This is a genomic window from Streptomyces sp. NPDC031340 (assembly GCF_055569945.1).
In genome coordinates this window covers 113,404-160,207 of record NZ_JBVIIE010000018.1, presented here as the reverse complement: position 1 = coordinate 160,207, position 46,804 = coordinate 113,404, and the positions used below count along the sequence as shown (strand labels likewise).

The window sequence follows — 46,804 nt, the reverse complement described above, 5'->3', positions numbered from 1 at the left end:
CTGCCGCACTACATGGTGCCTTCGGCGGTGACGGCGCTGGACAGGCTGCCGCTGACGGTCAACGGCAAACTCGACCGCGCCGCCCTGCCCGCGCCGCGGTACGGGACCGCGACGGCCACGGTCCGCGGTCCGGCTTCGGAGCGGGAGGAACAGCTGTGCGCCGTCTTCGCACGTGTGCTGGACGTACCCCAGGTCGGTGTCGACGACGACTTCTTCGCCCTGGGCGGGCATTCGCTCCTCGCAACCCGGCTGGTCAACGACATCCGGGCGACTCTCGGCGTGGAACTACCCCTCCGGGCCGTCTTCGAGACACCGACCGTGGCCGGACTCGTGCCACACCTCGGACAGACGCAGCGGGCCAGGCCCGCGCTGCGCCCGCGGAGCCGGCCGACCGGGCCGGACGCCGGCGGGGCCGCCTCCGGCACCGGCCTGCCCGCCCGGTCAACCGGGCAACGGAACCAGACACCAGAAGGGACATCGCTGTGACCAATCCGTTCGACCGCCCCGACGCCTCGTTCCTCGTCCTGACGAACGAGGAGGGACAGCACTCCCTCTGGCCGGACTTCGCCGAGGTGCCCGACGGCTGGAGCGTGGCGTTCGGCGCGGCATCGCGCACGGACTGCCTCGCGTACATCGAGGAGTCCTGGACCGACATGCGTCCGGCCAGTCTGATCGCCGCCACGCAGGGTGGCTGAGCGGCCCGGCGGACCACCGACGAACCGGTCCGCCGGCGCATCGCCCTCCGTTCGTCCCCCGTGCGACCCAGCAAGAGAGAACCGTCATGATCCCTCTGTCGTTTGCACAGCACCGCCTGTGGTTCCTCGGCGAACTCGAAGGGGCTGGCGTCACCTACCACATCCCGCTTGCGCTGAGGCTGACGGGTGAGCTCGACCGCACCGCCCTCCGTGCCGCGCTGCGGGACGTGATCGGCCGGCACGAGGTGCTGCGTACGCTCTTTCCCGCCGCCGACGGAGTCCCCGAGCAGCGGATCCTGGCCCCTGACGAGGCCGTGGTGGATCTGCCCCTCATCGCGACCGCGCCCGAAGAGGTGACGGGCGCCCTCGCCGGCCTGGCATCCCGGCCCTTCGACCTGGCACATGAGATCCCGGTGCGGGCCTGGCTGCTGGAGACCGGAGCGGACGAGCACGTACTGCTGCTGGTGGTGCACCACATCGCCGCCGACGGCTGGTCGCTCGGTCCGCTGGGGAGGGACCTGTCGAGGGCCTACACGGCACGCCGGAAGGGGCAGGTCCCCGATTGGGAACCGCTGCCGGTGCAGTACGCGGACTACACGCTCTGGCAGCGCGAACTGCTCGGGGACGAGGACGATCCCGGCAGCCTGCTGAACGAACAACTCGCCTTCTGGCGGTCGGCCCTGGCGGGCATGGCACCTGAGCTGGCGCTCCCGACGGACCGCCCCCGTCCCCCGGTCGCCTCCCACCGCGGCGGCCGGGTCACCTTTCGCACGGATGCGGACCTGCACCGGCGGATCGCGACCCTCGCCTGTGCCGAGGGCGTCACCGTCTTCATGATCCTTCAGGCGGCGCTGACCGTGCTGCTGTCCCGACTGGGCGCCGGCCACGACATTCCCCTCGGGGTCCCGGTCGCGGGCCGCGCCGACGCGGCGCTGGACGAACTGGTCGGCTGCTTCGTCAACACGCTGGTCATGCGCACCGACCTCACCGGTGACCCCTCCTTCCGACAGGTGGTCAGCCGGGTCCGGGAGGCGGGACTGACCGCTCTGGCACACCAAGAACTCCCCTTCGAGCGTCTGGTCGAGGAACTGGCGCCGGACCGGTCGGCGAGCCGGATGCCCCTGGTTCAGGTGGCGCTGTCGCTGCACAGCACCGGCAGCGCGGTACCGGACCTGCCCGGCCTGCGGGTGGCGCCCCTCACGGACGACGCGGCACCGCCCGCCAAGTTCGACCTCGAATTCGAGTTCCAGGAAACGTTCGATCCCGGAGCCGCCGGCTCACCCGCGGGACTGGCCGGCTCCTTGACCTTCGCAGCCGACCTGTTCGACCGGGTGACGGCCCACACGCTGGCCACCCGTCTCGTACGTGTCCTCGACTCGGTGACCAAGGACCCTCTCATGCCGTTGGGGCGGGTGGGGGTGCTGGACGAGGCGGAGCGGCGGCGGGTGCTGGTGGAGTGGAACGACACCGCGCGGGGAGTGGCGCCGGCGACGCTGCCGGAGTTGTTCGCGCGGCAGGTCCGGCGTGTTCCGGACGCGCCGGCGGTGGTCGGGCCGGACGGCGAGGAGGTCAGCTACCGGGAGCTGGACGCGCGGGCGCGGGCTCTGGCTCGGGTGCTGGTGGAGCGGGGGGTTGGACCGGAACGGCTGGTGGCGGTGGCATTGCCGCGTTCGGTGCGGTGGCTGGTGGCGGTGCTGGCGGTGCTGAAGGCGGGAGGTGCCTACGTGCCGGTGGATCCGGCCTATCCCGCGCAGCGGATCGCGTTCCTGCTCGAGGACTGCCGGCCCACGCTGGTGCTGACCGACGCGGGTGTGGAGGAGGGTCTGCCGCTGGGGGACCTGCCGCGACTGGCGGTGGACACGATGCCCACAGCCGACGACGGCATGCCCGGCGCGCGTGCGGCGACGGAAGCCGTGCGACGGGAGCCGCTGCTGCCGGCGCACCCCGCCTACGTGATCTACACCTCCGGCTCCACCGGCCGCCCCAAAGGCGTCACCGTCACCCACGAAGCGGTCGACCGGCTCGTACGGGAGACCGACTACATCAGCCTCGGCTCCGGTGATGTCGTCGGCCAGCTCGCCTCGGTGTCGTTCGACGCTTCCGTGTTCGAGATCTGGGGTGCCCTGCTCAACGGGGCGACCCTCGCCATGGCCCCGCCCCGCACCCTGTCGCCGTCCGACCTGCGCGCGTTCGTGACGCGCCACCGGGTCACCACGCTGTGGCTCACCGCCGGGCTGTTCCACCAGACTGTGGACACCGACGTGACCGCCCTCGGCGGACTGCGCCACCTGCTGGCGGGCGGCGACGTGCTGTCTCCCGCACGGTGCCGCACGGTCCTGGAAGCGTTGCCCGGAGTGCGGTTGGTCAACGGATACGGGCCGACGGAGAACACCACCTTCACCAGCACGCACGTCGTCCGGTCCGACGACGTGGACGACGTACGCGGCATTCCCGTGGGAAGGCCGATCTCCGGTACGCGGGTGTACGTGCTGGACGGTGGGCTGGCTCCGGTGCCGCCGGGCGTGGTGGGCGAGCTGTATGTGGCGGGAGCGGGCCTGGCGCGCGGGTATCTGGGGCGGCCGGGGCTGACGGCGGAGCGCTTTGTCGCCGATCCCTTCGGTCCGCGGGGAAGCCGCATGTACCGTACCGGTGATCTGGCGCGCCGACGCGGCGACGGGACGCTGGAGTTCCATGGCCGGGCCGATCAGCAGGTGAAGATCCGCGGTTTCCGTATCGAGCCCGGTGAGGTCGAAGCGGCGCTGCTCGACCTGCCCGAGGTGGGGCAGGCGGCCGTGGTCGCACGTGAGGACACGCCCGGGGAGCGGCGCCTGGTGGCGTACGTGGTCGCGGCGCCCGGTGTTGCGGCGGTGGACGTGCGGCTGGTGCGGTCCGCTGTCGCCGCGCGGCTGCCGCACTACATGGTGCCTTCGGCGGTGACGGCGCTGGACAGGCTGCCGCTGACGGTCAACGGCAAACTCGACCGCGCCGCCCTGCCCGCGCCCCGCCACGACACGACAACCGAAACCACCGGACCCCGCACCGCCCGCGAGCGCATACTCTGCGAAGTGTTCGCCGACGTCCTGGGCACACCGGACATCGGCGTCGACGACAACTTCTTCGAACTCGGCGGACACTCCCTCCTCGCGGTGACGGTGATCGAGCGGGCCCGTTCGCGCGGAATGGCCCTGGACGTGAGGGCGTTGTTCAGCACTCCCACCGTGGCCGCGCTCGCGCAGAGCGCGCTGTCCGCCGAAGAACGCCCCGAGCCCTCCCGGATTCCCGCGGGAACGCGGGAAATCAGCCCCGAGATGCTTCCCCTGACGGAGCTGACCCGGGCGGAGATCGACCGCATCACGGCCGCGGTGCCCGGAGGCACCGCGAACATCGCGGACGCGTACCCGCTGGCCCCTCTGCAGGAAGGCATCCTCTTCCACCACGTGATGACGCACGGCGAGGACGCCGAGGATGCCTACGTGCTGCCGTTGACGCTGGCCTTCGACACCCGGGCACGACGGGACGCCTTCCTGGCCGCGCTCCAGAAGGTCGTGGACCGGCACGACATCCTGCGCACGGCCGTGTTGTGGGAGGGCCTGCGCGAACCGGTGCAGGTCGTCCTGCGCCGGGCCCGGGTCCCGGTCATCGCCGTGGATCCGCCCGTCGGCGTGCACGGACCCGACGATGCTTCCGACTGGCTGCCGGCGGGCGCCGCGCCCCTGCGGGTGGACCTGGCCCCGATGCTGCGCGTGTTCACATCCACGACCGCCACGGGCGGGCGGTGGCTCGCCCTGGTGCAGGCCCACCACCTCATCCAGGACCACACGACGCTCGACGTACTGCTGCGCGAGATACGGGCGTTCATGGAGGGAACCCAGGACGCCCTGCCCGAACCGCTGCCGTTCCGGAACTTCGTCGACCGGGCTCGCCGGCGGGCCTCCCGTGAGGAGCACGAGAAGTACTTCGCACGGCTGCTCGGGGACGTGACCGAACCGACGGCCCCGTTCGGCGTGCTCGATGTCCGTGGGGACGGCACCACGGTCGTGGAGGCACACCGCTCGCTGGACTCCGCTCTGGCCGGAAGAGTGCGCGAGCAGGCCCGCCGCCTGGCCGTCAGCCCCGCCGCCGTCCTCCACGTCGTGTGGGCCAGGGTCCTGGCGGCGACTGCGGCACGCGACGACGTCGTCTTCGGCACCGTCCTCTTCGGCCGTACGAACGCGGGTCCGGGCGCCGACCGCGTACCCGGGATGTTCATCAACACCCTGCCGGTCCGGATACGGACCGCCGCCAGCGGGGTGCTGGCGGCGGTGCGCTCCGCGCAGGACCAGCTGGCGGAGCTCATGGAGCACGAGCACGCTCCCCTCGCGCTGGCCCGCCAGGCCGGTGCCATCGGCGCGGAGGGCCCGCTGTTCACCTCCCTGCTCAACTACCGGCACAGCCAAGGCGCCCGCCTGGACGTGAACAGCATCCTCGACGGCGTCGACGTGCTGCACACGCGGGAGCGGACCAACTACCCCCTCGGCGTGGCGGTCGACGACACCGGCGACGACTTCCTGCTCACGGTTCAGGCAGCCCCACCGATCTCCGCCGAAGAGGTGTGCTCCCTGATCCGCACGACGACCGAGAACATCGTCAACGCGCTGGAGACCGCGCCTCTCATGCCGTTGGGGCGGGTGGGGGTGCTGGACGAGGCGGAGCGGCGGCGGGTGCTGGTGGAGTGGAACGACACCGCGCGGGGAGTGGCGCCGGCGACGCTGCCGGAGTTGTTCGCGCGGCAGGTCCGGCGTGTTCCGGACGCGTCGGCGGTGGTCGGGCCGGACGGCGAGGAGGTCAGCTACCGGGAGCTGGACGCGCGGGCGCGGGCTCTGGCTCGGGTGCTGGTGGAGCGGGGGGTTGGACCGGAACGGCTGGTGGCGGTGGCATTGCCGCGTTCGGTGCGGTGGCTGGTGGCGGTGCTGGCGGTGCTGAAGGCGGGAGGTGCCTACGTGCCGGTGGATCCGGCCTATCCCGCGCAGCGGATCGCGTTCCTGCTCGAGGACTGCCGGCCCGCGCTGGTGCTGACCGACGCGGGTGTGGAGGAGGGTCTGCCGCTGGGGGACCTGCCGCGACTGGCGGTGGACACGATGCCCACAGCCGACGACGGCATGCCCGGCGCGCGTGCGGCGACGGAGGCCGTGCGACGGGAGCCGCTGCTGCCGGCGCACCCCGCCTACGTGATCTACACCTCCGGCTCCACCGGCCGCCCCAAGGGCGTCACCGTCACCCACGAAGGTCTGGCCTCCATGGTGGCCGAGCACCGCGAGCGCTACGCCGTGCGCGGGGAAAGCCGCGTACTGCAGTTCGCGTCCCCGAGCTTCGACGCCTCGGTGTTCGAAGTGATGATGGCCCTGGGGCAGGGCGCGTGCCTGGTTCTGGCCGCACCGCGCGATCTGCGGCCCGGATCCGACCTCGTGCGGCTGATCGCGCGCCGGTCCGTCACCCACGCCACCCTGCCACCGGCCGTCCTGGCCGTGCTGGAACCCGACAGTGTGCCGACGCTGACCACCCTGGTCTCCGCCGGCGAAGCGCTCGGCGAGGATCAGGTCGAGCGCTGGGCACCGGGCCGCCGCTTCGTCAACGCGTACGGCCCGACGGAGTCGACCGTGTGCGCCACCGCCAGCGACCCGCTGCCCGCCGCGGGCGCAGGTTCCCCGCCCATCGGGACACCTGTCGTCGGTACGCGGGTGTACGTGCTGGACGGTGGGCTGGCTCCGGTGCCGCCGGGCGTGGTGGGCGAGCTGTATGTGGCGGGAGCGGGCCTGGCGCGCGGGTATCTGGGGCGGCCGGGGCTGACGGCGGAGCGCTTTGTCGCCGATCCCTTCGGTCCGCGGGGAAGCCGCATGTACCGTACCGGTGATCTGGCGCGCCGACGCGGCGACGGGACGCTGGAGTTCCATGGCCGGGCCGATCAGCAGGTGAAGATCCGCGGTTTCCGTATCGAGCCCGGGGAGGTCGAAGCGGCGCTGCTCGACCTGCCCGAGGTGGGGCAGGCGGCCGTGGTCGCACGTGAGGACACGCCCGGAGAGCGGCGCCTGGTCGCCTACGTGGTCGCCGCGCCCGGCCACCGGCTGCCGGACACCCGCACCCTGCGCACACACCTCACCGGCATACTCCCGGCCCACATGGTCCCCTCAGCCGTGGTGCCCCTGCCCGAGCTGCCCCTGACATCCAACGGCAAGCTCGACCGCACCGCGCTGCCCGCACCCCGCCACGACACGACGACCGGCACCACCAGAGCCCGTACCACCCGCGAACGCATACTCTGCGAAGTGTTCGCCGACGTCCTGGGCACACCGGACATCGGCGTCGACGACAACTTCTTCGAACTCGGCGGACACTCCCTGCTCGCGCTGCGCCTGCTGAGTGAGATCCGCAGCGCCACGGGGCTCGGCGTGTCGCTGGCGGACCTGTTCCGGCACCCGACCGTCGGCACCCTGGCGGCCCGCCTCGCCGACGGCGAGAACGCCGACCCCTTCGGGCCCGTGGTCCTGCTGCGGGCCGGCGGAGACCGGCCACCGCTCCTCTGCCTCCCTCCCTCCAGCGGTCTGGCCTGGTGCTACGCGGGGCTCTCCCGCCACCTGGATGACGACCGGCCCCTGTACGGGTTCCAGGCTCCGGCGTTCGCGGGCGAGACGGTCCCGTCCGACTTCGCGGCGCTGACCGAGTACTACCTGGCCCACATCCGTACCGTGCAGCCCAGCGGCCCGTACCACCTCCTGGGCTGGTCCATGGGCGGCAATCTGGCGCACGCGGTGGCGGAACGGCTTCAGCGCGCCGGGGAGGAAGTGGCGCTCCTGATGATGCTGGACTCCTACCCTCCTGCAGCTGACGTCCCGGGCGGCGAACCCGACGACCACGTCCTTCTGACCGGCTTCCTGACGGAACTGGGAGTGCACGCGCCCGCGGACCGCTCGCTGACGGTGCGGGAGGCGCACGGTCTCCTCCAGGACGGGCTCGCGGCAGGCCGGGAACTGCGCGAGGAGCACGTCCAGGCGTATCTGCGCACGGTCCGTGAGCACCTGCGGATCCTGCCCGGCAGCGCTCTCGGGCACGTCGGCGGGGACGCGTTCCATTTCGCCGCCCTGCGCGACGGCCGTTCCGGGGCCGCCGCCCTGCGGGAGTGGCAGCCGCATCTCGGTGGCCGCCTGCACACCTATGGCGTCGACTGCGAGCACAGCGCCATGTGCGACCCCGCACCCCTCCAGGAGGTCGGCACGGTGTTGAACGGGCTACTCGTCGAGCGTGCGGCCCTGGATGACTGAACGGCGGGCGACCGGCGGGCTCTCTCCACCGAGGCGCACCGGGCACCACGCCGGAACCCGTTCCCGGGCGGGCCGTCCCGGCGCGGATCCCGCGTCTGTCGGCACGTGCGGCACGGCGGTGGCGGTGCCGAAGGCCCGGGCCGCTCGGTCTCTCCTTGCCGCAGAGCCGGCCCCGTCGGCGCTGCGTGGGCTGCGGCGGCCTCGTCGTGCAGGCCCGTCCGCGCCGCCGGTGCACAGGCGGCGTCGGCGTCCCGCGTCTGACGGCGTGCGGGGCAGTCCGTCGATCACGGCTCGCCGGAGTGCTCCGGCCGGGAAGTGATGACGGGATCGTTCCGAAGCTGTCGCTCAGGCGCTCAGAACGGATACCACCGCACCGTCTCGTCCCCGTCCCGCAGCGACGCCACCCGCCGCCGGAACTCGGCCAGCGCCTTCGGGTTGCCCGGCGCGTGCTGGGCCACCCACGCGCAGCTCGCCGTCTCCCGCGCGCCGCGCAGCACCGAGCAACCGTCCCACTCGCGCACGTCCCAGCCGTAGGCCTCGGTGAAGGAGTCGTAGGCCGCCGCGGGCAGCCCGTAGCGGTCGCGGGAGAGGGCCATGACCACCAGGTCGTGCTCCCGCAGGTCGGCGGAGAAGGTCTCCAGGTCGACCAACACCGGACCGTCCGGGCCGACATGCACGTTGCGGGGGAGCGCGTCCCCGTGGATGGGGCCGGGCGGCAGGTGCGGGGTGAGGGCGGCCGCGGCCGCCGCGAACCCGTCGCGGCGCTCGCGCAGGAACGCCGCGTCCGCCGGGTCGACGGCGTCGCCCGCGAGCCGCAGCCAGCGTTCCACGCCGCCCAGCAGCTCACGCGGCGGCAGCGCGAACGGCGGGGCGGGCAGGGCGTGCACGATCCGCAGCAGCCCGGCCAGGTCCCGGGGCTCGGCGGGCCGTACGGCGTCGGGCAGCCGGTGCCACACGGTCACCGGGTGCCCCGCCACGAGCAGCGGCTCGGGCCGCGCCGCCCGCACCGCGGGCACGCCGGCCCCGGCGAGCCACAGCGCGATGTCCAGCTCCCGGCGCGCCCGGTCCAGGAGTTCGGCGTCCCGGCCCACCTTGACGACGAGGCCGTCGGCGGCGAACACCGCGTTCTCGCCCAGGGCGAGCAGCCGCGCCTCTCCCGCCGGGCCGGGCAGCACCCGTGCCGCGGCCAGCACCTCCCGCGCCCGCGCCTCGTCCATCGTCCGCCTCCGTGTCGTCGTACACCCGCGTGCACCCGAGTAGACCCGCGTACACCCGCCGCGGACGGCCCCGGATTCCCGCCGTCCGTCGGCCAGTGTCGCATCCGCCCAGGTCGGACCGTACGCGTGCCCGGGTCGGACCGTACGCGTGCCCGGGTCGGACGGTTCGCTTGCCCGGAGCAACAGCGCGGGCCCGCGGCCCCCCGGGAGGGGAGTCCGACGGGCCCGCGGCTTCGGCTGTGCGGTGGACCGGGTGGGACCGGGTGGGATCAGACGGTCACCGGCTCGCCCTCGTCCTCGTCGTCACGCGTGCCGTGCGTGCCGTGCGTGTCGTGCACGACCGCCTCCGGCGACTCGTCGTGCGTGAGGTCGGGCAGCCGGTGCATCCAGCGCGGCAGGTACCAGTTGCGCTCGCCGAGCAGCGCCATCACCGCCGGGAGCAGCACGCCGCGGATGACCGTCGCGTCGATGAGCACCGCGGCCGCCAGGCCGACGCCCATCTGCTTCATGGACTGCATGGACAGCGTGCCGAAGATCGCGAACACGGCGACCATGATGACCGCGGCGCTGGTGACGACGCCGGCCGTGGTGACCACGCCGTGCCGGATCGCGTCGTTCGTCGTACGGCCCCGCAGGCGCGCCTCGCGGATCCGGGAGACCACGAACACGTGGTAGTCCATCGACAGGCCGAACAGGATGACGAACAGGAACAGCGGCAGCCAGGTGATGATGGCGCCGACGCCCTCCGCGCCGACCAGGGAGGCGCCCCAGCCGTGCTGGAAGACGGCGACGAGGATGCCGTACGCGGCGCCCACCGACAGCAGGTTGAGCACGATCGAGGTGGCCGCGATCGTCAGCGAGCGGAACGACAGCAGCATCAGCAGGAAGGCGAAGACCACCACGAACGCGAACACCGGGATGACGGCGCCGGCCAGCTGGTCGTTGAAGTCGTGCGAGCCGGCGACCTGTCCGGTGATCGGCGCCTGGACGCCGTCGACCTTGCCGAGGGTGGCCGGCCGCACCTCGTCGCGCAGCTTCTCCAGGCTCGCCCCGGCCTTGTCCCGGTCGGAGCCGCCGACCAGCGGGACGTACACGTAGGCGACGTTCTGCGCGTCGTGCAGCGTGATCTGCACGGGGCCGCGGGAGGCGCCCGAGCTGATCGCGCGGTCGCGGAACGCGGCGAGCGCGTCCTTCACCTCCGGGGCGTTGATGTCCTTCGCCTTGACGACCACCTCGGCCGGCTCCGAGCCGCCCGGGAAGGCGTCGTTGACCCGGTTGTACGTCTGCACGATCGGCAGCGAGTCGCCGAACTCCTGGTTCAGCGTGAGGTTCTGCGTCTTCATGCCCACCGCGGGAGCCGCGACCGCCAGCAGCGCGCCCGCCGCCACCAGCACGGACACCAGCGGCCTGGCGAGCACGCCGCGCAGCACCGCCGTCCAGAACCGGCTGCCGCCGTCGCCGCGGGCGGCCCGGCGCCGCATGGCCTTGTGCAGGAAGGGGATGCGCCCCTTCTCGACCCGCTCGCCCAGCAGCGACAGGAGCGCGGGCAGCACGGTGACCGAACCGACCATGGCGACCGCCACCACCATCAGCGACGCCAGGCCCATCGCCTCGAACTCGGCGAGACCGGTGAACAGCATGCCCGCCATCGCCACGCACACCGTGACACCGGAGACCACGATCGCCCGGCCGCTGGTGGCGGCGGCGACCCTGAGGGCCGTCTGCGCGTCCCGCCCGGCGGCGCGCTCCTCACGCTCGCGGCGCAGGTAGAACAGGCAGTAGTCGACGCCGACCGCCAGACCCACCAGCAGCATCACGGAGTTGGCGGTGTCGCTCATCGGCTGCAGATGGCTGACGACGCCCATCAGGCCCATCGTCGCGATGATCGCGGTGATCGCCAGCGCGACCGGCAGCAGCGCGGCCACGAGGGCGCCGAAGGCGATGAGCAGAATGCCGAGGGCCACCGGCACCGCCGAGTACTCGGCCTTCTGGAAGTCGTCCCCGAACGCGTCGTCGAACGTCTTCATCATGCTGGCGCCGCCGATCTCCTCGATCCGCAGCGTCTCGTGGTCCTTCTGGACTCCCGCGACGGCCTTGAGCACCGGCTCCACGCGCTCGCCCGCGGTCTCGGAGTCGCCGCGCATGTCGAACTGCACCAGCGCGCTGCGGCCGTCCCGGGAGATGGTGCGCGTGTCGTACGGCGACTTCACGTCCGTGACCTTGCCGGTGGCCTCGACGGCCTCGACGACCGACGCGACCGCGGCCTTGAACTCGGCGTCCGTGGCCTTGAGGCCGCCCCCCTTGGCCTGGATCAGGACCGTCTCACCGGCCGGCTCCTCGATCCCCGCGTCCTCGACTATCTTCGCGGCGGTGTGCGTCTCGCCGCTCAGCTGGTCGCTGTCCTTGACGTCGACGCGGCCCGCCGCCGAACCGAGTCCCATCGCCAGGACGACGAACAGCACCCAGATGCCGACGGCGGCCCAGCGGTGCCGGGCGCTCCAGCCGCCGGCCCGGGCGGCGAACCCCCGTACCTGCGCCTCTCGGTTCTTCATGACGGGCCTGCCCCTTCGTACGCGGTGGCGGCTCGTTGCCGCCACCTTCCGTAACGACGGTATGGGCCGCATAAGGACATCTCGTCGTACTGCTCGGTGAAGTGACAAGGCCCCGGGTCATCCGTCCGGACACCGCGCCCTCACCACTGGGGAGGATGGCGACCCCCTACATGTACCGGGCCTCCTCGGGGACGGCGGTCGGGGTGACGGGGCGCGGACCGGCCGCCGTCGCGCTCCCGCCCGTTCCGGGGACGGCGGGTCGGCGTCTCAGGGTGGCCTTAGGGTGGGCGGATGGCGACGACGTATGCGGCACTGCTGCGCGGGGTCAACGTGGGGTCCGCACGGAAGGTGCCGATGGCCGAGCTGCGGGCGGTCGTGGAGGGCCTCGGGCACGACGGCGTACGGACCTACCTGCAGAGCGGCCAGGCCGTCTTCACGGCCGCCCACGGCGACGAGGAGTCCCTGGCCGCCGACCTCGCGCGGGCGATCGAGGAGCACTTCGGGTTCGGCGTCGACGTCATCGTGCGCGACCACGCCTATCTGCGGGCGGTCGCCGCGGCCTGCCCGTTCCCCGCCGCCGGCCTGCAGCCCAAGCAGCTCCACGTCACCTACTTCTCGGTGCCGGTGGACGAGGAGCGGTTCGCCGGCCTCGACCGGGGCGCCTGCCTGCCGGAGGAGTTCCGGCTCGGCGACCGCGCGCTGTACCTGTACGCGCCCGACGGCCTCGGCCGCTCCAAGCTCGCCGGGCACCTCGCCAAGCCGCGGATCACCAAGGGCCTCGTGGCCACCACCCGCAACTGGAACACGGTGCTGAAGCTGGCGGAACTCACGGCCACGGCCCGGTGAGCGGGCGCGTCGGCCCGGGTGTCGCGTTTGTTCAAGAGCCCTCGGCGGGGCCTCCCTAGCGTGGGGTGCATGACGCACGACGACCTGAACCCCGGCACCGACCAGATCCACGCCCACATGGCAGAGTGCGCCGCCGAAGCCGCCCGCATCGCGCGCGGCGTCCCGGCGGACCGGCTGAGCGACCCCACCCACTGCCCCGGCTGGGACGTCCGGGCGCTGGTCAATCACTGGGTCCTCTACACCTCCCACGGCCTGGAGCACCGCGCGCTGCGCAAGCAGCTCCCCGAGGAACTGACCTCCCGCGACTTCACCGCGGAGCCCGACTGGGCCGAGGCGTACGCCGACCGGCTCCAGCGCGCCGTCGCGGCCTGGGCCGACCCCGAGGCCTGGGAGGGCGAGATCGACCTCGGCATGGCGAAGGTGCCCGCCGTCGACATCGCTTCGATGGTCGTCAAGGAGATGGCGGTGCACGGCTGGGACGTCGCCACCGTCACCGGCCAGGAACTGCGCATCTCGCCCGAGGCGGCCCGCTTCGTGCTCGGCGTGGTCGAGAAGCACGGCGACATCTATCGGCAGTACGACGGCTTCGCCGATCCGGTGCCGGTGCCCGGGGACGCGCCCGCCTTCGACCGCGCGCTCGCCGCCAGCGGACGCGACCCGCGCCTGTCCCGCACCGCATTGGACCGCTGAGAAGGCGCTCGATTGGGCCGAGACGCTGTGCCACCCGGCGGCTAGCGTCGAGAGCATGACGAACGGATCACCCACCCGCGTCGACTTCTGGTTCGACCCCGCCTGCCCCTTCGCCTGGATCACCTCGCGCTGGCTGCTGGAGGTCGAGCGGGAACGCCCGCTCGACCTCCGCTTCCACGTGATGAGCCTCTACCTGCACAACACCGGCAATGAGCTGCCCGACTGGTACCGCGACCTGGTCGACAGGTCGATCGGCCCGGTGCGGGTCGCCGTCGCCGCCGCCGAACGGCACGGGGAGAAGATCCTGCGCGACCTGTACACCGCGCTCGGCACCCGCATCCACGACCGCAGGGCCGGCGACTTCGACGCCGTGACCGCCGAGGCGCTCGCCGAACTCGGACTCGACGCCGGCCTCGCCGCCGCCGCGCACGACCCGTCGTACGACGACGCGGTGCGCCGCAGCCACCAGGCGGGCGCCGAGCCGGAGTCGGGCGGCTACGTGGGCACGCCGACCCTGCACGTCGACGGCACGGTGTGGTTCGGGCCGGTGCTGCGGGCGGTCCCGCGCGGGCCACGGGCGGCCGAACTCTTCGACAGCTTCCGCGTCCTGGCCACCCACCCGGACTTCTTCGAACTCAAACGCACCCGCACCGGCGCCCTGTCCTTCGACTAGCACGCGCCCGAAGGGGCGCGGGGAACTGCGCGACCGGCCACGACGGCGCGGCAGACGACCGACAGCCGTACCCGCGCGGTGATTCCCAGCGAACCCAGCGGAGCGTCAGGCGCCGACCGCCGCCGCCAGCGGCAGGCTCGCCGCGTCGTACCGCTCCAGGAGCAGCCGTGCCACCTCGGGCGCCGGGCCGAGCACGTCGGCGAGGACGTCCGCCTCCGCCGCGCCCCGCGCGATGCGGTCCGGCAGGAAACCGGGGGCCAGGACGTACGGGGCGACGGCCACCCGGGAGCAGCCCAGCGCCCGCAGTTCCCGCACCGCGTCCTCGGTGCGGGGGAGGGCCGCGGAGGCGAACGCAGGCCGCACGGCGCACCAACCGGTGTGCCGCCACTCCCGCGCGATATCAGCGATCACTGCGATCGCCTCCGGGTCGGAGGACCCCGCCGAGGCCAGCACGACCCCGGTCGAGGACTTGTCGGCGGGCGTCAGCCCCGCCTCGGACAGCCGCCGTTCCAGGGCGGACAGCAGCAGCGGCGACGGGCCGAGCACGTCCGCCTGACGGATCCGCAGCCGCGGCGGCGCGTCCCTGAGGACCGCCGGGATGTCCGCCTTCGCGTGGAAGGCGCGGGTCAGCAGCAGCGGGAGGGCGACGACGTCACGGACGCCCTGGGCCGCCAGGGACTCCAGCACCCCTTGCACGGACGGCACGTTGAAGTCCAGGAAGCCGGTCTCCACGCGCAGCCCCGGCCGCAGCGACCGCACCCGCCCGACGAGGGCGTGCACGGTCGCGGCGTGCCGTGGGTCGCGGCTGCCGTGGGCGACGACGAGAAGGACCGGACGGGACACGGCGGTTCAGCCCTTCACCAGCAGGCCGCGGCTGCGCAGCACCCACCGCTCCAGTGGGCTGAAGACGATCAGGTCGATGGCGATGCCGACGAACAGGATGAGCAGGATCGCCTCGAACACCATCGCCATGTCGCTGGCGTTGCGGCCGTTCTCCAGCAACTGGCCCAGTCCGACGCCGAGATCGGGGAAGGACGCGATGATCTCCGCGGCCATCAGCGAGCGCCAGGAGAACGCCCACCCCTGCTTCAGGCCCGCCACATAGCCGGGCAGCGCGGCCGGCAGGGTGATGTGCCAGGTGCCCTTCACGCCGGTGGCGCCCATGGTGCGGCCCGCCCGCAGGAACAGCGGCGGCACCTGGTCGACGCCGGAGACCAGGCCGTTGGCGATGGACGGCACCGCGCCGAGCAGGATCACCGCGTACATCATCGAGTTGTTCAGGCCCAGCCAGATCACGGCCGGCGGCACCCACGCCACCGACGGCAGCGACTGCAGCCCGGACAGGATCGGCCCGAGCGCCGCGCGCACGAACTTCACCCGCGCCACCAGCAGCCCCAGCGGGGTGCCGATCAGCAGCGCGAAGAAGAAGCCCAGCAGACCGCGCGAGACGCTGGTCCAGATATAGCCGAGCAGCGTGCCCTCGAGCCAGGCGTCCTTGAACTGGCCGCCCACGGCGGCGGGGGACGGCAGCTTGGAGGGGTCGTCGACGATCCCGAAGAGGAGCTGCCAGGCCACCAGGACGACCGCGATCGCGACGACCGGCGGCACGATCTTGTCGACGACGGTCTTCCGCAGCGGGGGCCGGCCGGTGCCGGTCGTGGTCTCCAGCGCGTCGAGGCCCGCCTCGACACTCCCGGTGTCCGTTGCCGTCTTCGTCTCAGTGCTGGCCATGACGGCGGATCTCCCCACGCAGTACTTCGGTGATCTCGAGGGACAGTTCCGCCACGGGGGCGTCCTCGATGCGGCGCGGCTGCGGGATGCCGACCCGCCACTCGCGCGCGATGCGTCCCGGCCGGGACGACAGCAGCACGACGCGCTGGGCGAGCCGTACCGCCTCGCGCACGTTGTGCGTGACGAACAGGACCGACAGCCCGGTCTCCTCCCAGATACGGGTCAGTTCGTCGTGCAGCACGTCCCGCGTGATGGCGTCCAGCGCCGCGAACGGCTCGTCCATCAGCAGCAGGCTGCTCTCCTGCGCCAGCGCGCGGGCCATCGCCACCCGCTGCCGCATGCCGCCCGACAGCTCGTGCACGCGCTTGCCGTACGCGCCCTTCAGCCGCACGAGTTCGAGCAGCTGCTCGGCCTTGTCGCGCCGGTCGGCCTTGGGAACTCCCCTGAGCTTCAGGGCGAGTTCGATGTTCTTGCCCGCGGTCAGCCACGGGAAGAGGGCGTGCTCCTGGAACATCAGGGCCGGGCGGCCGTCCGTCGTGATGGTGCCGGCGGTCGGCTGGTCGAGGCCCGCCACCAGGTTCAGCAGCGTGGACTTGCCGCAGCCCGAGGCACCCAGGAGGGTGACGAACTCGCCCGGGGCGACATCGATGCTGATGTCGTCCAGGACGAGCTGCTGCCCGCCCGGCACGGTGAAGGACTTCGAGACGTGCTCAAGGCGCGCCGCGTGCTCGACGGTCTCGTCGGCCTTGGCGAGGGTCGTGGTCGTGGCCATGGTCGTCACCTCGTGGGTACTCATCGGACTTGCCTCAGCTGGTGCCGAGACCGGCGTCGTCGACCGTCTTCTCGCCCTCGCCCTTGAGGACCTTGTTCAGGATCGTGAGGTCGTAGATGCCCTTCAGGTCGGGCTTCTCCAGCAGGCCCGCCTTGACCGCGTGCTGCGCCTCGGTGTTCAGGGTGGCGGCCAGCGGGTCGTCGGTGATCTGGATCGACTCCCACGCCGGGTCCAGGACCTTCGCCGGCAGCGCCTTGCCGGAATCGGCCGCCAGCTGCTCGTTCGCCGCCGCCTTCGCCTTGTCCGGGTTGGCGGCGATCCACTTGTTGGTCTCGACCGACGCCCTCAGGACCGCCTCGACGGCCTTCGGGTGCTCCTTGAGGAAGCTCTGCCGCACGATGATGTTGGTGATCACGAACTTCTTGTCCGGCCACAGCGTCGCCTCGTCCAGCAGCACCTTGCCGCCCTCGGCGACCAGCTTCGACGCGGTCGGTTCCGGCACCCAGGCGCCGTCGACGGAACCGGCCTTGAACGCGTCCGGCGTCACCTTGTTGTCGCTGCGGACGACCGTGACGTCGCCCTTGCCGCTCTGCGCGTCGACCTTCCAGCCCTGGTCGGCGATCCAGTTCAGGAACGCCACGTCCTGCGTGTTGCCCAGCTGCGGGGTGGCGATCTTCTTGCCCTTGACGTCCTTCAGGGACGTGACCTTCTTCGGGTTCACGACCAGCTTCACGCCGCCGGACGCCGAACCGCCGATGATCTTCAGGCTCTTGCCGTTCGACTTGGCCCAGCCGTTGATCGCCGGGGACGGGCCGATCCAGCCGATGTCGATGGAGCCGGAGTTGAGGGCCTCGATCTCGGACGGGCCGGCGTTGAAGGTGGCGTACTCGGCCTTGGTGGCGCCGAGTTTCTTCTGGAAGATGCCCTGCCGGCGGCCGACCAGTGCGGTGGCGTGGGTCAGGTTGCCGAAGTAGCCGATCTTGACGGAGTCGAGGCCGTCGGTCTTGTCGGCGCCGGTGGCGACCTTGGCGGTGTCGTCGTCCTTGGCCTGGGACCCGTAGCCGCAGGCGGCGAGGGCGAGCAGGGGGAGGACGGCTATGACCGCGAAGCGGCGGCGGACGGCATGGGTGGCAGGCACGGGAGGTGTTCCTCTCGTCGGCCCGGCGGTCACGTACTCAGGTCGTGGCCGGGAGGTCGGCAGGTCTGCGTTTTCGGCGGTGGGGGGTGCGGGCGCGCAGGCAGTGCGCGTACGTCAGCGCACACATCGCGTCACTCCGCCCTGCCCGCTGCCGAGAACGCCGCTGCCGACGCGGCCGCCCTCCTTGGCGAACGTGGACCAGTAGTCGGTGGTCGTCATGTCAGAAGTCCCACCCGTCGTCCTCGGGCTCGTCCTTGACGGGCTCCGGGGAGGCGAAGGACTCGCCGACCATGCCGGCGGTGAGGGTGGTGCCGTCGCTGGGGTCGATCAGGATGAACGATCCGGTGCGGCGGGAGTCGGCGTAGGAGTCGACCGGCAGCGGTTCGGCGGTGCGGATCTTGACCCGGCCGATGTCGTTGGCGACGAGCTGCCCCGGGTGCGGGTGCAGGGACAGGTCGTCGAGGGTGAGCCGGGACGGGATGTCCTTGACGATCGCCTTGACCGTGCGGGTGCCGTGCTTGAGCAGCACCCGGTGGCCGACGGTCAGCGGGGCGTCGGCGACGTGGCAGACGGTCGCCTCGATGTCCTGCGTGGTCGCCGGGGCGTCCTTGGTGGGCACGATCAGGTCGCCGCGCGAGATGTCGATGTCGTCCTCCAGCAGGAGGGTCACCGACTGGGTGGTCCAGGCGACGTCGACCGGCTCGCCCAGCAGGTCGATCCCGGAGACCCGCGAGGTGCGGCCCGAGGGCAGCACGGTGACCTGCTCGCCGACCCGGAAGGAACCGGCGGCGATCTGGCCCGCGTAACCGCGGTAGTCGGGGTGCTCGGCGGTCTGCGGCCGGATCACGTACTGCACGGGCAGCCGGGCGTGGCAGTGGCTGAGGTCGTGGCTGACCGGCACCGTCTCCAGGTGCTCCAGCACGGTCGGGCCGCCGTACCAGTCCATGTTCGACGACGGCTCCACGACGTTGTCGCCGGCCAGCGCGGAGATCGGGATCGCGGTGACCTCGGGGACGCCCAGCTCGGTCGCGTACGCCGTGAACTCCTCGGCGATGGCGGCGAACACCGGCTCCCGGTAGTCCACCAGGTCCATCTTGTTGACGGCGAGGACGACGTGCGGGACGCGCAGCAGCGCGGCGATCGCGGCGTGCCGGCGGGTCTGCTCGACGACGCCGTTGCGGGCGTCGACCAGGATCACCGTCAGCTCGGCGGTGGAGGCGCCGGTGACCATGTTGCGGGTGTACTGCACGTGGCCGGGGGTGTCGGCGAGGATGAACCGGCGGCGCGGGGTGGCGAAGTAGCGGTAGGCGACGTCGATGGTGATGCCCTGCTCGCGCTCGGCGCGCAGGCCGTCCGTCAGCAGCGCCAGGTCGGGGGCGTCCTGGCCGCGGCTCGCGGAGGCGCGCTCCACGGCCTCCAACTGGTCGGTGAGGATCGACTTGGAGTCGTGCAGCAGCCGCCCGACGAGGGTGGACTTGCCGTCGTCGACGGAGCCGGCGGTGGCGAACCGCAGCAGCGTGGTGGCCGAGAGCTCCTCGGTCGTGATCGTGCTCATGGTTAGAAGTACCCCTCGCGCTTGCGGTCTTCCATCGCGGCCTCGGAGAGCTTGTCGTCGGCGCGGGTGGCGCCGCGCTCGGTCAGCCGGGAGGCGGCGATCTCGGCGATGACGGCGTCCAGCGTGGTGGCGTCGGAGTCGACGGCGCCGGTGCAGGACATGTCACCGACCGTGCGGTAGCGGACCTGCCGCTTCTCCACGGTCTCGCCCGGTTTCGGCCCGCCCCATTCGCCGGCCGTCAGCCACATGCCGGCCCGCTGGAACACCTCGCGCTCGTGGGCGAAGTAGATCTCCGGCAGCTCGATGCGCTCGCGGGCGATGTACTGCCAGACGTCCAGCTCGGTCCAGTTGGACAGCGGGAAGACGCGGACGTGTTCGCCGGGCGCGTGCCGGCCGTTGTACAGGTTCCACAGCTCGGGGCGCTGGCGGCGCGGGTCCCACTGGGAGAACTCGTCGCGCAGCGAGAACACCCGCTCCTTCGCGCGGGCCTTCTCCTCGTCACGGCGTCCGCCGCCGAACACCGCGTCGAACCGCTCGGCCTGGATCTTCTCCGTCAGCGGCAGCGTCTGCAGCGGGTTGCGGGTGCCGTCCGGGCGCTCCTTCAGGACCCCCCGGTCGATGTAGTCCTGCACGGAGGCCACGTGCAGCCGCAGGCCGTGCTTCGCGACCGCGCGGTCCCGGTACTCCAGCACCTCGGGGAAGTTGTGCCCGGTGTCCACGTGCAGCAGCGAGAACGGCACCGGCGCCGGCGCGAACGCCTTCAGCGCCAGGTGCAGCATCACGATGGAGTCCTTGCCGCCGGAGAACAGGATCACCGGCCGCTCGAACTCGCCCGCGACCTCCCGGAAGATGTGCACCGCCTCGGACTCCAGCGCGTCGAGGTGGGAGAGCGCGTACGGGCTGTCCGTGCCTTCCGCCACGGTGGCGACGGTCGTCGTCATGCCAGTCCCCTTTCGGTGAGCAGCGCGTGCACCGCGGCCGCGGACTCCTGGACGGTCTGATGCTGCGACTCGATGCGCAGGTCGGGCGTCTCCGGCTCCTCGTAGGGGTCGTCGACCCCGGTGAGACCGGACAGTTCGCCCGCCGCCTGCTTGGCGTACAGGCCCTTCACGTCACGGACGGAGCACACCTCCACCGGGGTCGCCACGTGCACCTCGACGTACGGCGCCCCGCTGTCCTGGTGGCGCTTGCGCACCGCCTCACGGCTGTCCGCGTACGGCGCGATCACCGGGACGAGCGCCTTCACGCCGTTGCGGGCGAGGAGTTCGGCGACGAAGCCGATGCGCTGCACGTTGGTGTGCCGGTCCTCGCGGCTGAAGCCGAGGCCCGCCGAGATGAACTCGCGGATCTCGTCGCCGTCCAGCACCTCGACGCGGTGGCCGTCCTCGCGCAGCCGGGCGGCCAGCTCGTACGCGATGGTGGTCTTGCCGGCGCTCGGCAGACCCGTGAGCCAGACGGTGGCTCCGGTGGTCACGTGGTTCTCCTGGGTCTCGGTGGTCGTCGTCATGCGTGCAGCCCGCACTCGGTCTTGGCGCGTCCGGCCCAGCGGCCGGCCCGAGCGTCCTCGCCTTCCAGGACCCGGCGGGTGCAGGGGGCGCAGCCGACGGAGGCGTAACCGTCCATCAGCAGCGGGTTGGTGAGGACGCCGTGTTCGGCGACGTAGGCGTCCACGTCGTCCTGGGTCCAGCGGGCGATCGGGGAGATCTTGACCTTCTGCCGCTTCTCGTCCCAGCCGACGACCGGCGTGTTCGCGCGGGTCGGGGACTCGTCGCGGCGCAGCCCGGTCGCCCAGGCCAGGTAGCCGCGCAGGCCCTGCTCCAGCGGCCGCACCTTGCGCAGCTTGCAGCACAGGTCGGGGTCGCGGTCGTGCAGCTTCGGGCCGTACTCGGCGTCCTGTTCGGCGACCGTCTGCTTCGGCGTGATCGTGATGACGTTGACGTCCATCACGGCCTCGACCGCGTCACGGGTGCCGATGGTCTCCGGGAAGTGGTAGCCGGTGTCGAGGAACACGACGTCCACGCCGGGCAGGGCGCGGGAGGCGAGGTGGGCGACCACCGCGTCCTCCATCGAGGAGGTCACGCAGAAGCGCTTGCCGAAGGTCTCGGCGGCCCACTGGAGGATCTCCAGCGCGGAGGCGTCCTCGAGGTCCCGGCCCGCCTGCTCGGCGAGCGCCTTCAGATCCTCTGTCGTGCGGTCTTCCTGAATCGTGGTCATGTCTGCTCTCCCCCTGCGTCGGTGTGCTGGAGGCCCCGGGCGAGCAGCCCGAGGAACTTCAGCCGGAAGGCGCGGTTGCACGCCGCGCATTCCCAGGCCCCGTGGCCTTCCTCGTTCGGGCGGAGGTCCTCGTCGCCGCAGTAGGGGCAGTAGAACGGTGCGGCCCGCTCACTCATGACAGGGCCCCCTCTTTTCAGACGCTCGGTTCGCCTCCGGGGCGCCGGTAGCCGGTGCCGAGAGACCGACCGTGCTCAACCCTTCGGGCCTCCGCGCGCTCGGCCTCTCGGCACCGGCGCGCCCCTTCGGCTCACTCGCGGAAATCATGACAGTGCCTCTTCTGATGCTCGGGCCGCCCAGGCGGCGAAGCGCTCGCCGTCCTCGCGTTCGGCCTGGAACCGCTTCAGCACGCGCTCGATGTAGTCCGGCAGTTCGTCGGCGGTGACCTTCAGGCCGCGCACCTTCCGGCCGAATCCGGCCTGCAGGCCGAGCGCGCCACCGAGGTGCACCTGGTAACCCTCGACCTGCTCGCCCTTGTCGTCGAGGACCAGCTGCCCCTTGAGACCGATGTCCGCCACCTGGATACGGGCGCAGGCGTTCGGGCAGCCGTTGAGGTTGATGGTGATCGGCTGGTCGAAGTCCGGCAGCCGGCGCTCGAGTTCGTCGATCAGGGAGCTGCCGCGCTGCTTGGTCTCGACGATGGCGAGCTTGCAGAACTCGATGCCGGTGCAGGCCATGGTGCCGCGTCGGAAGGAGGACGGCCGGGCGGTGAGGTCCAGCGCCTCCAGGCCCTCGACGAGCGAGTCGACCTGGTCCTGCTCGACGTCGAGGACGATCATCTTCTGCTCGACGGTGGTGCGGACCCGGCCCGAGCCGTGCGCCTCGGCGAGGTCGGCGATCTTCGTCAGGGTGGCGCCGTCGACGCGGCCGACGCGCGGTGCGAAACCGACGTAGAAGCGGCCGTCCCGCTGCCGGTGAACGCCGATGTGGTCGCGCCACTGCTGGACCGGCTGCTCGGGGGCGGGACCGTCGGTCAGCTTGCGGTGCAGGTACTCGTCCTCCAGCACCTGGCGGAACTTCTCCGGCCCCCAGTCGGCGACCAGGAACTTGAGGCGGGCGCGGTTGCGCAGCCGCCGGTAGCCGTAGTCGCGGAAGATGGACAGCACGCCCTCGTAGACGTCCGGGACGTCCTCCAGCGCCACCCAAGTGCCCAGCCGCACGCCCAGCTTGGGATTGGTGGACAGGCCGCCGCCGACCCACAGGTCGAAGCCGGGGCCGTGCTCGGGGTGGCGGACGCCGACGAACGCCACGTCGTTGATCTCGTGGACCACGTCCAGCACGGGCGAGCCGGAGATCGCCGTCTTGAACTTCCGCGGGAGGTTCGAGTACGCCTTGTTGCCCAGCACGCGGCGCTTCAGCTCCTCCAGCGCGGGCGTGCCGTCGATGATCTCGTCCTCGGCGATGCCGGCGACGGGGGAGCCGATCATCACGCGCGGGGTGTCGCCGCAGGCGGTGACCGTGGACAGGCCGACGCCCTCGAGGCGGTTCCAGATCTCGGGGACGTCCTCGATCCGGATCCAGTGGTACTGGACGTTCTGCCGGTCGGTGATGTCGGCGGTGCCGCGCGCGAACTCCTGCGATACCTCGCCGATGACGCGCAGCTGCTCGGTCGTCAGAGCGCCGCCGTCGATGCGAACACGCAGCATGAAGTACTCGTCGTCCAGCTCCTCCGGCTCCAGGACCGCGGTCTTGCCGCCGTCGATCCCGGGCTTGCGCTGGGTGTACAGGCCCCACCAACGCATGCGCCCGCGGAGGTCGTTGGGGTCGATCGAGGCGAACCCGCGCTTGGAGTAGATCGTCTCAATGCGTGTCCGCACATTGAGACCGTCGTCGTCCTTCTTGAACTGCTCGTTGCCGTTGAGCGGGGTGTAGTGCCCGGCGGCCCACTGACCCTCACCGCGGTGACGGCTCACCTTGCGGCGGACAGGCGCGGCGGCAGGGTTCTGTGGGGTGGCGGCCATGGTTGACACGTCCTTCGGGACAGGCGGGAAAGCGGCTCTGATCTGCGCATACACGCGCATGGGCATACGTGTGCGCCGTCGGCGCGGCGTTGCGCTGACGAGGTCGGAGAACTCCGGTGAGACCCGGTGGGATCCGGGGAAGTCGGGCGTCGCTGGTGCTGTCAGCTCGCCGGACAGATGGCGCTGGACATGCGGCAGAGGTCGACGTGCCGCCGACTCACCAAGGCAATTCCAGTTCCAGACATGACGGAAGCGTGTCATGGCGATCTGGACACAGTCCAGCTTTATCCATCATGCGGACACCCTTGTCTCGAATGGAGAGACAAGGGTGTCGCTGGTCACATGGCTGGGAATCGGCTGTGTACGCGCAGGTCAACCGGTGTAGGCGCCGGGCCACGGGCCGGGGGCGGCCGCCTCCGGCTCCTCCTCGACCTTGGTGTCGAACAGCCGGAATCCGCGCCGCAGGTAGTTGTCCATGGCGTGCTCGCCGTCCTTGCTGCAGGTGTGCAGCCACACCCGCTTGGTGGCCGCGAGCCCCGGCCAGCGGTCGGCGAGGTCCCATGCGCGCGCGGCGCCGTGGGACAGCAGGTGACCGCCGATGCGGCGGCCCCGGAAGGCGGGGATCAGGCCGAAGTAGACGATCTCCACGACCCCGTCGTCCTGCGGCTCCAGCTCCACGTAGCCCGCCGGCGTACCCCGGTCGTACGCCACCCATGTCTCCACGCCCGGCCGTCCGAGGTGCTCTTCCCACCGGGCGTAGTTCCAGCCGAGGCGGTCGGTCCAGCGGATGTCGCCGCCGACGGAGGCGTACAGGAAGCGGCTGAACTCGGGGGAGGGGGCCTCGGAGCGGACGATGCGGACGTCCCCGTCGGGAGCGGCGGCGGGGAGCAGGTCCGTCGGGGCGGTCTGCTCCAGGGACCAGGTGGTCACGGGCATGGTGGTCATGCCCGCCAGGGAATCATCCGTTCCGGGGATCTGTCGATTCGTCCCCGGGACGCGGCTCGCCCCGGGGAGCGCGGGACCGCGGGGCCGAGGGACCACAGGACCGCGGGGCCGCAGGACCGCCCCTCCCGGGGCGGTGCCGGCTCAGCCCAGGGAACCGTCGACGGAGGCCAGCGGCAGGGCGAACAGGATCCGGCCCGACTGGGACCACAGCTCGCCGGTCTCCGCCCAGTAGGACAGCGGGCCGGCCTGCGGGCTCCAGCAGTGCCGGCTCTCGTCGGAGCCGCACCGGGTGGCCTTCGCGCCGTCGGTGTCCTGCCGCCACAGCGTGCCGTGCCCGTCCGGGCTGTCGGCGCCCCGGCTGAGGAACCAGCCGGAACGGTACGCCAGGACGCCCCGGACGCCGGTCTCCTTCGTCTCGTAGGCCTGCTCCACGGCCGCGCGGCCGGTGACGTCGGTGGCCAGCAGCCCCGCGCGGGCCGGGTCCTTGCTGAAGGCGTAGCGCCACAGGCGGGTGACGTGGTCGCTGTCCGCGGGCACCCGCTCGCCGGCGACCAGGCTGTCGGGCGCGGTGCTGCGGTCGAGGGAGAGGGCCGCGCCGCGCAGGGCGCCCGAGGCCCCGGCCGCGCCGGTGGGCCGGTAGGAGCCGACGGCGGGCAGCACGTACCGGGCTCCGTACGCCGACCAGCCGCCGCGCACCCGGCCGACCGTGCCGCGGTCGACGGTGGCCCGCTGGATGCGGTGCATGTCGTAGACGTAGACGCCGTCGGCGGCGGTGACCAGCAGCTTGCCCTGGTACCAGACCATGCCGGTGACGGGGGAGGCCAGGCCCCGGTAGTCGCGGCCGCCGTCGGTCGGGACCGCCAGCAGCGCCCAGGTGTAGGTGAGGTGGTCGGGGTCGCCGGCGTCGACGAAGGCGACCCGGGCGACGCCGGGGCGCTCCGCGCGGCCGGTGTCGTGCGACCAGCCGGACAGCAGCACCCGGTCCGCGCCCCAGTGACCGTCGTCGTCCGCGTCCCCGGAGCTGGTCACCGCGCCGGCCCGCCAGCCGCGGGTGTCGGCGGCGTCCCAGCAGTACGCGCGGGTGGCCGCCGGTTCCACGGGCAGGGCCGTGCGCTCCTCGGACGTACAGTCGTCCGCGGTGCGCAGGGCCCGGTCGGCGTCGTCGAGGACGGCGCGCACGCCGACGGGCCTGCCCATCGCGGAGGCGAGCCGGTCGAGCGTGCGCCGCGGCGTCAGGTGTTCCGTCAGGCGCGGCCCGGCGGACGCCGCCAGCGGTCTGAGGGCGCCCGGATCGTGGGAGACCGTGGCCTGCGAGGCGCTGATCATGGTGGCGGCCGCAGTGAGCGCGAGGGCGGTCCCGGCCAGGAAGGCGCGCAGCGCTGTGCCACGCCTGCGTCTGCGGTGCCTGCCACGCTGCTTCATCGAACCTCCCGAGGCGGGCCAACTGCGCCCGTTGATCCGTACGTTGCTCGAGGAGCAGCTGGGGTGGCCCGAGGGACGATGCTACGGCAGCCGGTACCGCTCGCGGACGAAGACCCCGTAATTGCGCGGAACTCGTCACCCGTGACCGTCACGAGGCGGGGGTACGGGCGGTCGTGCGGTGGCGGGCGATCGTGGGGGCGGTGGAGTGGGGCAGCAGGTCGCGGGGGTCGGCGGGGAGGACCAGCTCCACCTCCGCGTCCTCGCAGAAACGATACGGCCGATGTTCCAGCAGCGCCCCGAGATAGCGGCGCACCCGGGACATCTCCGCGCGGACGGTCACCGTCCGGGCCGGGTCGCCGAACACGTCCTCGGCCAGCGCCGCCGCGCTCTGGCCCGCCGGGTCGAGGGCGAGCAGGTACAGCAACTCGGCGTGCCGCGGACTCAGTTCACGGCTCCAGGAGCCGGCGCCGCCGGTCACCGTCACCGACCAGCGGCGCGGCTGGGCGAGGTCCAGCACCACCCGGGTGGCGCCCCGCGGCGCCGGCCCGTCCCCGTCCGCGGCCCCGATCAGCCACCCCCCGGCCAGCGGCTCCACCGAGCACAGGCCGAGCGGAGGCAGCCACCGGCGCCCCGGCGACAGGGACTTGGGCAGCGCGATCCGGTTCGTGTACGGCATCCCGGTCACCGCCGCGGTCCAGCCGTCCCGGTCCACCGCCAGCGCCCGGCCACCCATCCTGGCCAGCAGCGGCGCCGCCACCGACCGCAGCCGCTCCAGCGAGGCGAGGTGCAGTTCGCGCAGCCGCGCCTCGGCGAGCTTGGCCACCGAGTCGACCCAGGCCAGCGTGACCGGATGCATCGTCTCCAGCGGCCCGCTGATGTCCACCACGCCGATCAGGCGGCCGTCGCGCGGGTCCGTGATCGGGGCGCCGGTACAGGTCCACGACGTCAGGGAACGCACGAAGTGCTCGGAGGCGAACACCTGCACCGGCCGGCGCACCACCGCCGGGGTGCCGATGCCGTTGGTGCCGACGACCTCCTCGCCCCAGTGGGCGCCCACTTCAAAACCGTGCCCGTCGGCCTTGCGCAGCACCGGCGCGCTGCCCTCCCGCCACAGCACCCGGCCCTCGTCGTCGGCGACCACCATGATGTGGTGGGCGGCGTCCGCGACCGACACCAGCCCTTCCCTGAGCACCGGCATGACGTGCCGCAGCGCCGTGGATTCCCGGCGCCGCCGCACCTCCTCGGTGGACAGCAGCCCCGACCGGCGGTCCCGCTCGGGATCGACGCCGTGGCGCATCATCCGGGCCCAGGACTGTCCGATGACCGGGCGCGGCGGAACGGGGGCGCGCTGCCCGGAGATCGCGGCGGAGCGGACCTCGCTCAGCACCCGCGCCGCGCGTGCCGCGTCGACCGCGGCGAGCTGCGTCACATCCGTCGGCGACAGCGCCACTGACCCTCCTGCGAGAAACGCTCGGGACCCCGGTTCCCGCGTCGTTCCGGCGGCGGGAGCCTACAGCCCGTTCCGGCTGTCCGTCCCATGGTGCCCGGCCGTCCTCACCGGACGCGCACACTCCGCATACAGACAGCAGCAAGTTGCAACCCCTTGCAACCCTGGTGAACGGCCGCGGGCCCGGTCGAGACTTGAGCAACGCCGTCCCGAGCGGCGTTCGCGGCCTCGAACGGGCCGATGCGCGGGGGTGGTGCCGTGTCGGCGCAGCACCACCCCCGCGCTGCGGACCACCCGGCCGGCACACCGGCCGCGCGCGCTGCGGATTCCCCGGTCAGGAGACCGGACGTGCCTGTTACGGACCACCTGGTCAGCACACCGGACGCGCCTCCTGCGGAGCCCCCGGTCGAGACCGGACGCGCCCCTTGCGGATGGACCGCCCGGTCAGGAGACCGGGCGCGCCCGCTCCACGATCGATGCCAGGTCCAGGGTGTGCGGCAGTGTCCCGAAGGCCGCCCCGCCGTCGCCGCCCAGCCGCCCGGCGCAGAACGCGTCGGCGACCTCCGGCGGCGCGAACCGGACCAGCAGCGAGCCCTGCAGCACCAGCGCCAGCCGCTCGGCCAGCAGCCGGGCCCGTCCCTCGATCCCGTCCAGGTCGGCGAGCTCGGTCAGCAGGTCCTTGATCGCCTTGTCGAGCCGGTGATCGGCGCCGCGCGCCGTTCCGACCTCCCGCAGAAAGGCGTCCAGGGCCCGCGGCTCCCGGCTCAGCACCCGCAGCACGTCCAGCGCCTGCACATTGCCCGCGCCCTCCCAGACCGAGTTCAGCGGCGACTCGCGCACCAGCCGGGGCAGCCCGGACTCCTCGACGTACCCGTTGCCGCCCAGGCACTCGGCGGCCTCGACCACCAGCGGCGCACAGCGCTTGGTCACCCAGTACTTCGCGGCCGGCACCGCGATCCGCAGCAGCGCCCGCTCCTGCTCGCCGCCGTCGTCGCAGGCGGCCGCGAGCCTGAGCGCGAGGGTGGTCGCCGCCTCGGACTCGACCGCGAGATCGGCCAGCACGTTGCGCATCAGCGGCTTGTCGACGAGCCGCCCGCCGAACGCCGCACGGTGGGAGCAGTGGTGCACCGCCTGGGCCACCGCCTGCCGCATCAGACCCGCCGAGCCGAGCACGCAGTCCAGCCGGGTCGCCGCCACCATGTCGATGATGGTGCGCACCCCGCGCCCCTCCTCGCCCACCCGGCGACCCCAGGTCCCGTCGAACTCCACCTCACCGGAGGCGTTCGAACGGTTGCCGAGCTTGTCCTTCAGCCGCTGGAGCAGGAACGGGTTGCGGGTGCCGTCCTCCAGGACCCGCGGGACGAGGAAGCAGGTCAGGCCCTCCGGCGCCTGCGCGAGCACCAGGAACCCGTCGGACATGGGCGCCGAGCAGAACCACTTGTGCCCGGTCAGCTCGTAGGTCCCGTCCTCGGCCAGGGGCCGCGCGGCGGTGGTGTTGGCCCGCACGTCGCTGCCGCCCTGCTTCTCCGTCATGCCCATCCCGAACAGCGCCCCGGATTTCAGGCGGGCGGGCCGCAGCTCGCGGTCGTAGATCATCGATGTCAGCCGCGGCTCCCACTCGGCGGCGAGCGCCGGCTCGGCGCGCAGGGCGGGCACCGCCGCGTGGGTCATCGACAACGGGCACAGGTTGCCGGCCTCCACCTGCGTCCACACCAGGAAGGCGGCGGCCCGGCGCAGATGGCCGCCGGGCCGGGTCCAGGCCGCGGTCAGGCCGGCTCCGACGCCCTTGCCGAGCAGCCGGTGCCAGGCCGGGTGGAAGTCGACCTCGTCGACACGGTGGCCATAGCGGTCGTGGGTGCGCAGCCGGGGCGGGTTCTCGTTCGCCTGGACCCCCCACTCCTGCACCTGCGCGGACCCGGCCGACCGGCCGAGCGCGGCCAGCTCGCCGCGGACCTCGTCGAACAGGGCCGCGTCGAGGTGCCGTTCGACGGCCGCGGTCAGGGCGCGGTCGGCGGTGAAGACGTCGTAGCCGGACAGGGGCGGGGGCTGGTTGGTCACGGTGTGCGTGCTGCCTGCCATATATGCGAACCTACCCGGCCGACGGGGGATGAGTGCACCTGGTCAGGGCGGATACCTTTGGTTTGTGCAGCAGGCAAGTGATACCCCGCAGAGGCCCTCCGGTCGTCTCCACCGGGCGCGCGCCCTCTACCGGAACGTCTCCAAACGGAGGACGGCCTGGCTGCTGCTGAAGGACACGGTGAACTCCTGCATGGAGTACCGCATCCTCGGGCTCGCGGCCGAGGCCGCCTTCTTCACGCTGCTGTCCGTGCCGCCGCTGCTGCTCAGCCTCATCGGGCTGCTCGGCTACGTCGACTCCTGGACCGGCACCGACACCATCACCAGCCTGGAGAACAACCTCCTGGAGGCGTCCCGCACCGTCCTGTCCGACAAGGGCGTCACCGAGATCGCCGAGCCGATCCTGCACGACGTGGTCAAGGGCGGCAGACCCGACGTCATCTCGGTGGGCTTCCTGTTCGCCCTGTGGTCCGGCTCCCGCGCGGTGAACGTCTTCATCGACACCATCACCGTCATGTACGGCCTCGACGGCGTCCGCGGCATCGTCAAGACCCGGGTGATGTCGTTCCTGCTGTTCATCGTGGCGCTGCTGATCGGCTCGGTCGCGCTGCCGCTGATGGTCGCGGGCCCCGACGCGGTGGTGCGGATCGTGCCGTGGTCGGAGACGCTGGTGCAGGTCCTGTACTGGCCCGTGGTGATCGTGCTGTCCATCGTCTTCCTGACGACCCTCTACCACGTGTCGGTGCCCGTGCGCTCCCCGTGGATCGAGGACGTGCCCGGCGCCCTGGTCGCCCTCGCCATGTGGGTCCTGGGCAGCTTCCTGCTGCGCATCTACATCACCCACACCATCGAGGGCGCCACGATCTACGGCTCCCTCGCCGCGGCCGTCGCCGTGCTGCTGTGGATCGGTGTGTCCGCGTTCGCCGTACTGGTCGGCGCGGCGGTGAACGCCGCGATCGACCGGGTGTGGCCGGCCGCCGCCACCGCCGCGGCGCGCGCGGCCAACGAGCGGGTGCGGGAGGCGCAGCTCGCCGAGCAGGCGGCCCGCGCCGCCGCGGGCTACGAGCCCGACCCGGACGACCCGGACATGCCCTCGGAGTTCCCGGAACGCTGGTCGCGCTTCCTGCCCCCGGAGGACGTGACCTCCCGCCTGCGCACCCACGTCAAGAGCACCCACCCGCCGCACCCGCACAAGCACGAGGGGTCGTAGCCGGCCCGCGGTGCGCACCGGGCGTACGGCCCTCCCGGCCGCGTAGCCTGGCGCTCGTGTACACGGAGAGACCGTGCCGGGTGCCCGGCGCCGTCGTGTGGACGAACGGGTGGACGAACCCCCCGGACGACGGCACGGGCCGCGTGCTGCCCGACGGCTGCATGGACCTGCTCTGGCACGAGGGCCGGCTGCTGGTCGCCGGACCCGACACCCGCGCCTACGCCGTCGAAGGCGCCCCCGGCACCCGGTGGGCGGGCGTCCGCTTCTACCCCGGCACCGCGCCCGCGCTGCTAGGCGTCCCCGCGCACGAGCTGCGCGACCGCCGCGTCGACCTCGCCGACCTGTGGCCGGCCGCGCGGGGCCGCCGCCTCACCGCCCTGGTGAACGCCGCCGCCGACCCGGCACGCGGCCTGGAGGACGCGGCCCTGTCGCTCGCCGCGGCCGCCGGACCCCCCGACCCGCTGCTGCGGCGGCTGGTCACCGCCCTCGACGCGGGCCGCCCCGTCGGCGCGACCGCCGATGAACTGGGCCTCGGCGCCCGCCGCCTGCACCGCCGCGCCCTGACCGCGTTCGGCTACGGCCCGAAGACGCTGGCCCGCGTGCTGCGCCTGCAACGGGCGCTCCGCCTCGCCCGCGACGGCGTGCCCTTCGCGCAGACCGCGGCCCTGGCCGGCTTCGCCGACCAGGCGCATCTGGCGCGGGACGTGAGGGAGCTGGCGGGCCTGCCGCTCCGGGAACTACTGGGCCGCCGGTAGCCCGGCCAACAGGTCGACGCCGTTGCCGTCGGGGTCGTGCAGCACCGCGTACCGCATCCCCCACGCCGCGTCCCACGGCTTCAGCTCCCCGTGGTAACCGGCGCCGACCAGTTCCTCGTACAACGCGTCCACCTCCGCGGGCGACCCGCACCGGAAGGCGAGCGAGACCCGCCCGCCGCCGGCCGGCGGCTCCCAGCCCGCGTGGAAGGACCGCACGGTCTCCTCGGTGTCCAACGCGAGCCTCAGCCCACCGGGCAGCTCGGCCTCGACATGCGGCTGCTCCTCGGCCCCCTCGGGGAACTCGAGCCCGAGGCGGCGGTAGAAGGCGAGAGACGCGGCCAGGTCCGACACGACCAGGCCGATCACAGCGAATCGTGAAGTCATGCGCCCACGGTAGGCAGCACCCCTGCCCGCGGTCTTGAAGGAAACGGACACCCGGGGCGGCCAACGAGGCACGCACCGCCCTCGCCACCGCCTACTACCGGAAGGTGACAGGCCCCCGTTGCGTGTCCACGGTGAAGGTGATCCCGGCAGGGCCTTCCTCGACGTCGAGTTCGGCGTCGACGGCGGCCAGCAGCGGGCGGATCTTTCCGGGGTCGGGAGCGGTGGCCGACAGCCGAAGCAGGGGAGTGACGGGCAGACCGGTCGCCGTGGGATGGACGGCGGAACCCCAGTCGATGAGGAAGGGCACGAGACCGGAGCGGTGCTGGGTGTCACCGTCGGTGAGGCGCCACTGGAGCAGGGAGCCGTCGGGGCGGCGACGCCTCATCGGCCGGACGGACCCGGGGTCGTAGCCGCGGGCGCGGGCGGCGGTGACGGCGGCGTCGAGGTCGGGCGGGCTGACGGCCCAGGCCACGGTCCGAGCGGCGGGCAGCACGTCGACGTCGAACGGGCGGGGCCCGGCGTGCCCGGGCTGGGCGGGATCCGGTCCGATGATCTCCAGGTAGCGCGAACCGCCCAGTGAGACCAGGTGGTTGCGGGTGCCCAGGCCGACGTGCACGCCGCCGGGAGCGGGCTCCACGCCGGTGCGCCGGGCGAAGTCGGCGACCGTCGACGCCAGATCGGGGGTCGCGAGCACGAGATGGTCCAGCCGTGCGGGGATGGCGTTCATCGCCGCCGAGACTACGCAATCCGCCGGGGGAGGGGCACGCCGGAACTCATGAGGATCTCGGGGCTTCGACCCTGTCGGCGGAGAAGTTCCCACCAGAGGCCGTGTGGGTCAGGAGCCTCTCTGCTGCCTGTGCGGGCCCAGATTGAGCAGTACCTTGCCAAGCTGTTCGGAAGTGAGGGCCGGAGCGGGCAGAGGGGGCGCTGCCGGGCCGGCACGAAGGCTGTCGAGGAGCAGGGCGAGCGGACGGAGCCAGGCATCCGGGGCGACCGTGGTGAGCGCGGGCACAGCCCTGCCCAGTGCTGCCAGGGTGAAGAGCAGATCCTCGGTGGTGAGGTCCGGGCGGATTGTGCCCTGCTCCTGACCGCGCCGGAGCAGCTCGTCGATGGTCTCGCGGTTGTGGGCGTGGATCGCCTCCAGCGTGCTGACGCCTTCCAGGCTCGTGGTCATGAGGTCGTTGGTGCCGCGGTCCGCGGCCAGGCCCGCGAACACGGTTCGCAGGTACTGCGTCAGCCCCGTCCATGCGTCGTGGGCGGTGCGTGCCCGTTCGCCGGCTGCTGCGGTCTCCGTGAGCGCATCCCGGAAGACCTCGTCGACGAGCGCGGCACGGGTCGGGAAATGGCGGTAGAGGGTGGCGTTGCCCACGCCCGCCCGCCGGGCGATCGCATCGAGCGGGGCGTCCAGGCCCTGTTCGGCGAAGACTTCGCGGGCCTTGTCCGTCAGCAGCTTCCGGTTGCGCAGCGCATCGCGACGCCCCACCGGTGAACGGTCGCCCATCACGTCTCCCTCGTATCGCCCCGTACCAGGGGGGTGCTCCCCGGTACGGATGCTATCGTCGGCCGAGTAAACGGGGATGACTCCCCGCTTTACTTCCCGCGGGCGGGATGTCCGCGGCAGTCGTTCAGGGGGAGGGGTAAGCATGCCCGGAACCGCACTCGTGCTCGGCGGTGGTGGACCGGTGGGCGGAGCCTGGTTGGCCGGGGTTCTCGCCGGGCTCACCGAGGGCGGGATCGATCTCGGCAGCGCCGACGTCGTGATCGGCACCTCCGCTGGAGCCGTTTTCGGGGCCCGGCTCCGGTCCGGAGTCCCGGCCGCGGAGCTCTACGAGCGTCAGCTCTCCGGAGCAGACGCGGTCCGTCTGCCGGTGACAGCGCGCCAGACGGCGAGCTTCCTCTGGGCGGCGCTCGGCTCCCGTGATCCCCAGCGGTCCGTCGAACGCCTCGCCCGGGCAGCACTCCGCGCCCGGACCGGACCGGAGTCGGACGTCTTCGGTACGGTCGGCGCGCTCCTGGGCGACGTACGCGACTGGCCTGCGCGGGAGCTGCGGATCACCGCGGTCGATGCGCAGAGCGGCCAGACCGAGGTGTTCGACTCGCACTCCGGAGTGACACTTCTCGAAGCGGTCGCGGCGAGCTGCGCCGTACCCGTCGTATGGCCGCCGGTCACCGTGGCGGGCCGGCGCTGGATGGATGGTGGCAGCCGTTCGACCGCCAACCTTCAGCTCGCACGCGGGTACCGCCAGGTACTGGCGGTCGTGCCGATCCCCCAGGCGGTCGGACCGCATCCGGGCGCCTCCCAGCAGGCCGCGGAACTGTCCGACGACGGAACACACGTCATCCTCCTGTCCCCGGACCGCGCTGCGCGCCGCATGATGGGCCGCAACATGACGGACGACACCCGCCGGCCGGCTGCCGCCCACGCGGGCCACGCCCAGGCCAGGGCGCTGGTCCCTTCGGTGGCCGACGTCTGGCAGGGCTGACGTCAGTCGAAGCGCACGTTGCCGATCTCGCCTTGAAAGCGGCAAGTCGAGGTCGTCCGATGCATGAGAGGACGAAGCTTTCGGTGGGTGGATTTTCGACCAGAGAGCCGTCTCTGCCGGAGGCTGCGCGTGTTCGTCATCCATCGGGTGTCGCCGTCCGGCTGTGCGTCGCGGTCACCTCATGGCCGCGAGCCGGGCTCAGCCGGCAGGGCCTCGGTGGTGGGCCTGCAGGGAGCGTGTCCGCCGGAACGCGATGTCGCGTTGCCGCCAGCGGAGGTGGTCCCGTCGCGAGAGAGTCGGCGACGGCTCGTGTTCCTCGGCGCGGGTCTGTCGTCCGGCACTCTGCGAAAGGCGCGGCGCATGCACGTCGTACCCGGCCTCAAGGTCCTGTACTTCGGGACTCCGGTGGTGTTGATCAGCTCACGCAACGAAGACGGCACGGCGAACCTCGCGCCGATGTCGTCCGCGTGGTGGCTCGGCCAGTCCTGCATGCTCGGGCTCGGCAACAACGCCCAGACCACGGCGAACCTGCTGCGGGACGGCGAATGTGTGCTCAACCTGCCCTCGTCGGCGATGGTCGACGCCGTCGACCGGATCGCGCTCACCACCGGGAAGCGGGTGGTGCCGGATTACAAGGTGAAGCAGGGCTACCGATACGTGCCGGACAAGTTCGCGGCCGCACGGTTGACCGAGCAAGCGTCTGACCTGGTCCGGCCCCCACGGGTCGCGGAATGCCCGGTCCAGCTGGAGTGCAGGGTCGTCGCGGCCCACCCCTTCGGCACCCCCACTCCGCACGCCACCGCCTTCCAGGTCGAGGTCCTTCGCGCGCATGTCGAGGAAGAGCTGGTCATACCTGGGACGCACTATGTGGACCCGGTCGGATGGGACCCGCTGATCATGAAGTTCTGCGAGTTCTTCGGCGGCGGACACAATGTTCACCCGTCACGACTCGCCGAAGGCTGGAACATGCCCCACCAGGGCAGGACGGCATCCGTCTGAGCGGACAGCCGTCCGAGCGGGAACAGCCGCCCCGGCCCGGAGCACCCGAGCTGCGCGTTTCCGACGGCGGCCGCTGCCGCGAGCGGGTCTCTCATAGGCTCGGGTGCCATGGCAGCCCGACTCCTGGTCCACACGCGTACCGCCGGCTACCGGCACGACTCCATCCCGGCCGCCGTCGCCGCCGTACAGGCGCTGGGCGGTTTCGAGGTGGAGCACACCGAGGATCCCGCCGCTCTGGAGGGGCCGTTGGAGGCGTACGCGGCCGTCGTGTTCCTCTCCACCAGCGGGGACATCCTCACCCCGGCCGGGCGGCAGCGGCTGGCCGGGTACGTGGAGGCGGGCGGCGGGTTCGCCGGGGTGCACGCGGCGGCCTGCACGGAGTACGGCTGGCCGTACTACGGCGAGCTGCTGGGGGCCCGGTTCGACCGGCACCCCGACTACCAGCCGGGGCGGGTGGTGGTGGAGGATTCCGGCCACCCGGCCACCCAACACCTTGCCCCCGCCTGGGAGTTCGCCGACGAGTGGTACGACTTCCGCTCCAATCCGCGCGGCTCCGCACGGATTCTGCTGCGCGCCGACGAGTCGTCGTACGACGGTGGCCGCATGGGCGACGACCATCCGCTGGCGTGGTGCCGGGAGCAGGGCCGGGGACGCGTCTTCTACACCGCTCTCGGTCACGCCGCCGACGCCTACGCCGACCCGGACTTCCTCGCCCACCTGCGGGGCGGCATCGGGTGGGCGGCGCGGCTGACGGAGAGCGCGTCCTGAATTCTCCCATTGCCTGCGGAGTAGCGGCGGGGTGGAAGGAGATCCCCGTTCAGGTGAAAGTCGCGAGTCGCTGCCCGTCCGGCCGCGTCCCGTTCGACGTCATGGTGTGCGGCGCCTCGCCACACGAAGACACGACTCCACCTGACGAGGGACACGAGGAAGCGCATGGATCAACTGCTGAGAGTGATGAACTTCAGCGTCTCGAGTGACGGGATCGGTGCCGGTGAGCACCAGAGCCTCGAGCGGCCGTTCGGCTTCGACCGTCCCGAGCGGCTGTACGCCTGGGCCGGAGCGACGGCGAGTTGGCCCATGCGCAGGGGTTCCGGGGGGAGCCGGGGTCTCGACGACTACTTCACACGGGACTTCGCACGCAACATCGGTGCCGAGATCATGGGCCGCAACAAGTTCGCGCCCCAGCGCGGGCCCTGGCAGAACCATGAGTGGCGCGGCTGGTGGGGTGAGGAACCCCCGTTCCACACGCCGGTGTTCGTCATGACCCACCACGAGCGTCCGTCGTTCACGCTCTCCGACACCACGTTCCACTTCGTCGACGGCGACCCGGCCGCCGTCCTGGAACGGGCGCGGGAAGCGGCACGGGGCAAGGACGTCCGACTCGGCGGCGGGGTCACCACCGTCCGGCAGTTCCTCGACGCCGGCCTGGTCGACACCATGCACGTGGCGGTAGCGCCGGTGATGCTCGGATCCGGACTGCGGCTCTGGGAGTCCCCCGATGAGCTGCTCGACCGCTTCCACCTGGAGGTCGTGCCCAGCCCGAGCGGCGTGACGCACCACCTGTTCTGGCGAAAGTGACGCGAGGGCCGATCGAGTCCGGGCTGTGACTGCGAGGGGGCATCCGCGTCCCGGTGGGTCCCCCCTCGCTCGTGACCGACACATCCGGCCGGCCGGCCGGATGTATCGGTCGGCCGGCCGGTCGACCGGTCGGCATGCTCAGTCCAGTACCGCGAGTCCGGGGCGGTGGCGCCGCATCGCGTCCAGGACCGCCTCGGGCGGCACCGGCAAGGTGTTCGCCGCCATGTTGGCCGGACCGAAGCCGAGCCGTACGTTCATGGACGCGGTTCCGCGGACGAGCTTGGGTGCTCGGGCCAGATAGGCGTCCGGGTCGTGCAGCACCAGCTCGATGAAGCGGTGCGAGGTGTGACGTACCCGCTGCTCGCGTATCCGCACGGCGGCTATCTCGTCCCAGCCGAGCCGGCCCAGGCTCACGTGGTCCAGTCCCGCGTCGTCCAGCACCAGCTCGGGCCGGCCGCGGAACAGGCGCTGGACGAAGATCACCGCGCAGAGCCCGAAGAAGGGCACGGTCAGCACCCCCGCCACCACCATCTTCACGGTGCTGTGGGCGACCAGGAAGGCGATGCCCAGAGCGACGAAGACCAGAGAGCCGGCCAGCATGGCCCACATACGTCCCTTGGCGGACGGGTAGACGGTCGGGGGCAGCGGAACGCCGTTTCTGATCACGGGCCCAGACGATAGGACCGGAGCCCTCGTCAGCGGAAGCCCTCGGCGCAGGACCGGTCATGGAGCGGCCCCGGACCTGCCCTGGACCTGTCCTGCACCTGCCCTAGACCGGCGGGCGTGCCGTGCTCGACCGTTCCACCAGGCGGGTCGACAGCTCCGTGCGGGTGCTCTCCGGGCGGTCGCCGTCCATCATGCGGACCAGCAGCCGGAGAGCGGTCGCCGCCATCTCCGACAACGGCTGGCGGACGGTCGTCAGCGGTGGGGCGATCCAGCGGGACTCGGGCAGGTCGCCGAAACCGATGACGCTGATGTCGTCCGGCACCCGCAGGCCCCGCTCCTTCAGCGCCCCGTACACGCCGAGCGCCATGCGGTCCGAGCAGAGGAACACCGCCGTCGGCGGTTCCGGCAGGTCGAGGAGGTCCAGCACACGGCGGCCGGCGGCGCCCTCGTCGGCGCCGGTGTGACGGATGTACTCGGGGCGGTGCCGCACCCCCGCCGACGCGAGCGCCGAGCGGTACCCGGCGACCCGGGCGTCGCCGCACATCGTGTGCCGCCGCCCCGCCACCACCGCGATCCGCTCGTGGCCGAGGGCGAGCAGGTGCTCGGTCGCCGTGACGCCGCCCTGCCAGTTCGCCGCGCCCACCGACACCACGCCGGACGGCGGTTCGACCGCCGGGTCGATCATCACGAACGGGATGCGGTGCTCCACCAGCCACGCGTACTGCGACGGCGTCAGGTCGGCCAGGTTGCACAGCACCCCCGCCGAGCCGCGCGCGATCAGCTTGTCCAGCCAGCCGCGCTCCGGCCGGCCGCCCCGAGTCCGGGTCGGCCCCGCGGAGACCACCACCTCCAGCCCCGCGTCGTGGGCCGCCGACTCCACCCCGTGCAGCACCGCGCCCGCCCCGGAGGTGTCGAGCGCCTGCACGACGAGGTCCACCAGGCCCGGCGCGCGTCCCGCGTCGAACCGGGGCCTGCGGACGTATCCCAGCCGGTCCAGTGTCTCCATGACCCGGCGGCGGGTCTCCGGAGCCACGTCCTCGCGGCCGTTGACCACCTTGGACGCCGTCGGCACGGACACTCCGGCCTCGCGGGCCACCACGGCCAGCGTCGGACCCGAGGACGTGCTCGCACTCCCCGTTCGGCCCATCGGGAAACCGCCTCTCCGGCCCGCCCGTGGGCCATCGGATAGTAAGCGCTTCCTACCCTAGGTTCGCCACAAGATCTCGGGAAGAGGCCGGAGTTGGCGGCTCCGGCGGCTCTCGGCGGCCCCGGGTGTTCCACGTGCGGTCGACCTGCGGTCGACGTGCGGTCCAGGTGCGTTCGGCGTGCGTTCGACGTGCGTTCGAAGCGGTAGTCGCAGCCTCGACCACGAGCATGCCCCGCTCCGACCGGAATACCGGGCGCGGATGTGGTGCTCTGTTGTTCACGGTGCAGCAGCGCGGTGAGGAGGCTGGTGGCTCGATGACGGCAGACCGGACAGACCCCTTGGACTCCGTGGCCATGGACTCCATGGACCCCGTGGAGGCCGTCGAGGCCGTGAGCTCCGTGGATCCCGTGGATCCCGTGGTGAGCACGCCGTACGGAGCGGTGCGAGGCCGGTTCGAGCACGGGGTCGCGGTGTTCCGGGGGATCCCGTACGCCGCGCCTCCGTTCGGACCGCGCCGGTTCCGGCCGCCCGTGCCGCCCGAGCCCTGGGACGGGGTTCGGGACGCCGGCGGCTTCGGGCCGACGCCGCCGAAACCGCCGTACTCCGAAGCCTTCGAGAAGTACCTGTCCGACCCGGTCGTGCCCGGCGACGACTGTCTGAACCTCAACGTCTGGACCCCCGAGCCGGGCCCCGGAGCACGCCTTCCGGTGCTGGTGTGGCTGCACGGCGGCGCCCTGACCAGGGGCTCCTCCGCCGTGCCGGTGTACGACGGCCGCACCTTCGCGCGCGACGGGGTGGTCTTCGTCTCGGTCAACTACCGGCTGGGCGTCGAGGGCTACGGCCTCTTCCCGGACGCCCCCGCCAACCCCGGCCTGCGCGACCAGCTCGCCGCGCTCAAGTGGGTGCACGAGTCGATCGAGGCCTTCGGCGGCGACCCCGGCCGGATCACCCTGGCCGGGCAGTCGGCCGGCGCGATCAGCGCCGGCGCCCTGCTCGCCGCTCCGCAGGCGCGGGGGCTGGTGCGGCGCGCCGTGCTGCAGAGCGGCCCGCCGGAGACCTCCGACCGGGACAAGGTACGGCGGATGGTGCGCCGCATGGCGACCCGGCTGAGGGTGCCGGCCACCGCGGCCGCCTTCGCCGAGGTCGACCGCGGTCTGCTGCTGCGCGCCCAGGCCGAGGTCGGCCGGCTCAGCGGCCCCGTGCTCGGCGGCCCCGCCTTCGGCATCGTCGTCGACGGTGACGTCGTCCCCCGCGACCCGCTGGAGGCGTTGGCGGCCGGCGAGGCGGCGGCCGGCGTCGAACTCCTGATGGGCTGGACGAGCGACGAGTACCGGCTGTGGCTGGTGCCCGGCGGGCTGCTGGAACGCGTCGACCGGCTCGGCGCGGTCGCCCTGGCCGGCGCGATGGCCCGCTGCCACTGCGGCGCCGAGGTGCCCCGCGGCTACCGGGCCCTGTACCCGGACGCCGGCGCCGCCGAGATCGTCGGCCAGATGGTCACCGACCACCTGCTGCGCGCCCCGCTGCAGCGCCTGGCCGACGCCCGGACCGGCACGTCGTACCTCTACGAGTTCGCCTGGCCCTCGCTGCTGCCCGGGCTCGGCGCCTGCCACGCACTGGAACTCGGCTTCGTCTTCGACACCGGCCACGTGCCCGAGTCGGCCAGGCTGGCGGGCGAGGGCGCGCCGCAGGACCTCGCCGACGCGATGCACGGGGCCTGGGTGCGCTTCGCGACCGACGGCGATCCGGGCTGGCAGTCCTGGGACGCCTCGCACCCGGTGCGGATCTTCGGCGCGGGCGAGCCGCACACCGCGTACGGCCCGCGTGACGCGGCGCTGGCCCTGTGGACCGGCCTCGCGGACGGTTCTTCCCGGGCCCTGTCGCGGGCTCCCGCGATGGCGACCGCCTCCGTCGACGGCTCGCCCGCCCGGGAACCGGAGCCGCGGTCGGTCGTACGACGGCTGCGGCTGCCGGGGACCGTACGGCGGACGTGAGCCGGACGTGAGGGCGGCCGGCCGCTGGGGTGAGTGGACCGGTCGCCGGCGGCCGGGGTGGCCCCGGCCGCCGGCGACCGGTCAGGACGCCCGCAGCGTCGCCGCGATGCCCGCGATCGCCTCCGGCCCCACCCGGCAGCATCCCCCGACGAGCCGTGCCCCGGCTTCCCGCCAGCCCCTCACCTGATCGGCGGAGAAGGTGGAGTCGCCCTTCCAGGAGCGGGTCGCGGCGTCCCACGACTCGCCGCTGTTGGGGTAGGCGACGGCGGGCCTGCCGGTGACCCGGACGGCCGTGGCGACGGCGGCGGCCACGTCCTGCGGGGCGCAGCAGTTGACGCCGACCGCGATCACCTCGTCCACGTCGGCGGCGAGGGCGAAGGCCTCCTCCAGGGGCTGCCCGGCGCGGGTGCGGTCGCCGTCCACGCTGTACGACAGCCACACCGGCACCCCGAGCCCGCGCACCGCCCGCAGCAGCGCCGCGGCCTCGTCGGCGTCCGGCACGGTCTCCAGCGCGAGCACGTCGGGACCGGCCGCGGTCAACACCTCGAGGCGCGGGCGGTGGAACGCCTCCAGCTCGGCCACGCTCAGCCCGTACCGGCCGCGGTACTCGGAGCCGTCCGCGAGCATCGCGCCGTACGGGCCGACCGACGCCGCCACCCACAGCGGGCGCCCGGCGTCCGCCCGCCGTGCCGCCTCCCGGGCCGACTCCACGCTGAGGGTGAGCAGTTCGGCCGCCCTGTCCCGCCCGATGCCGCGCTTGGCGAACCCCTCGAAGGTGGCCTGGTAGCTCGCGGTGATCGCGACGTCGGCGCCCGCGCGGAAGTAGGCGAGGTGCGCCTCGGTCACCGCTTCGGGTCGCTCGGCGAGCAGCCGGGCAGACCACAGCTCGTCGCTCAGGTCGTGTCCGGCGGACTCGAGCTGGTTGGACATGCCGCCGTCGAGGACCACGGCGCCGCCGGAGAGGGCTTCGGCGAGGGAGGAGGGGGTGTCGCTGGTCATGCCCCGACGCTAGTCGAAGAGGTGTGCGGCAATCGTCTGTGTCCAGCAAGTGAACAGATCGCCCACCATGTGGGATGCGGGGTTACGATCAGGCCCTCCCCGTCCCCCTCCCCTTCCCCAGGGAACCGCCATGCCTCCGACCGTGCCCGCCGAGACGAACGAACCGTCCGAGCCGTCAGCCTCCACCTCGGCCACGTCAGTCACATCAGTCACATCAGCCACCACGTCAGCCTCGCCAGTCGCCGAGGCGCCCGAGGCGCCCGGGGCCGCTCAGGCCGTCCCGCGACGCCGCACCTTCGGTCTCGCCGCCGCCACCGCGCTCGTCATGGGCAACATCATCGGCGGCGGCATCTTCGCGCTGCCCGCCACCGTCGCCCCCTACGGCACGGTCAGCCTGCTCGCCTTCGTGGTGCTGTCCCTCGCGGCCGTCCTGCTCGCCCTGCTCTTCGGGAAGCTGGCCCGCCGCAGCCCCGTCACCGGCGGCCTGTACGTCTACCCGCGCGACGCCTTCGGCCCCTTCGCCGGATTCCTGTCCGCGTGGTCGTACTGGACGATGTGCTGGGTCAGCATCGCCGCCCTCGCCGTCGCGGCGGTCGGCTACGTCGACGTCCTGATACCCCTGCACGGCAACCACGCCCTGGAGGCCGTCGTCGCCCTCGCCGCGCTGTGGCTGCCCGCCGCCGCGAACTTCGCCGGGACCCGCTGGGTCGGCGCGGTCCAGGTCGTCTCGACGGTCCTGAAGTTCGTCCCGCTGCTGCTGGTGGCCACGGTCGGCCTGTTCTTCGTCGACACGGACAACTTCGGCCCGTTCAACGCCTCCGGCCAGAGCGTCTCCGGCGCGCTGGCCGCCTCTGCCGCGCTGCTGCTCTACAGCTTCCTCGGTGTCGAGTCGGCCGCGGTGAGCGCGGGCGAGGTGGAGGACGCCGAGCGTACCGTCGGCCGGGCGAGCGTCCTGGGCACCCTCGGCTCCGCCCTCGTCTACCTCCTCGGCACGGTCGCCGTCTTCGGTCTCGTCCCGCACGACGAACTGGTCGACTCCGGGGCCCCGTTCGCCGACGCCGTGAACGCGATCACCGGCGGCTCCTGGGGCGGCATCGCCATCGCGCTGGTCGCCGTCGCCTCGATCACCGGCTGCCTCAACGGCTGGATCCTGCTGGCCGCGCAGATGCCGTACGCCGCCGCCCGCGACGGACTGTTCCCGAAGCCCTTCGCCAAGGTGGGCAAGGGCGGCGTGCCCGGCTTCGGGGTCTGGGCGGTGGCCGTCCTCGGCACGCTCCTGATCGGCCTCAACTACACGGCGGGCCCGGACACCACCTTCCGCGTCCTCGTCCTGATCACCACGTTCACCGGCTGCGTGCCGTACCTGCTGTCGGCCGCCGCCCAGCTGTACTGGCTCGCCCGGGGCTCCCGTGCCCGCGTCCGCCCGGCCGGCCTCGCCCGCGACCTGGTCGTCGCCGGCCTCTCCTTCGGGTTCTCCTTCTGGCTGATCGCGGGCGCCGGTTACGCGGCCGTCTACCAGGGCGTGCTGTTCCTCTTCGCGGGCATTCCGGTGTACGTCTGGCTGCGGGGACGGCAGGAGGCGACGGCCGCGGAGACCGCCTGAACAGCCGCCCCGTCCCCCCTGGGCCGGACACCCGCCCCGGGGGACGGGGCCGGACACCTGCCCCGGGGGCCGGGCCGCGCTCGCTGCCGTGCCTGGCCGGCCGCCGTCGAGGCCCCGACCGACGCCGGATCCCGTGCCGTGCCGAGCCGTGCCGTACCGGTGCGGGCGATGCCTTCTCGCATGCCGCCCGCGGCAGGACACCGCCCGTAGTACGACACCGCCCGCAGCAGCACCGCCCGCGGAGGCGTCGAGCGGGCGCCTCGGCCGACGTCGCGAAAGCGCTCTCTGTTGATCCCGTCCAACCCGTTGACCTCCTCCTCCCACACCCATACCTTTTCGGCGTTCGCGATGACAGATGGCGTTCGAAATGTCGAACGCCTGGCGTCGGATGCCTCGACGCCCGCCCCCCCGGCCGGACCGTCCACCTCGCCCCCCACCCCCCCCACGAGAGGCAGCGTATGAGCCGCTACGACGACCTGCCCCAAGCCCCCGGCCGCCGGCTGATCCTGAAAGGAGCCGCCCTCGCCGCGGGCGCCCTCTCGATCACCCCGGCGATCCCCGCCGCAGCCGCCACTGCAACCGCCCCCGCCACCACCACTCCCGGCACCACCCCAGCCGTCACCGCCCCGGGGCCGAAGGCGGCCCCCTCCCACCTGACCCCGCCGGTCAACCCGCTCGTCCGCCGGCGCGCCGACCCGCACATCCACCGCCACGTGGACGGCCAGTACTACTTCACCGCCACCGTCCCCGAGTACGACCGCATCGTCCTGCGCCGCTCGCCCACGCTGAACGGCCTCGCCACCGCCGCCGAGTCGGTCATCTGGACCAAGCACGCCACCGGAGTGATGGGCGCCCACATCTGGGCGCCGGAGATCCATCGCATCGGCGGCAAGTGGTACGTCTACTTCGCCTCCGCGCCCGCCGAGAGCGTGTGGGACATCCGCATCTGGGTCCTGGAGAACGCCGACCCCGACCCGTTCCGCGGCACCTGGGTGGAGAAGGGGCAGGTCAAGACCGCCTGGGAGACGTTCTCGCTCGACGCCACCACCTTCACCCACCGCGGCACCCGCTACCTCGCCTGGGCCCAGCACGAGCCCGGCATGGACAACAACACCGCCCTGTGGCTGTCCGAGATGGACAGCCCCTGGACCCTCAAGGGCCCCCAAGTACGGCTGTCCACACCGGAGTACGACTGGGAGTGCGTCGGCTACAAGGTCAACGAGGGGCCCGCGGTCATCAAGCGTGACGGTCGCCTGTTCATGTCGTACTCGGCCAGCGCCACCGACTGGCACTACTGCCTGGGCCTGCTCAGCGTCGACGCGGACGCCGACCTGATGGACCCGGCGAACTGGACCAAGTCGCCGACGCCGGTCTTCACCAGCGACGACTCCACCGGGCAGTACGGGCCCGGCCACAACTGCTTCACGGTCGCCGAGGACGGCCGCACCGACGTCCTCGTCTACCACGCCCGCCAGTACAAGGAGATCACCGGCGATCCGCTGAACGACCCCAACCGCCACACCCGCGTCCAGCCGCTCGGCTGGAAACCCGACGGCACCCCCGACTTCGGCGTCCCCGTCGCCGACACGGCGGCCGGCCTCGCGACGGAAGGAGCCTGAGATGAGACGCGCGTACGCGGTCCTGCTCGCCCTCTGGCTGGGGCTGGCGGGCGCCCTGGTGACCGCCGGGCCCGCCCGGGCAGCGACCCAGACGATCACCAACGGCACTCAGTTCACCGACACTTCGGGCAACGCCGTGCACGCCCACGGCGGCGGCGTCATCAAGGTCGGCTCCTACTACTACTGGTTCGGTGAGGACCGCAACGCCGACAACACCTTCCGGTACGTGGACGCCTACCGCTCCACCGACCTGAAGACCTGGGAGTTCCGCAACCACGTCCTGACCCAGTCCAGCGCCGCGGAGCTGGCCACCGCCTACATCGAGCGGCCCAAGGTCATGTACAACGCGGCCACCGGCCAGTTCGTGATGTGGATGCACAAGGAGAACGGCACCGACTACAGCGAGGCCCGCGCCGCCGTCGCCGTCTCCGCCACCGTCGACGGCGCCTACACCTACCGGGGCAGCTTCCGGCCCCTGGGCCAGTACATGTCCCGCGACCTCACGACCTTCGTCGACAGCGACGGCACCGGGTACCTGGTGTCGGCCGCCAACGAGAACTACGACCTGCACATCTACCGCCTCACCGCCGACTACACCGGCATCGACAGCCTCGTCGCCAACCCGTGGGCGGGCGGCCACCGCGAGGCGCCGGCGCTGTTCGAGCGGAACGGCGTGTACTTCATGCTCACCTCGGGCGCGACCGGCTGGAGCCCCAACCAGCAGCAGTACGCCACCGCGACCAGCCTGTCCGGCCCATGGACGGCGATGACGAACGTCGGCGACTCCACCGCCTACGGCTCGCAGACCGCATACGTCCTGCCCGTGCAGGGCACGTCGGGCACCTCGTACCTGTACCTGGGCGACCGCTGGGGCAACTCGTTCGGCGGCACCGTCAACGACTCGCGGTACGTGTGGCTGCCGCTGACCTTCCCGACCTCCACCACGATGTCCATGTCCTGGTACCCGGAGGTCACCGTGGACACCGCGGCCGGCACGGTCGGCGGGACGAGCGCCACGTACCAGACGCTGGTCGCGCGGCACAGCGGCAGGTGCGCCGACGTCACCAGCCAGTCGCTGTGGCAGGGAGCCCAGATCAAGCAGTACGACTGCAACGGCGGCAACAACCAGAAGTACTGGTTCAAGTCCGTCGGCGGCGGCTACTACCAGCTGCTGACCCGGCACAGCTCCCTGTGCGTCCAGGAGAACGCCGCCACCGTCACCCAGGAGAACTGCGACGGCTCGGCCGCCGCCCAGCAGTGGTCGGTCGTCACGTCCGGGTCCTACGTGAACATCAAGTCCCGCGCGAGCGGCAAGTGCCTGGACGTGTCCGGCGCGTCCACCGTGAACTCCGCCGCGATCATCACGTACACCTGCAACGGAGGCACCAACCAGCAGTGGACGCGCGGGTCCTGACGTCAGGCCAGCAGGTCGATCGCGTCGATCGACGTGCCCGCGCTGAGGAAGGACGTCGAACCCGAGCCGCTCGCCACGTAGATCTTCAGCGTGTTGTAGGCGCTGGTGTCCGTCAGCCAGGCGGACGCCGGGACGCTGTAGGTGAACGTGTAGTTGTTGCCCCGGTACGAGCCGACGGTCAGTGACCGGGTGCTCGGCTGGGCGGGCGGCGAGGGGACGGCGGAGGTCCAGGCGTCGTTCACGACGATCTGCGGCCGGCCGTTGGCGTAGGCCGTCGTCACACCGATCCGCAGGGTGTGTGCGGCGGCGGCCTGCGCGGCCGTCAGCCGGAAGTACACGACGATGCCGCTGTTGACGTCCTTCCACAGGTAGCAGGGGAAGGACGAGGTCTCGGTGCCGCTGCCGATCACCACGTTGCCGGTCCAGGAGGCGGCCCGGACGTCGGACGGGTGCGCGTAGGTCATCAGGTCGGCGTTCTTGAATCCGCCGGGAGTGCCGTCCCAGTCGCCGATGCGCCAGATCGCGGGCGCGTTGCCCGGGTCGTCGGAGGACGGGATCGTGATCGTGTTGAGCGTGGTCGTCGCGCCCGCGGACACCGTCACCGAGGTGGTGTACACGGCCAGTTCGCGCTTGAAGACGGTCAGCGTGTACGTCCCCGGCAGCACCCCGG

The 46,804-nt window shown here is 72.4% G+C and carries 39 protein-coding genes and 1 pseudogene (1 of these 40 cut by a window edge); 16 read left to right on the top strand and 24 right to left on the bottom strand.

All coding sequences use genetic code 11. The features are described 5' to 3' along the window. The 3 genes and pseudogenes from ACZ5GT_RS16835 to ACZ5GT_RS16825 all read left to right on the top strand — a co-directional run. Positions 1-486 (top strand): phosphopantetheine-binding protein (locus ACZ5GT_RS16835; protein ID WP_469023194.1); only part of this gene is annotated, 486 nt, incomplete at its 5' end. Continuing rightward, positions 483-695 (top strand): MbtH family protein, encoded by a 213-nt coding sequence (locus ACZ5GT_RS16830; protein WP_469023189.1) that lies wholly within the window; start codon positions 483-485, stop codon positions 693-695. The genes ACZ5GT_RS16835 and ACZ5GT_RS16830, both read left to right, overlap by 4 nt. 86 nt (positions 696-781) lie before the next feature. Next, positions 782-7,990, top strand: a pseudogene (locus tag ACZ5GT_RS16825) (amino acid adenylation domain-containing protein); the annotation flags it as partial. A 353-nt stretch (positions 7,991-8,343) separates the two neighbouring features. On the opposite strand, the gene ACZ5GT_RS16820 reads toward ACZ5GT_RS16825, so the two are convergent. Then, the gene (locus ACZ5GT_RS16820) at positions 8,344-9,207 is read right to left on the bottom strand and encodes a phosphotransferase enzyme family protein (protein ID WP_469023186.1); all 864 of its coding nucleotides are present in this window, start codon (positions 9,205-9,207) and stop codon (positions 8,344-8,346) included. A 269-nt stretch (positions 9,208-9,476) separates the two neighbouring features. Next, positions 9,477-11,759 (bottom strand): MMPL family transporter, encoded by a 2,283-nt coding sequence (locus ACZ5GT_RS16815; RefSeq protein ID WP_469023183.1) that lies wholly within the window; start codon positions 11,757-11,759, stop codon positions 9,477-9,479. 291 nt (positions 11,760-12,050) lie between these two features. Here ACZ5GT_RS16815 and ACZ5GT_RS16810 point away from each other — a divergent pair, with 291 nt between their 5' ends. The 3 genes from ACZ5GT_RS16810 (at position 12,051) to ACZ5GT_RS16800 (ending at position 13,968) form a co-directional block, all read left to right on the top strand. Continuing rightward, positions 12,051-12,605, top strand: a complete 555-nt coding sequence (locus tag ACZ5GT_RS16810; protein ID WP_469023180.1) for a DUF1697 domain-containing protein — start codon at positions 12,051-12,053, stop codon at positions 12,603-12,605. Positions 12,606-12,674: 69 nt separating this feature from the next. Beyond that, positions 12,675-13,295 carry a TIGR03086 family metal-binding protein gene (locus tag ACZ5GT_RS16805; protein ID WP_469023176.1) on the top strand — a complete coding sequence of 207 codons (621 nt, stop codon included), beginning with the start codon at positions 12,675-12,677 and terminating at the stop codon, positions 13,293-13,295. Between the two features lie 55 nt (positions 13,296-13,350). After that, complete coding sequence (locus ACZ5GT_RS16800) at positions 13,351-13,968, top strand: mycothiol-dependent nitroreductase Rv2466c family protein (RefSeq protein ID WP_469023167.1); 618 nt, start codon at positions 13,351-13,353, stop codon at positions 13,966-13,968. A gap of 105 nt (positions 13,969-14,073) precedes the next feature. Here ACZ5GT_RS16800 and ACZ5GT_RS16795 read toward each other — a convergent pair whose 3' ends face one another. The 15 genes from ACZ5GT_RS16795 to ACZ5GT_RS16725 form a co-directional block, all read right to left on the bottom strand. Further along, positions 14,074-14,811: a sirohydrochlorin chelatase gene (locus ACZ5GT_RS16795; protein ID WP_469023164.1), complete on the bottom strand. Its 738-nt coding sequence runs from the start codon at positions 14,809-14,811 to the stop codon at positions 14,074-14,076. 6 nt (positions 14,812-14,817) lie between these two features. Next, the gene (locus ACZ5GT_RS16790; RefSeq protein WP_469023161.1) at positions 14,818-15,699 is read right to left on the bottom strand and encodes an ABC transporter permease; all 882 of its coding nucleotides are present in this window, start codon (positions 15,697-15,699) and stop codon (positions 14,818-14,820) included. Then, the gene (locus ACZ5GT_RS16785) at positions 15,686-16,471 is read right to left on the bottom strand and encodes an ABC transporter ATP-binding protein (RefSeq protein WP_469023156.1); all 786 of its coding nucleotides are present in this window, start codon (positions 16,469-16,471) and stop codon (positions 15,686-15,688) included. The genes ACZ5GT_RS16790 and ACZ5GT_RS16785 overlap by 14 nt, the downstream gene beginning before the upstream one ends. A gap of 34 nt (positions 16,472-16,505) precedes the next feature. After that, complete coding sequence (locus ACZ5GT_RS16780) at positions 16,506-17,609, bottom strand: aliphatic sulfonate ABC transporter substrate-binding protein (protein ID WP_469023153.1); 1,104 nt, start codon at positions 17,607-17,609, stop codon at positions 16,506-16,508. Between the two features lie 220 nt (positions 17,610-17,829). Continuing rightward, positions 17,830-19,164 (bottom strand): sulfate adenylyltransferase subunit 1, encoded by a 1,335-nt coding sequence (locus ACZ5GT_RS16775; protein ID WP_469023150.1) that lies wholly within the window; start codon positions 19,162-19,164, stop codon positions 17,830-17,832. A gap of 2 nt (positions 19,165-19,166) precedes the next feature. Further along, complete coding sequence (gene cysD, locus ACZ5GT_RS16770; protein ID WP_469023147.1) at positions 19,167-20,105, bottom strand: sulfate adenylyltransferase subunit CysD; 939 nt, start codon at positions 20,103-20,105, stop codon at positions 19,167-19,169. Continuing rightward, entirely contained in the window at positions 20,102-20,671 is a 570-nt protein-coding gene (gene cysC, locus ACZ5GT_RS16765) for an adenylyl-sulfate kinase (RefSeq protein ID WP_469023144.1), read from the bottom strand. The genes cysD and cysC overlap by 4 nt, the downstream gene beginning before the upstream one ends. Next, positions 20,668-21,378 carry a phosphoadenylyl-sulfate reductase gene (locus tag ACZ5GT_RS16760; protein ID WP_469023140.1) on the bottom strand — a complete coding sequence of 237 codons (711 nt, stop codon included), beginning with the start codon at positions 21,376-21,378 and terminating at the stop codon, positions 20,668-20,670. The genes cysC and ACZ5GT_RS16760 overlap by 4 nt, the downstream gene beginning before the upstream one ends. Then, positions 21,375-21,554, bottom strand: a complete 180-nt coding sequence (locus ACZ5GT_RS16755; protein WP_398282693.1) for a hypothetical protein — start codon at positions 21,552-21,554, stop codon at positions 21,375-21,377. Before ACZ5GT_RS16755 ends, ACZ5GT_RS16760 begins: the two co-directional genes overlap by 4 nt. Positions 21,555-21,698: 144 nt before the next feature. Then, positions 21,699-23,396 (bottom strand): nitrite/sulfite reductase, encoded by a 1,698-nt coding sequence (locus tag ACZ5GT_RS16750; protein ID WP_469023133.1) that lies wholly within the window; start codon positions 23,394-23,396, stop codon positions 21,699-21,701. Between the two features lie 161 nt (positions 23,397-23,557). Next, positions 23,558-23,641: a putative leader peptide gene (locus tag ACZ5GT_RS16745; protein ID WP_316944184.1), complete on the bottom strand. Its 84-nt coding sequence runs from the start codon at positions 23,639-23,641 to the stop codon at positions 23,558-23,560. Between the two features lie 127 nt (positions 23,642-23,768). Further along, positions 23,769-24,341: a GNAT family N-acetyltransferase gene (locus ACZ5GT_RS16740; RefSeq protein ID WP_469023128.1), complete on the bottom strand. Its 573-nt coding sequence runs from the start codon at positions 24,339-24,341 to the stop codon at positions 23,769-23,771. 141 nt (positions 24,342-24,482) lie between these two features. Continuing rightward, positions 24,483-25,763, bottom strand: coding sequence for a hypothetical protein (locus ACZ5GT_RS16735; protein WP_469023121.1), 1,281 nt, complete (start codon positions 25,761-25,763; stop codon positions 24,483-24,485). 148 nt (positions 25,764-25,911) lie between these two features. Next, positions 25,912-27,213, bottom strand: coding sequence for a helix-turn-helix domain-containing protein (locus tag ACZ5GT_RS16730; protein WP_469023116.1), 1,302 nt, complete (start codon positions 27,211-27,213; stop codon positions 25,912-25,914). A gap of 441 nt (positions 27,214-27,654) precedes the next feature. Further along, positions 27,655-29,289 (bottom strand): acyl-CoA dehydrogenase family protein, encoded by a 1,635-nt coding sequence (locus ACZ5GT_RS16725; protein ID WP_469023109.1) that lies wholly within the window; start codon positions 29,287-29,289, stop codon positions 27,655-27,657. Between the two features lie 64 nt (positions 29,290-29,353). Here ACZ5GT_RS16725 and ACZ5GT_RS16720 point away from each other — a divergent pair, with 64 nt between their 5' ends. Both ACZ5GT_RS16720 and ACZ5GT_RS16715 read left to right on the top strand, forming a co-directional pair. Then, positions 29,354-30,496, top strand: coding sequence for a YihY/virulence factor BrkB family protein (locus ACZ5GT_RS16720; RefSeq protein ID WP_469023102.1), 1,143 nt, complete (start codon positions 29,354-29,356; stop codon positions 30,494-30,496). A 56-nt stretch (positions 30,497-30,552) separates the two neighbouring features. After that, positions 30,553-31,251: a DUF6597 domain-containing transcriptional factor gene (locus ACZ5GT_RS16715; RefSeq protein ID WP_469023098.1), complete on the top strand. Its 699-nt coding sequence runs from the start codon at positions 30,553-30,555 to the stop codon at positions 31,249-31,251. Here the strand turns inward: ACZ5GT_RS16715 and ACZ5GT_RS16710 are convergent. The 3 genes from ACZ5GT_RS16710 to ACZ5GT_RS16700 form a co-directional block, all read right to left on the bottom strand. Continuing rightward, positions 31,234-31,635, bottom strand: coding sequence for a VOC family protein (locus ACZ5GT_RS16710; protein ID WP_469023094.1), 402 nt, complete (start codon positions 31,633-31,635; stop codon positions 31,234-31,236). The two genes, ACZ5GT_RS16715 and ACZ5GT_RS16710, sit on opposite strands and share 18 nt — an antisense overlap. Positions 31,636-31,729: 94 nt before the next feature. Next, on the bottom strand, positions 31,730-32,362 hold the full coding sequence (locus ACZ5GT_RS16705) for a VOC family protein (protein ID WP_469023090.1): 633 nt from the start codon (positions 32,360-32,362) through the stop codon (positions 31,730-31,732). Positions 32,363-32,470: 108 nt separating this feature from the next. Next, on the bottom strand, positions 32,471-33,136 hold the full coding sequence (locus tag ACZ5GT_RS16700) for a TetR/AcrR family transcriptional regulator (RefSeq protein ID WP_469023084.1): 666 nt from the start codon (positions 33,134-33,136) through the stop codon (positions 32,471-32,473). Positions 33,137-33,278: 142 nt separating this feature from the next. Here ACZ5GT_RS16700 and ACZ5GT_RS16695 point away from each other — a divergent pair, with 142 nt between their 5' ends. From ACZ5GT_RS16695 to ACZ5GT_RS16680, 4 genes are all read left to right on the top strand, one after another. Next, entirely contained in the window at positions 33,279-34,118 is an 840-nt protein-coding gene (locus ACZ5GT_RS16695; protein ID WP_469023081.1) for a patatin-like phospholipase family protein, read from the top strand. Positions 34,119-34,478: 360 nt separating this feature from the next. Continuing rightward, a complete protein-coding gene (locus tag ACZ5GT_RS16690) occupies positions 34,479-35,117 on the top strand; it encodes a flavin reductase family protein (RefSeq protein ID WP_469023076.1) in 639 nt (212 codons plus the stop codon). 108 nt (positions 35,118-35,225) lie between these two features. Then, positions 35,226-35,885, top strand: a complete 660-nt coding sequence (locus ACZ5GT_RS16685) for a ThuA domain-containing protein (protein WP_469023070.1) — start codon at positions 35,226-35,228, stop codon at positions 35,883-35,885. A gap of 165 nt (positions 35,886-36,050) precedes the next feature. Next, the gene (locus ACZ5GT_RS16680) at positions 36,051-36,695 is read left to right on the top strand and encodes a dihydrofolate reductase family protein (RefSeq protein ID WP_469023066.1); all 645 of its coding nucleotides are present in this window, start codon (positions 36,051-36,053) and stop codon (positions 36,693-36,695) included. A 138-nt stretch (positions 36,696-36,833) separates the two neighbouring features. Here the strand turns inward: ACZ5GT_RS16680 and ACZ5GT_RS16675 are convergent, their stop codons facing one another. Next, positions 36,834-37,361 carry an STM3941 family protein gene (locus tag ACZ5GT_RS16675; protein WP_469023062.1) on the bottom strand — a complete coding sequence of 176 codons (528 nt, stop codon included), beginning with the start codon at positions 37,359-37,361 and terminating at the stop codon, positions 36,834-36,836. A gap of 103 nt (positions 37,362-37,464) precedes the next feature. Beyond that, positions 37,465-38,508, bottom strand: coding sequence for a LacI family DNA-binding transcriptional regulator (locus tag ACZ5GT_RS16670; protein WP_469023056.1), 1,044 nt, complete (start codon positions 38,506-38,508; stop codon positions 37,465-37,467). 362 nt (positions 38,509-38,870) lie between these two features. On the opposite strand from ACZ5GT_RS16670, the gene ACZ5GT_RS16665 reads away from it, so the two are divergent. After that, on the top strand, positions 38,871-40,499 hold the full coding sequence (locus tag ACZ5GT_RS16665) for a carboxylesterase/lipase family protein (protein ID WP_469023223.1): 1,629 nt from the start codon (positions 38,871-38,873) through the stop codon (positions 40,497-40,499). An 81-nt stretch (positions 40,500-40,580) separates the two neighbouring features. Here ACZ5GT_RS16665 and mmuM read toward each other — a convergent pair whose 3' ends face one another. Next, positions 40,581-41,498, bottom strand: a complete 918-nt coding sequence (gene mmuM / locus ACZ5GT_RS16660; protein WP_469023051.1) for a homocysteine S-methyltransferase — start codon at positions 41,496-41,498, stop codon at positions 40,581-40,583. Positions 41,499-41,628: 130 nt separating this feature from the next. Between mmuM and ACZ5GT_RS16655 the strand changes: the two genes are divergently transcribed. The 3 genes from ACZ5GT_RS16655 to ACZ5GT_RS16645 all read left to right on the top strand — a co-directional run bounded on the left by ACZ5GT_RS16655 (position 41,629) and on the right by ACZ5GT_RS16645 (position 46,134). After that, entirely contained in the window at positions 41,629-43,101 is a 1,473-nt protein-coding gene (locus ACZ5GT_RS16655; protein ID WP_469023049.1) for an amino acid permease, read from the top strand. A 458-nt stretch (positions 43,102-43,559) separates the two neighbouring features. Next, positions 43,560-44,720, top strand: coding sequence for a glycoside hydrolase family 43 protein (locus ACZ5GT_RS16650; RefSeq protein ID WP_469023046.1), 1,161 nt, complete (start codon positions 43,560-43,562; stop codon positions 44,718-44,720). A gap of 1 nt (position 44,721) precedes the next feature. Further along, a complete protein-coding gene (locus ACZ5GT_RS16645; RefSeq protein ID WP_469023043.1) occupies positions 44,722-46,134 on the top strand; it encodes an RICIN domain-containing protein in 1,413 nt (470 codons plus the stop codon). A 2-nt stretch (positions 46,135-46,136) separates the two neighbouring features. Here ACZ5GT_RS16645 and ACZ5GT_RS16640 read toward each other — a convergent pair whose 3' ends face one another. Next, positions 46,137-46,804 carry the 3' end of a rhamnogalacturonan lyase B N-terminal domain-containing protein gene (locus ACZ5GT_RS16640; RefSeq protein ID WP_469023039.1) on the bottom strand. The gene runs 1,012 nt beyond the window's last position, so only the last 668 of its 1,680 coding nucleotides appear in the window; its start codon lies off the right edge, out of view — the gene reads right to left on this strand; the stop codon is at positions 46,137-46,139.

Bases quoted from the DNA above. Each gene is read 5' to 3' on its own strand.
- ACZ5GT_RS16820 (WP_469023186.1), bottom strand. From the start codon at position 9,207: ATGGACGAGGCGCGGGCGCGGGAGGTGCTGGCCGCGGCACGGGTGCTG.
- ACZ5GT_RS16815 (WP_469023183.1), bottom strand. From the start codon at position 11,759: ATGAAGAACCGAGAGGCGCAGGTACGGGGGTTCGCCGCCCGGGCCGGC.
- ACZ5GT_RS16810 (WP_469023180.1), top strand. From the start codon at position 12,051: ATGGCGACGACGTATGCGGCACTGCTGCGCGGGGTCAACGTGGGGTCC.
- ACZ5GT_RS16805 (WP_469023176.1), top strand. From the start codon at position 12,675: ATGACGCACGACGACCTGAACCCCGGCACCGACCAGATCCACGCCCAC.
- ACZ5GT_RS16800 (WP_469023167.1), top strand. From the start codon at position 13,351: ATGACGAACGGATCACCCACCCGCGTCGACTTCTGGTTCGACCCCGCC.
- ACZ5GT_RS16790 (WP_469023161.1), bottom strand. From the start codon at position 15,699: ATGGCCAGCACTGAGACGAAGACGGCAACGGACACCGGGAGTGTCGAG.
- ACZ5GT_RS16785 (WP_469023156.1), bottom strand. From the start codon at position 16,471: ATGGCCACGACCACGACCCTCGCCAAGGCCGACGAGACCGTCGAGCAC.
- ACZ5GT_RS16775 (WP_469023150.1), bottom strand. From the start codon at position 19,164: ATGAGCACGATCACGACCGAGGAGCTCTCGGCCACCACGCTGCTGCGG.
- cysD (WP_469023147.1), bottom strand. From the start codon at position 20,105: ATGACGACGACCGTCGCCACCGTGGCGGAAGGCACGGACAGCCCGTAC.
- cysC (WP_469023144.1), bottom strand. From the start codon at position 20,671: ATGACGACGACCACCGAGACCCAGGAGAACCACGTGACCACCGGAGCC.
- ACZ5GT_RS16760 (WP_469023140.1), bottom strand. From the start codon at position 21,378: ATGACCACGATTCAGGAAGACCGCACGACAGAGGATCTGAAGGCGCTC.
- ACZ5GT_RS16755 (WP_398282693.1), bottom strand. From the start codon at position 21,554: ATGAGTGAGCGGGCCGCACCGTTCTACTGCCCCTACTGCGGCGACGAG.
- ACZ5GT_RS16750 (WP_469023133.1), bottom strand. From the start codon at position 23,396: ATGGCCGCCACCCCACAGAACCCTGCCGCCGCGCCTGTCCGCCGCAAG.
- ACZ5GT_RS16745 (WP_316944184.1), bottom strand. From the start codon at position 23,641: ATGTCTGGAACTGGAATTGCCTTGGTGAGTCGGCGGCACGTCGACCTC.
- ACZ5GT_RS16740 (WP_469023128.1), bottom strand. From the start codon at position 24,341: ATGACCACCATGCCCGTGACCACCTGGTCCCTGGAGCAGACCGCCCCG.
- ACZ5GT_RS16735 (WP_469023121.1), bottom strand. From the start codon at position 25,763: ATGAAGCAGCGTGGCAGGCACCGCAGACGCAGGCGTGGCACAGCGCTG.
- ACZ5GT_RS16725 (WP_469023109.1), bottom strand. From the start codon at position 29,289: ATGGCAGGCAGCACGCACACCGTGACCAACCAGCCCCCGCCCCTGTCC.
- ACZ5GT_RS16710 (WP_469023094.1), bottom strand. From the start codon at position 31,635: ATGACTTCACGATTCGCTGTGATCGGCCTGGTCGTGTCGGACCTGGCC.
- ACZ5GT_RS16705 (WP_469023090.1), bottom strand. From the start codon at position 32,362: ATGAACGCCATCCCCGCACGGCTGGACCATCTCGTGCTCGCGACCCCC.
- ACZ5GT_RS16700 (WP_469023084.1), bottom strand. From the start codon at position 33,136: ATGGGCGACCGTTCACCGGTGGGGCGTCGCGATGCGCTGCGCAACCGG.
- ACZ5GT_RS16695 (WP_469023081.1), top strand. From the start codon at position 33,279: ATGCCCGGAACCGCACTCGTGCTCGGCGGTGGTGGACCGGTGGGCGGA.
- ACZ5GT_RS16690 (WP_469023076.1), top strand. From the start codon at position 34,479: ATGCACGTCGTACCCGGCCTCAAGGTCCTGTACTTCGGGACTCCGGTG.
- ACZ5GT_RS16685 (WP_469023070.1), top strand. From the start codon at position 35,226: ATGGCAGCCCGACTCCTGGTCCACACGCGTACCGCCGGCTACCGGCAC.
- ACZ5GT_RS16680 (WP_469023066.1), top strand. From the start codon at position 36,051: ATGGATCAACTGCTGAGAGTGATGAACTTCAGCGTCTCGAGTGACGGG.
- ACZ5GT_RS16670 (WP_469023056.1), bottom strand. From the start codon at position 38,508: ATGGGCCGAACGGGGAGTGCGAGCACGTCCTCGGGTCCGACGCTGGCC.
- ACZ5GT_RS16665 (WP_469023223.1), top strand. From the start codon at position 38,871: ATGGACCCCGTGGAGGCCGTCGAGGCCGTGAGCTCCGTGGATCCCGTG.
- mmuM (WP_469023051.1), bottom strand. From the start codon at position 41,498: ATGACCAGCGACACCCCCTCCTCCCTCGCCGAAGCCCTCTCCGGCGGC.
- ACZ5GT_RS16655 (WP_469023049.1), top strand. From the start codon at position 41,629: ATGCCTCCGACCGTGCCCGCCGAGACGAACGAACCGTCCGAGCCGTCA.
- ACZ5GT_RS16650 (WP_469023046.1), top strand. From the start codon at position 43,560: ATGAGCCGCTACGACGACCTGCCCCAAGCCCCCGGCCGCCGGCTGATC.
- ACZ5GT_RS16645 (WP_469023043.1), top strand. From the start codon at position 44,722: ATGAGACGCGCGTACGCGGTCCTGCTCGCCCTCTGGCTGGGGCTGGCG.